Source organism: Rhizobium sp. RHZ02, assembly GCF_014851575.1.
Lineage (GTDB): Bacteria > Pseudomonadota > Alphaproteobacteria > Rhizobiales > Rhizobiaceae > Rhizobium > Rhizobium altiplani.
The window spans coordinates 54,921-112,340 of sequence record NZ_JACUZX010000015.1; the positions used below are offsets into that span (position 1 = coordinate 54,921).

General features: G+C 61.2%; 49 protein-coding genes and 2 pseudogenes (2 of these 51 running past the window's edge). 25 read left to right on the forward strand and 26 right to left on the reverse strand.

Annotated elements, in window-relative coordinates; translation table 11 throughout:
- On the forward strand, positions 1–631 hold the 3' portion of the coding sequence (gene fabI / locus IB244_RS20190) for an enoyl-ACP reductase FabI (RefSeq protein WP_025661091.1). Its footprint begins 188 nt before the window's first position; only the last 631 of its 819 coding nucleotides appear in the window; the start codon falls outside the window, past its left edge; the stop codon is at positions 629–631.
- An 84-nt stretch (positions 632–715) separates the two neighbouring features.
- A complete protein-coding gene (locus IB244_RS20195) occupies positions 716–1,306 on the forward strand; it encodes a histidine phosphatase family protein (protein WP_018858982.1) in 591 nt (196 codons plus the stop codon).
- A gap of 6 nt (positions 1,307–1,312) precedes the next feature.
- Here the strand turns inward: IB244_RS20195 and IB244_RS20200 are convergent, their stop codons facing one another.
- Positions 1,313–1,573 (reverse strand): DUF1344 domain-containing protein, encoded by a 261-nt coding sequence (locus IB244_RS20200; RefSeq protein WP_018858981.1) that lies wholly within the window; start codon positions 1,571–1,573, stop codon positions 1,313–1,315.
- A 246-nt stretch (positions 1,574–1,819) separates the two neighbouring features.
- On the opposite strand from IB244_RS20200, the gene IB244_RS20205 reads away from it, so the two are divergent.
- The 3 genes from IB244_RS20205 (at position 1,820) to ribB (ending at position 7,361) form a co-directional block, all read left to right on the forward strand.
- On the forward strand, positions 1,820–4,987 hold the full coding sequence (locus IB244_RS20205; RefSeq protein ID WP_018858980.1) for an EAL domain-containing protein: 3,168 nt from the start codon (positions 1,820–1,822) through the stop codon (positions 4,985–4,987).
- Between the two features lie 161 nt (positions 4,988–5,148).
- Positions 5,149–6,246, forward strand: a complete 1,098-nt coding sequence (aroC, locus tag IB244_RS20210) for a chorismate synthase (RefSeq protein WP_018858979.1) — start codon at positions 5,149–5,151, stop codon at positions 6,244–6,246.
- 11 nt (positions 6,247–6,257) lie between these two features.
- The gene (gene ribB, locus IB244_RS20215) at positions 6,258–7,361 is read left to right on the forward strand and encodes a 3,4-dihydroxy-2-butanone-4-phosphate synthase (protein ID WP_018858978.1); all 1,104 of its coding nucleotides are present in this window, start codon (positions 6,258–6,260) and stop codon (positions 7,359–7,361) included.
- On the opposite strand, the pseudogene IB244_RS20220 reads toward ribB, so the two are convergent.
- The 3 genes and pseudogenes from IB244_RS20220 to IB244_RS20230 form a co-directional block, all read right to left on the reverse strand.
- Positions 7,358–7,629, reverse strand: a pseudogene (locus tag IB244_RS20220) (DNA glycosylase AlkZ-like family protein); the annotation flags it as partial. The gene ribB and the pseudogene IB244_RS20220 overlap by 4 nt on opposite strands.
- Before the next feature lie 13 nt (positions 7,630–7,642).
- Complete coding sequence (locus tag IB244_RS33160) at positions 7,643–7,987, reverse strand: KTSC domain-containing protein (protein WP_018858976.1); 345 nt, start codon at positions 7,985–7,987, stop codon at positions 7,643–7,645.
- A gap of 123 nt (positions 7,988–8,110) precedes the next feature.
- On the reverse strand, positions 8,111–9,301 hold the full coding sequence (locus IB244_RS20230) for a winged helix-turn-helix domain-containing protein (protein WP_169682693.1): 1,191 nt from the start codon (positions 9,299–9,301) through the stop codon (positions 8,111–8,113).
- Positions 9,302–9,449: 148 nt separating this feature from the next.
- Between IB244_RS20230 and IB244_RS20235 the strand changes: the two genes are divergently transcribed.
- The 3 genes from IB244_RS20235 to IB244_RS20245 are packed head-to-tail and all read left to right on the forward strand — an operon-like array spanning position 9,450 to position 11,319.
- The gene (locus IB244_RS20235) at positions 9,450–10,127 is read left to right on the forward strand and encodes an energy-coupling factor ABC transporter ATP-binding protein (RefSeq protein WP_192305342.1); all 678 of its coding nucleotides are present in this window, start codon (positions 9,450–9,452) and stop codon (positions 10,125–10,127) included.
- The gene (locus IB244_RS20240; protein WP_192305344.1) at positions 10,124–10,732 is read left to right on the forward strand and encodes a CbiQ family ECF transporter T component; all 609 of its coding nucleotides are present in this window, start codon (positions 10,124–10,126) and stop codon (positions 10,730–10,732) included. The genes IB244_RS20235 and IB244_RS20240 overlap by 4 nt, the downstream gene beginning before the upstream one ends.
- A gap of 23 nt (positions 10,733–10,755) precedes the next feature.
- Positions 10,756–11,319 carry a biotin transporter BioY gene (locus tag IB244_RS20245; protein ID WP_018858972.1) on the forward strand — a complete coding sequence of 188 codons (564 nt, stop codon included), beginning with the start codon at positions 10,756–10,758 and terminating at the stop codon, positions 11,317–11,319.
- On the opposite strand, the gene IB244_RS20250 is transcribed toward IB244_RS20245, so the two are convergent.
- Complete coding sequence (locus IB244_RS20250; RefSeq protein ID WP_018858971.1) at positions 11,316–11,711, reverse strand: acyl-CoA thioesterase; 396 nt, start codon at positions 11,709–11,711, stop codon at positions 11,316–11,318. The genes IB244_RS20245 and IB244_RS20250 overlap by 4 nt on opposite strands.
- 160 nt (positions 11,712–11,871) lie before the next feature.
- On the opposite strand from IB244_RS20250, the gene IB244_RS20255 reads away from it, so the two are divergent.
- From IB244_RS20255 to IB244_RS20280, 6 genes are all read left to right on the forward strand, one after another.
- Positions 11,872–12,807 carry a histone deacetylase family protein gene (locus IB244_RS20255; RefSeq protein ID WP_192305346.1) on the forward strand — a complete coding sequence of 312 codons (936 nt, stop codon included), beginning with the start codon at positions 11,872–11,874 and terminating at the stop codon, positions 12,805–12,807.
- A gap of 2 nt (positions 12,808–12,809) precedes the next feature.
- Positions 12,810–13,061 (forward strand): exodeoxyribonuclease VII small subunit, encoded by a 252-nt coding sequence (locus tag IB244_RS20260; protein ID WP_025582353.1) that lies wholly within the window; start codon positions 12,810–12,812, stop codon positions 13,059–13,061.
- Between the two features lie 122 nt (positions 13,062–13,183).
- On the forward strand, positions 13,184–14,107 hold the full coding sequence (locus IB244_RS20265; RefSeq protein ID WP_192305348.1) for a pirin family protein: 924 nt from the start codon (positions 13,184–13,186) through the stop codon (positions 14,105–14,107).
- Between the two features lie 106 nt (positions 14,108–14,213).
- Positions 14,214–16,136, forward strand: coding sequence for a 1-deoxy-D-xylulose-5-phosphate synthase (gene dxs, locus IB244_RS20270; protein ID WP_169682703.1), 1,923 nt, complete (start codon positions 14,214–14,216; stop codon positions 16,134–16,136).
- Between the two features lie 160 nt (positions 16,137–16,296).
- Positions 16,297–17,043, forward strand: a complete 747-nt coding sequence (locus IB244_RS20275; RefSeq protein ID WP_018858965.1) for a TlyA family RNA methyltransferase — start codon at positions 16,297–16,299, stop codon at positions 17,041–17,043.
- Positions 17,040–18,290 (forward strand): class I SAM-dependent RNA methyltransferase, encoded by a 1,251-nt coding sequence (locus IB244_RS20280; protein ID WP_192305350.1) that lies wholly within the window; start codon positions 17,040–17,042, stop codon positions 18,288–18,290. Before IB244_RS20275 ends, IB244_RS20280 begins: the two co-directional genes overlap by 4 nt.
- 62 nt (positions 18,291–18,352) lie before the next feature.
- Here IB244_RS20280 and IB244_RS20285 read toward each other — a convergent pair whose 3' ends face one another.
- From IB244_RS20285 to IB244_RS20300, 4 genes are all read right to left on the reverse strand, one after another.
- Positions 18,353–20,176 carry a methyl-accepting chemotaxis protein gene (locus IB244_RS20285; protein ID WP_192305352.1) on the reverse strand — a complete coding sequence of 608 codons (1,824 nt, stop codon included), beginning with the start codon at positions 20,174–20,176 and terminating at the stop codon, positions 18,353–18,355.
- A 251-nt stretch (positions 20,177–20,427) separates the two neighbouring features.
- On the reverse strand, positions 20,428–22,491 hold the full coding sequence (locus IB244_RS20290; protein WP_246734515.1) for a methyl-accepting chemotaxis protein: 2,064 nt from the start codon (positions 22,489–22,491) through the stop codon (positions 20,428–20,430).
- A 215-nt stretch (positions 22,492–22,706) separates the two neighbouring features.
- Positions 22,707–23,459: a crotonase/enoyl-CoA hydratase family protein gene (locus IB244_RS20295; RefSeq protein WP_192305356.1), complete on the reverse strand. Its 753-nt coding sequence runs from the start codon at positions 23,457–23,459 to the stop codon at positions 22,707–22,709.
- 9 nt (positions 23,460–23,468) lie between these two features.
- Complete coding sequence (locus IB244_RS20300; protein WP_192305358.1) at positions 23,469–25,247, reverse strand: acyl-CoA dehydrogenase; 1,779 nt, start codon at positions 25,245–25,247, stop codon at positions 23,469–23,471.
- Between the two features lie 217 nt (positions 25,248–25,464).
- On the opposite strand from IB244_RS20300, the gene IB244_RS20305 reads away from it, so the two are divergent.
- The gene (locus IB244_RS20305) at positions 25,465–26,460 is read left to right on the forward strand and encodes a transporter (protein ID WP_192305360.1); all 996 of its coding nucleotides are present in this window, start codon (positions 25,465–25,467) and stop codon (positions 26,458–26,460) included.
- A 53-nt stretch (positions 26,461–26,513) separates the two neighbouring features.
- Here IB244_RS20305 and IB244_RS20310 read toward each other — a convergent pair whose 3' ends face one another.
- Positions 26,514–27,038 (reverse strand): BA14K family protein, encoded by a 525-nt coding sequence (locus IB244_RS20310; protein WP_192305362.1) that lies wholly within the window; start codon positions 27,036–27,038, stop codon positions 26,514–26,516.
- 190 nt (positions 27,039–27,228) lie between these two features.
- On the opposite strand from IB244_RS20310, the gene IB244_RS20315 reads away from it, so the two are divergent.
- Positions 27,229–28,188 carry a GH25 family lysozyme gene (locus IB244_RS20315; protein WP_192305372.1) on the forward strand — a complete coding sequence of 320 codons (960 nt, stop codon included), beginning with the start codon at positions 27,229–27,231 and terminating at the stop codon, positions 28,186–28,188.
- A gap of 66 nt (positions 28,189–28,254) precedes the next feature.
- Here IB244_RS20315 and IB244_RS20320 read toward each other — a convergent pair whose 3' ends face one another.
- On the reverse strand, positions 28,255–29,499 hold the full coding sequence (locus IB244_RS20320; RefSeq protein ID WP_018859352.1) for an aromatic ring-hydroxylating oxygenase subunit alpha: 1,245 nt from the start codon (positions 29,497–29,499) through the stop codon (positions 28,255–28,257).
- A gap of 413 nt (positions 29,500–29,912) precedes the next feature.
- On the opposite strand from IB244_RS20320, the gene IB244_RS20325 reads away from it, so the two are divergent.
- The 3 genes from IB244_RS20325 (at position 29,913) to IB244_RS20335 (ending at position 33,021) form a co-directional block, all read left to right on the forward strand.
- Positions 29,913–30,518: a DUF6656 family protein gene (locus IB244_RS20325; protein WP_169682719.1), complete on the forward strand. Its 606-nt coding sequence runs from the start codon at positions 29,913–29,915 to the stop codon at positions 30,516–30,518.
- 80 nt (positions 30,519–30,598) lie between these two features.
- Positions 30,599–31,573, forward strand: a complete 975-nt coding sequence (locus IB244_RS20330; protein ID WP_025661898.1) for an L-threonylcarbamoyladenylate synthase — start codon at positions 30,599–30,601, stop codon at positions 31,571–31,573.
- Between the two features lie 20 nt (positions 31,574–31,593).
- Entirely contained in the window at positions 31,594–33,021 is a 1,428-nt protein-coding gene (locus tag IB244_RS20335) for an FAD-binding oxidoreductase (RefSeq protein WP_192305364.1), read from the forward strand.
- 11 nt (positions 33,022–33,032) lie between these two features.
- Here IB244_RS20335 and IB244_RS20340 read toward each other — a convergent pair whose 3' ends face one another.
- A complete protein-coding gene (locus IB244_RS20340) occupies positions 33,033–35,768 on the reverse strand; it encodes a DUF1217 domain-containing protein (protein WP_192305366.1) in 2,736 nt (911 codons plus the stop codon).
- Positions 35,769–36,066: 298 nt separating this feature from the next.
- Between IB244_RS20340 and IB244_RS20345 the strand changes: the two genes are divergently transcribed.
- A complete protein-coding gene (locus tag IB244_RS20345; RefSeq protein ID WP_025661901.1) occupies positions 36,067–36,633 on the forward strand; it encodes a DUF6101 family protein in 567 nt (188 codons plus the stop codon).
- Positions 36,634–36,694: 61 nt separating this feature from the next.
- On the opposite strand, the gene ubiA is transcribed toward IB244_RS20345, so the two are convergent.
- From ubiA to IB244_RS20365, 4 genes are all read right to left on the reverse strand, one after another.
- The gene (ubiA, locus tag IB244_RS20350) at positions 36,695–37,654 is read right to left on the reverse strand and encodes a 4-hydroxybenzoate octaprenyltransferase (RefSeq protein WP_169682725.1); all 960 of its coding nucleotides are present in this window, start codon (positions 37,652–37,654) and stop codon (positions 36,695–36,697) included.
- Positions 37,655–37,718: 64 nt separating this feature from the next.
- A complete protein-coding gene (locus tag IB244_RS20355) occupies positions 37,719–38,300 on the reverse strand; it encodes a histidine phosphatase family protein (RefSeq protein WP_018859346.1) in 582 nt (193 codons plus the stop codon).
- A 58-nt stretch (positions 38,301–38,358) separates the two neighbouring features.
- Positions 38,359–39,618, reverse strand: a complete 1,260-nt coding sequence (locus tag IB244_RS20360) for an SAM-dependent methyltransferase (RefSeq protein WP_018859345.1) — start codon at positions 39,616–39,618, stop codon at positions 38,359–38,361.
- A gap of 135 nt (positions 39,619–39,753) precedes the next feature.
- On the reverse strand, positions 39,754–42,063 hold the full coding sequence (locus tag IB244_RS20365) for a Tex family protein (protein WP_113472037.1): 2,310 nt from the start codon (positions 42,061–42,063) through the stop codon (positions 39,754–39,756).
- 205 nt (positions 42,064–42,268) lie between these two features.
- Here IB244_RS20365 and glyS point away from each other — a divergent pair, with 205 nt between their 5' ends.
- Complete coding sequence (glyS, locus tag IB244_RS20370; protein WP_169682727.1) at positions 42,269–44,446, forward strand: glycine--tRNA ligase subunit beta; 2,178 nt, start codon at positions 42,269–42,271, stop codon at positions 44,444–44,446.
- A gap of 105 nt (positions 44,447–44,551) precedes the next feature.
- Here glyS and IB244_RS20375 read toward each other — a convergent pair whose 3' ends face one another.
- Complete coding sequence (locus tag IB244_RS20375) at positions 44,552–44,992, reverse strand: YqaA family protein (protein ID WP_018859342.1); 441 nt, start codon at positions 44,990–44,992, stop codon at positions 44,552–44,554.
- Positions 44,993–45,088: 96 nt separating this feature from the next.
- On the opposite strand from IB244_RS20375, the gene IB244_RS20380 reads away from it, so the two are divergent.
- Entirely contained in the window at positions 45,089–45,601 is a 513-nt protein-coding gene (locus tag IB244_RS20380) for a DUF523 domain-containing protein (RefSeq protein WP_113472034.1), read from the forward strand.
- A 55-nt stretch (positions 45,602–45,656) separates the two neighbouring features.
- Here the strand turns inward: IB244_RS20380 and IB244_RS20385 are convergent.
- Positions 45,657–46,598 (reverse strand): annotated as a pseudogene (locus IB244_RS20385) (methyl-accepting chemotaxis protein); the annotation flags it as partial.
- A 298-nt stretch (positions 46,599–46,896) separates the two neighbouring features.
- Between IB244_RS20385 and IB244_RS20390 the strand changes: the two are divergent.
- Together IB244_RS20390 and IB244_RS20395 are read left to right on the forward strand one after the other, a co-directional pair.
- Complete coding sequence (locus IB244_RS20390; RefSeq protein WP_169682729.1) at positions 46,897–48,432, forward strand: winged helix-turn-helix domain-containing tetratricopeptide repeat protein; 1,536 nt, start codon at positions 46,897–46,899, stop codon at positions 48,430–48,432.
- 101 nt (positions 48,433–48,533) lie between these two features.
- A complete protein-coding gene (locus tag IB244_RS20395; RefSeq protein ID WP_169682731.1) occupies positions 48,534–48,758 on the forward strand; it encodes a hypothetical protein in 225 nt (74 codons plus the stop codon).
- Positions 48,759–48,864: 106 nt separating this feature from the next.
- On the opposite strand, the gene IB244_RS20400 is transcribed toward IB244_RS20395, so the two are convergent.
- The 8 genes from IB244_RS20400 to IB244_RS20435 all read right to left on the reverse strand — a co-directional run bounded on the left by IB244_RS20400 (position 48,865) and on the right by IB244_RS20435 (position 57,189).
- The gene (locus tag IB244_RS20400; RefSeq protein WP_169682733.1) at positions 48,865–49,329 is read right to left on the reverse strand and encodes a plant virulence effector HPE1-like domain-containing protein; all 465 of its coding nucleotides are present in this window, start codon (positions 49,327–49,329) and stop codon (positions 48,865–48,867) included.
- Positions 49,330–49,432: 103 nt separating this feature from the next.
- Entirely contained in the window at positions 49,433–50,704 is a 1,272-nt protein-coding gene (gene purD, locus IB244_RS20405) for a phosphoribosylamine--glycine ligase (RefSeq protein WP_169682736.1), read from the reverse strand.
- 151 nt (positions 50,705–50,855) lie between these two features.
- Positions 50,856–52,796, reverse strand: coding sequence for a DUF2207 domain-containing protein (locus tag IB244_RS20410; protein ID WP_169682747.1), 1,941 nt, complete (start codon positions 52,794–52,796; stop codon positions 50,856–50,858).
- Positions 52,797–52,837: 41 nt separating this feature from the next.
- On the reverse strand, positions 52,838–54,097 hold the full coding sequence (gene aroA, locus IB244_RS20415) for a 3-phosphoshikimate 1-carboxyvinyltransferase (protein ID WP_169682738.1): 1,260 nt from the start codon (positions 54,095–54,097) through the stop codon (positions 52,838–52,840).
- A 92-nt stretch (positions 54,098–54,189) separates the two neighbouring features.
- A complete protein-coding gene (locus IB244_RS20420; RefSeq protein WP_192305368.1) occupies positions 54,190–54,741 on the reverse strand; it encodes a LemA family protein in 552 nt (183 codons plus the stop codon).
- A gap of 335 nt (positions 54,742–55,076) precedes the next feature.
- Positions 55,077–56,036: a glycine--tRNA ligase subunit alpha gene (locus IB244_RS20425; RefSeq protein WP_018859332.1), complete on the reverse strand. Its 960-nt coding sequence runs from the start codon at positions 56,034–56,036 to the stop codon at positions 55,077–55,079.
- A 78-nt stretch (positions 56,037–56,114) separates the two neighbouring features.
- Positions 56,115–56,309 carry a membrane protein gene (locus tag IB244_RS20430; RefSeq protein ID WP_018116661.1) on the reverse strand — a complete coding sequence of 65 codons (195 nt, stop codon included), beginning with the start codon at positions 56,307–56,309 and terminating at the stop codon, positions 56,115–56,117.
- Between the two features lie 19 nt (positions 56,310–56,328).
- The gene (locus tag IB244_RS20435; protein ID WP_113472001.1) at positions 56,329–57,189 is read right to left on the reverse strand and encodes a S49 family peptidase; all 861 of its coding nucleotides are present in this window, start codon (positions 57,187–57,189) and stop codon (positions 56,329–56,331) included.
- Positions 57,190–57,359: 170 nt separating this feature from the next.
- Between IB244_RS20435 and IB244_RS20440 the strand changes: the two genes are divergently transcribed.
- On the forward strand, positions 57,360–57,420 hold the 5' portion of the coding sequence (locus IB244_RS20440; protein WP_113472000.1) for an Nramp family divalent metal transporter. It continues 1,280 nt past the right edge of the window; 61 of the gene's 1,341 nt are visible here — the first part of the coding sequence; the start codon lies at positions 57,360–57,362; the stop codon falls past the right edge of the window.

Below are 57,420 nucleotides of genomic sequence, written 5' to 3' on the forward strand. Positions count from 1 at the left end.
TGCCGGACATTGCGATGTCAGCGACGAGTCGACCATCGATGCCGTCTTCGACCACGTCGAAAAGCTGTGGGGCAAGATCGACTTCATCGTTCACGCGATCGGCTTTTCCGACAAGGACGAGTTGACCGGCCGCTATGTCGATACCTCGGCCGACAACTTCGCCAAGACCATGCAGATCTCCGTCTATTCCTTCACCTCGGTGGCGCGTCGCGCCGAGAGGCTGATGACGGATGGCGGCTCCATGCTGACTCTGACCTATTACGGCGCCGAGAAGGTCATGCCGAACTACAACGTCATGGGCGTTGCCAAGGCGGCGCTGGAAGCCAGCGTGAAGTACCTGGCGGTCGACCTCGGACCGAAGAACATTCGCGTCAACGCCGTCTCCGCCGGCCCGATCAAGACGCTTGCAGCTTCCGGCATCGGCGACTTCCGCTACATTCTGAAGTGGAACGAATACAATGCGCCGCTGCGTCGGACGGTGACGATCGAAGAGGTCGGCGATGTCGGCCTATATCTGCTTTCGGATCTTTCTCGCTCGGTCACCGGCGAAGTCCACCATGCCGACAGCGGCTATCACGTCGTCGGCATGAAGGCGGTAGACGCACCGGACATTTCCGTCATAAAGGACTGATCGCACTCCTTTGCTGCGTCGTGCTCGCGACCCCTTCTTCGCGACAGCGATTGAGGGGTTGCGTGCCGTAAACGGAGCCGATCATTGCTTATCTACGTCGTCAGACACGGCCAGACAGACTGGAACGCCGAACGCCGCCTGCAAGGGCAGAAGGACATCCCGCTCAATGCCATCGGCAGAGCGCAGGCGTGGCAGAATGGTATCGACCTCGCAGAAATCCTGAAAGTCGAGGCAATCCCCTTTGACTTCGTCGCGAGCCCGCTCGCGCGAACCCGCGCCACGATGGAGATCATGCGCGAGGCGATGGGTCTTCCGTCGAAAGATTATCGAACCGACGAGCGCCTAGTGGAGGTTTCCTTCGGCGCTTGGGAAGGTTTCACGATCAAGGAATTGAAGGCAACGGCCCGGGACCGCATCACCGAGCGTAATCTCAACAAATGGGATTTCATTCCGCCAGGAGACGACGCGGAGAGCTACGAAATCATGTCCTGGCGCGTGGCGTCCTGGCTGAATTCCGTCGACAAGCCTACGGTTTGCGTGACTCATGGCGGCGTCATACGCAGTCTTTTCAGGACCATTGCGGCCTTACCGAAGGACGAAGCGGCAGAGGGCGAGATTCCGCAGGACCGGATCCTTAAGATTGATCGGGACAACGGGTCGATCGGCTGGATCTAGTTCCGATTACTGAACGACATCGAGATCGTTGATGACGCGCTTGCCGTCGACCTCGGTATAGAAGACGATAACCTTGACGCCCGCCTTCAGCCCCTCGAAATTGAACTCTTCCGGCGCTTGGTAGGTTTTTCCGTCATCCAGAGTGAGGCTGAGATTGGTCATATCGACCTTCTTGATCGTCGCCTCGACGTCCGCGCTTTCAGCAAATCCGCCGATCGGCGACAAGAAACTCGCTGTGGCCAAAAGCGTAGCTACTACGAAGCGCATGGCGGACTTCCCTCGAAAACGCGACTCGATAACCCAACTGCGCACAGATAACCCCCCGAATATGGCGAAATTTGCCCGGAAGAATGATCTTCCGCGTCCAATTAATGAATAGTACTTTAACAATAACCGCATGCATTCGTTAATTATTTTCCCCGTATGTCCGCCTTTCTGGCAAAGAGGATTTCCGGGAAATCGTAAATTAACCGCCCCTATCTAAAGTCTCCCTCGAACATGGGAGACTGGGTTTTGCTATTCCGCCACAAAGACAGCAACACGTTGCGGCGCGTCTTCAGGAATACACGCCTTGCCCTCCTAGTCTCCGGCCTCGTTGCTATTGTCGTCGTCATCGTCGGCTTTGGGCTCGACCGCGCCAATACTGCCGCTCATCTGCGCGAACTGACGATCCGGACGGAAAACGAGGTGAGTCTGATTCGTGCGCGCATCAGCGCGCAGACCAACATGGACATTACCGTCGTACGCGACTTGGCCAACATGGTTGCGGTCAATTCCAGCGTAAATGCCGAGGAGATGGAGCGGCAGATCAACTGGCTGCTCATCCAGAATCCCCACTTCCTGGATATCGCCATCGCGCCGAACTTTATCGTCGGCAATGTCTTTCCCTCGCAAGCGGGTAAAGGTCGCATCGGCAAGGATGTCCGCGAGGTCCTCCTCGCCCGTCAAGCGGTGACGCGCGCCAGCGCCGAGCAGGCGCGTTTCTATGGACCGATCGCCGCCAGCGACGGCAAGGAAGCTTTCGGAATCTTCTTTCCCGTCTTCGTGAAGGAAAATGGGCAACGCCGTATCTGGGGCGCAGTCGAGGTTATGATCGACGCGAACATGTTCTATCAGAACACCGGATTGAAGCCCGCGCACAACAGTGAGAATCAGGAGAAATATCCGCACCTCGACCATCTCTCGATTGCGGTTCGCGACCTCGCTCTTGCGGACTCGGCCCTACCCTTTTTCGGCTCACCGGATTTGCGTGACAAGCGGCCGATGACGCGAAAGATCGCCTTTGCCGGCGGGCGCTGGGAAATTGCCGCGGCTCCGAAGACCGGTTGGAACGCGATTCCGGAAAACCAGTCGACGCTTCGGCTGATTATCGCTGCCGCAGGCTGCATCACCATCGTCCCAGTCTTCTTCGCGACCTTGCTGCTCGGCGAGCGAAACCGCAACATCGTCCAACTCAAGGTGCGCGAAGCTACGCTGCTCAAGCTGTCGCAGCGCCTCAATCTGGCATTGGAGTCGTCGAACATCGGCATATGGGAGCTGCATGACCACGGCGAAACGCTCTTCTGGGATGCCCGGGCCGCAGCGCTCCACGGGAAGCCGGCAGAAGATGGCAGTCACTCGCTGGAAGACTGGCTTGCCGCGATCGTTGCCGAAGACCGGCACCTTGCGGAGGTCCATTTCTTCAACTACCACGTCGCCGGTTCAGCCTACGAGACACAATACCGCGTCATCGCCGAGGACGGCAGCGTCCGACACCTGCGGTCGATCGGCTCCTTCTACACGGACGCGGCCGGCGACGACAAAACGGTCGGGATCGTCTGGGACGTCACCACCGACGCGGAAGCGGCCGAAACCCTGCGTAAGGCAAAGGATGTCAGCGACGTCAAGAATGCCGAACTGGAGATGGCGCTGGACGAACTGTCGCGGCGCGAGGCTGAACTCGCCGAACTCTCAGGTAAGCTGGACCTGGCCCTCGACACCTATCAGTGCGGGATATGGGAGGCGACGCTCGGTGATGAAGGCTCGATCTGGGACGACCGGATGCACGAGCTCTATGGCCTGAAGCCAAGGGTCGGCTTCATGACCGAACCGGTCTGGCTTTCCTGCATTCTGCCGGAGGACCAGGCACTGGCTCGCGAAAGCGCGCGTCATTTCAAGCACCTTGGTGACACTCATACCCTGATCTGTCGGGTTCCCGTCGAGGACGGCGCGATGCGTTACGTCCGCTCCACTGGCAAGGTGCATAAGACCTCAGGCGGCAAACTGAAGATTATCGGCGTTGCCTTCGACATCACCGAGGATGCGCTGATGACGGTGCAGCTCAAGGCCGCCAAGGACGAGGCGATCGCCAAGAACATCGAACTCGAGATCGCCAAGAACCGCATCGAGCACAATTCACTGCACGACCCGCTGACGGCGCTTGCCAACCGCCGCAAGCTTGATATCGCGCTTGAAAGGCTGACCCTCGACGGGCGGAGCGAGCGGCAGAAATTCGCCATCCTCCACATCGACCTCGACAGGTTCAAGGAGATCAACGACACGCTTGGCCATGCCGCAGGCGACGCAATGCTGATCCATGCATCGCGGGTACTGTCGAGGAACCTGCGCCAAGACGACCTCGTGGCGCGCATCGGCGGCGATGAGTTCGTGATCCTGGCGCACAACGCCAGCGATACGGATATGTCTGCCCTTGCAGGCCGGATCATCGAGCAGATGCGCCAGCCGATCGACTTCGAGGGCTTTGCCTGCCGCTGCGGCGTCTCCATCGGCATCGCGCTCGCCAATGGCGTGCACGTCGATGCACGCAAGGTGCTGATCAATGCCGACATCGCCCTTTACCGCGCCAAGAGCCAGGGCCGGAACCGCTACGAGTTCTTCAATCACAATCTCCAGGCCGACATCATCAACAACAAGCGCCTGGCCGACGAGATCCTTGCCGGCATCGAGAACGGCGAGTTTATCGCCTGGTATCAGCCGCAGTTCTCGGCGCGCACGATGCAACTCACCGGCGTCGAAGCCCTGGTTCGCTGGCAGCATCCTTCCCGCGGATTGTTGACGCCGGACAAGTTCCTGAAGGTCGCCGACGAGATCAACGTCGTCCAGACGCTCGACCGCATCGTGCTCGACACCGCGCTGAAGGACAAGATGCGTTGGGCGGCACGGGGTGTGACCATTCCGAAGATTTCGGTCAACGTTTCAGCGCGACGGCTGCATGACGAAATGCTCGCAGAATCGCTGAGTGGCCTGCAGATCCGCCCCGGCGAACTCTCCTTTGAACTGGTCGAGTCGATCTTCCTCGACGAAAGCGAGGATGTAGCCGCGCATAACCTCGAGCGGATCAAGACGCTCGGGGTCGACATCGAAATCGACGATTTCGGAACGGGTCACACGTCGATTGTCAGCCTCCTCAAGCTGAAGCCGAAGCGGCTGAAGATCGACCGGCAGCTGGTTCAGCCGATCATGAATTCGCCGCAGGAGCGCGCGCTGGTCAGCTCGATCATCGACATCGCCCGCTCGCTCGGCGTCGAAACGGTGGCCGAGGGCGTCGAAACGGCAGCGCATGCCACCCTCCTTGACGAACTCGGCTGTGACCTCCTGCAGGGCTATGCCTTCTCCCGCCCGCTGTCCTTCGAGGATTTCACGGAGATGGCGATCGAAAGCTCCTGGCGCATCGCCTCCTGAGGCCATCGTTCACAATCCGCGGAAACACCATTTCCTTTCGTTGGCGATTTGGAGCAAAGAAAGGCTTTTGCCGCCGCGTTTTTTTGGCCTATGAGTGTCGCGCATTTTCAGATGAAGGACGCCGCCGGTGACGATCGGTTGGCGTGATCCGGTCGGGACACATGTCGCACAATACATTCGGTCATCTCTTCCGCGTAACCACCTGGGGCGAAAGCCACGGCCCGGCGCTCGGCTGCGTCGTTGACGGCTGCCCCCCCGGTCTGCGCTTCAAGCTCGAGGATATTCAGGTCTGGCTCGACAAGCGAAAGCCCGGCCAGTCGCGCTTTGTAACGCAGCGTCGCGAGGCCGATCTGGTCAAGATTCTGTCCGGGGTCATGCTGGACGCCGACGGCGAGACGATGATTTCGACCGGTACGCCGATCTCGATGATGATCGAGAACACCGACCAGCGCTCCAAGGATTACGGTGAGATCTCACGGCAATATCGGCCCGGCCATGCCGACTACACCTACGATGTGAAATACGGCATCCGCGACTATCGCGGCGGCGGCCGTTCCTCGGCCCGCGAAACGGCGGCGCGCGTGGCGGCTGGCGGCATTGCCCGTCTTGTTGTGCCTGAGGTCAAGGTGCGCGGCGCCTTGGTGCAGATCGGCAAGCACAAGATCAACCGCCAGAACTGGGATTGGGACCAGGTCGACCAGAATCCGTTCTTTGCACCTGATGCCGCGATCGTTCCCGTCTGGGAAGAATATCTCGACGGTATCCGCAAGAACGGCTCCTCGATCGGCGCCGTCGTCGAAGTCGTGGCCGAAGGCGTGCCGGCGGGCCTCGGCGCCCCCATCTATGGCAAGCTTGACCAGGACATCGCCTCGCTGCTGATGTCGATCAATGCCGTCAAGGGTGTCGAGATTGGCAACGGCTTCGAAGCCGCCGAGATCACCGGCGAGGAAAACGCCGACGAGATGCGCATGGGCAATGACGGCAAGCCCTTGTTCCTGTCGAACAAGGCGGGCGGCATCCTCGGCGGCATTTCGACTGGCCAGCCGGTTATCGCGCGCTTCGCCATCAAGCCAACCTCGTCGATCCTGACCGAGCGCCAGTCGATCGATGCCGACGGCAACAATGTTAATATCCGGACCAAGGGACGGCATGATCCGTGCGTCGGCATCCGCGCCGTGCCGATCGGCGAGGCGATGGTCGCCTGCGCCATCGCAGACCATTACCTCCGTGACCGCGGCCAGACCGGCCGACTGAAATAGGAAATACAGACATGCCTTACGATCAGAAGCGCGTCGTCGATGCGATCCGGGCCTTCGAGGCCGGCGAAATCGTCGTGGTGATGGATGACAACGACCGCGAGAACGAAGGCGACCTGATCGTCGCGGCCGTTCACTGTACCGCGGAGAAGATGGCGTTCATCGTCCGTCACACCTCCGGCATCGTCTGCACACCGATGCCGAAGGAGGAGGCCCGCCGGCTCAACCTGAATGCGATGGTTGCCGAAAACGACTCGGCGCACACGACGGCGTTCACCGTTTCTGTCGATTTCAAGCACGGCACGACGACCGGCATTTCCGCCGACGACCGGACGCTGACCGTTCGCAACCTCGCCAATCCCAATGTCGGCGCCGCCGACTTCGTGCGCCCGGGTCACATCTTCCCGCTCGTTGCGCGGGAAGGCGGAGTGCTTATGCGCTCGGGCCACACGGAAGCTGCTGTCGATCTCTGCAAGCTCGCCGGCCTTCCGCCGATCGGCGTGATCTGCGAACTCGTTAACGATGACGGGACCGTCACGCGCGGGCAGCAGGTCGTCGAATTCGCTGAAACGCATAGCCTGAAGCTGGTGTCCGTTGCCGACCTGATCGCTTACCGCCAGCGCAAAGAAACGCTGATCGAACTCGGCCAGAGCTTCGACATCGAAACACCCTTCGGCAAGGCCAAGGCGCATACCTATTCGCTGCCTTGGGATACGATGCAGCACCTCGCCGTCGTTTTCGGCGACATCCGCGACGGCATCGACATTCCGGTGCGCCTGCACCCTGAGAATGTCGCCGAGGACCTTTTCGGCAAGCGCCGTCCCGTCGACCACTACATGAAGAAGATTGCCGAGGAAGGTCGCGGGATCATCGTCTACCTGCGGGAAGGCTCCGTCGGCGTCGGTCATTCGGACAGTGGTCGCAAGGCACGCAGCCAGGGACGCGAGGCACACGTCGAGGCACAGGTGCGCGACAGCGAGTGGCTGGAAATCGGTCTCGGCGCACAGATCCTCAAAGACCTCGGCGTATCGTCGATCCGGCTCCTGACGAGCCGCGAGCGGCACTATGTCGGTCTCGAAGGCTTCGGCATCAAGATTTCGAAGACAGAGATCTACTAAGCCCGCCATCCGTCGAGATAGGCGACCTTCTCGACGCCGGAGAACCGCGCGATGCGTTGCAACTCGGCGTCGAGCCGGTCCAGGCGACCGGTCGAGGGGCGCACGCCCGGCTCCGGCCATAGGCGCTTGACGTCGAGGCTCCCGCCTCTGCCATCTGCTTTCATGTCGATGCGGCCGATCAGCTTGTCGCCTTCAAGCAGCGGGAAGACATAGTAGCCGCATGCCCGCTTCGGCTCGGCACGAAAACCTCGATGCGATAGAGGCGGCCGCCTGCTTCACGCTCAGGCGGCGATGCGCTTGAAGCGACCGCTGACGTTCTCGATATAGTACTTTCCCGGCGATTGGGCGGTGACCATCGCGATGACCTCGGCTTCCGCCACGCCCTCGAACTGCCGCTCTTCGCCGTTGCTCAGACAGACGCGAAGCCGGCCATCCTCCTGGCTGAAATAGACCGCATCGATCAGCGTTGACTTCACTGCCAACGGCTCCATCTTCGCCTGCCGTCCGGCCCGTGTGACGATCGTGGCGGCGCGCGCATCGCGCCGCTTGCGCAGTAAGGCCCTCACTTCACGGCGAAGGCTGTTCAGTGCCGCCAATGCGGCGAATTTGATGGCTCGTGTTTTCATGCAGCCATCCTACGCAGGCGGCTCTTAAAGACTTCAAGACAAGCATGGTAAAGCGCGCATCAACATTAATTCTTTGTAATTACGACGCAATTTCCTAAAATATCGACTATCGATGAGCGCCGCTCAGCCTTGCCAACTATCCATTAGGACGACCTGTTCAACGCCAGTGAATTTGGCCAGTCGGTCAAGTTCGGCGAGAAGCTTTTCGATCCGCCCGGCCGACGGGCGTACGCCCGGTTCCAGCCACAGACGCTTGACGTCGAGGCTTCCGCCTTTGCGATCGGCCTTCATGTCGATGCGGCCGATCAGCTTGTCGCCTTCAAGCAGCGGGAAGACATAGTATCCGTATTCCCGCTTCGGCTCGGGCACGAAAACCTCGATGCGATAGAAGAAACCGAAGAGCCGTTCGGTGCGATTGCGGTCGCGGATCATCGGATCGAAGGGGCTGAGCACGCGCACGCGCGGCGGTGCGCCGGGATAGTCCTGCATGCTCGTAAGCAGGTCGGGGACGGCCCAGGAGGGGCGCGGCTTTCCGCCAAGCGCCGGCTCGATCAGGACTTCGATCAACTCGTCGCGATGCGCGTTGACCCAGGCTTTCGCTTCATCGGGCGACAACAGATCCCAGAAGGCGGCGATTTCGCCATGCGTGGCAAAGCCCAGTCGGGTCAGCGCGCTGCGGCAGGCCCAGTCGACAAACTCCTCGTAGGTGACTTCCGGCTCGTGAAACTCAGGCGGAATGACGCGTTCGACGAGATCATAGATTTTCTGGAAGTTCGAGCGTCCGGCGATGGCGAACTTGCCGGTGCGCCAGAAATATTCCAGCGCCGTCTTGTTGGGATGCCAATTCCACCAGCCGCCGGAAACATGCCCGTCCGCCTTGATCTCGCGCGCCATGATGGCGCCGTCACGAGTGACGCGCTCAAATGTCTCGTCGAAGGCGTGTTCGAACCCCTCCCCCTGCCATTTTCGCCAGCGCTCGCCGATTACCTCTTCCTCGTGGCGGAACTTGTGTTTCCAGTATCGGAAGAAGGCGCTCGGCAGGATCGAGGCGTCGTGCGTCCAGTGCTCGAAGAGCGAGCCGTCCTTCTCCAGTAGCGCCGTCAGATGCTCGCGTTTGTAAGTCTGGTTGCGGGAAAACAGGATCTGGTGATGGGCTCGCTCCACCGTCTGGATGCTGTCCACCTGCACGAAGCCGAGTTCGTGGATGAGCTCGAGCAGGCCGGCCTTCGTCAGCGCCTTGTTCGGCGGCGCGCTCAGGCCTTGCTTGGCGAGGAATATGCGGCGGGCATCGGAATTCGAAATGAGATTCGTCATGTGCACATCATAGAACGGAAAATGTTCCTAGCCACCCGTTAAGTTAGGACGATCATCAGGTAGGAGCGGCCGGCATTCATTGCGAGATTTTGAGCTTTCAAAGCGCGAAATTCGTTATAGAACGGCCTCTCAATTCACGAGGGACCAGGTGGATATCCGTTTCGAAGGCGCAGGGGTCAGCTATGGTGCGCGCGTCGCGCTGGCGCCCGTGACGCTGCAGCTCACAGAAAAGCGCATCGGCATCATCGGCCTCAACGGCTCGGGCAAGACGACCTTTGCGCGCCTCATCAACGGCCTGACCAAGCCGAGCATCGGGCGGGTGATCGTCAACGGTCGCGACACGGCCGACGCCAAGGCCGTTCTCACCGATGTCGGTTTCATCTTCCAGTCGCCGCAAAACCAGATCATCCTGCCGGTCGTGCGCGACGACATCGCCTTCGGTCTGAAGTGCCGCGGCTACAAGCCGGCGGAAATTGCGGCGAAGGTGGAGGCGGTCCTGCAGCGTTTCAGCGCGGCCCATCTTGCCGACCGCCGGGCGCACGAGCTCTCGGGCGGAGAGCTGCAACTTGCCGCCCTTTGCTCCGTGCTCGCAACCGGGCCCGATATTCTCATCCTGGACGAGCCGACCAATCAGCTGGACCTCAAGAACCGCAGCCTCGTGCAAAGGCTGGTGGAAAGCCTTCCGGAGAGCGCGATCGTCATCAGCCACGATCTGGAATTGGTCGCGGATTACGAGCGCGTACTGGTTTTCCATGAGGGCATTCTCGTCGCCGACGCGCCGGCCGGAGAGGCGATCCGCCGCTACAGGGAGATCGCAAGCCGATGAAGTCGCTTTTCGTCGAAGGCAACAGCGCCATGCATCGGGTTTCGGCCCGCGCCAAGCTGCTTGTTCTTGCGGCCCTCGGCGTCATGCTCTTCCTTACGGCGAACCTCCTGTTGCTTGCCCTTGGAGTGCTCGCGACGGCCGGGATCTACTTCAGCATCGGCCTTCCGGCGCGATCCGCGCTTGCGCGACTGAAGCCGGTCTTCCTGACGATCCTCATCGTGGCGTTGTTCAGCCTGGCCTTCAATCCCTGGCATATCGCCGTCGTCGCCCTGCTCCGTCTCACGGCATTGATGCTGTTTGCCGCTGCCGTGACTGCAACAACTGCTATTGCGCAATTCATCGACGAAATTACCCTGCTGGCCAGGCCACTGGAGCGGCTCGGACTTCTTCGGGCCGACGATGTCGGGCTGGCTGTCGGGCTCGTCGTCCGCTTCGTTCCCGAGATTCTCGATCGTTATCGTGCCATCCGCGAGGCGCACGCGGCGCGCGGTATCAAGGTGCGGCCGACAACCGTGCTCGTGCCATTGATCATTCTGACGCTGAGGGATGCGGATAACATTGCTGCGGCAATTGACGCGCGCGGCGTTCGGCGGCATGTCAATTGAGAACTCGCTAACAGGAGCCCTGCATGAGCACTCGCGACCTCGTTCTCTCCGCCCTCTTTGCGGCCATCATCGTCGCGCTCGGCATTCTGCCGCCGATCACGCTCGGCTTCATACCGGTGCCGATTACGGCGCAGTCGCTCGGCGTCATGATGGCGGGTGTCGTGCTCGGCGCGCGCCGCGGCACGATCGCGGTCCTGATCGTTCTCGTGCTTGTCGCGATCGGCCTTCCTGTGCTTTCCGGCGGTCGTGGCGGACTTGCTGCCTTTGCCGCACCGACCACCGGCTTTCTGATCGGCTGGGTGCTGGCAGCCTTCGTCACCGGTTATCTCAGCGAACGGCTGGTCAAATCCGAACAGTCGGCGTTGGTGCAGACGGTCGGCTTCTTCTTCGCCGCGATGATCGGCGGCATCGTGGTTCTCTACGCCTGCGGCATCGTCTATCTGGCGTTCGCCGCCCAGCTTGGCCTCTCCAAGGCGTTCCTCGGCTCAATGGCATTTATCCCCGGCGACGTCGTCAAGGCCTTCGTTGCGGCACTTGTCGGCCGCGCGGTCATGGTCGGCTATCCCCTCCTGCCGGTGCGCAGCTAATCGACGAAACCATAAAGCCAGTCACGCGTGTCTTCGGGAAGCGGGACTGGCGAACGATCGTCGCGCGAGCGCGCCTGCCAGATAATTTCGACCTCGGCGGAGCGCTCGTCGCCGATATCGGCCGAAATGATGAAGCCGACCGAACGCATGCCGATCTTGTCGACCGACGCCGTGAACACGACCCGCTCATCGTAATGCAACGGCCGATGGAGGATACAGGTCACCTTGCTGGCGATATAAAGCGGCTCATTCGCCAGTTGCGGCCTCGACGACCAGAAGGTCGCCAGCACCGACTCGGCATAGGAAATGTAGGAGCCCAAGAAAACCTGGCCGTTCATGTCGACGTCGCGGAACGGCACATTCATCTCAACGGTACGCGTGACCTCGTTCATTGATCTTTCTGCCAATTCTCCCCTCCCCAAAGACTAGCCGCGGGGCCGGACGAAGTAAACGCAGGACTGGCCCCATGACCAAGGCGCGCGCTTGTTGAAATTGCCGCGCCGAGCCCCATCTGCTGTGGATCATGACGGGACGGAAAGATAGAGTGACACCATGAGCACCCGCCTTTACGAGCACCCGATCTTCCTGGAACACGTCACGCCCGCCGGCCATCCCGAACGGTCCGACCGTCTGCGGGCGATCAACGTGGCGCTGGAACATCCGAACTTCGCAGGTCTTGACCGCAAGCGCGCACCGCAGGCCGCCGAAGAAGCCGTTCTGCTCGCCCATCCCGAAGAGCACCTGCTGTCAGTGCTGCGCCACGTGCCCGAAGAGGATGGCGAGATCAATCAGCTCGAGGCCGATACTTACGCCAGCCGAAAGAGCTTCGAAGCGGCACTGACGGGGATCGGCGGCGCGATGGCCGCGGTCGATGATGTGTTTACCGGCAAGGCCGATAACGTCTTCGTTGCGGCCCGCCCGCCGGGCCATCATGCCGAAAAATCAACGGCAATGGGCTTCTGCTTCTTCAACAATGCCGCGATCGCCGCCCGCCATGCCCAGAAAGCGCACGGTGCGGAGCGTGTGGCGATCGTCGACTGGGACGTGCATCACGGCAACGGCACGCAGGACATCTTCTGGGACGATCCCTCCGTGCTCTTCTGCTCGACGCACCAGATGCCGCTTTACCCCGGCACCGGCGCGAAGGAGGAAAGCGGCAAGCACGGTACCATCGTCAACGCGCCGCTGTCTCCGAATGTCGGTAGCGATCACTTCCGCGAAGCTTTCAAATCACGGGTGTTGCCTGCGCTCGTTGATTTTCGCCCGGACCTGATCATCATCTCCGCCGGCTTCGATGCGCATCACCGCGATCCCTTGGCGCAGATCAATCTCGTCGGCGAGGATTTCGACTGGGCAACCGGGCGGTTGCTTGAGGTCGCCAACAAAAGTGCCGCAAACCGGGTCGTCAGCCTGCTGGAAGGCGGCTATGATCTCGAAGGCCTCGCCGAGTCGGCTGGCCTGCATATTCTTAGAATGATGAAGGGTTGAGTATGACTGACAGCGCCAAGCCGGAAGTTTCCGGTCTTTCCTTCGAGAAGGCGGTTGCCGAGCTCGAAAGCATCGTGGCCCGGCTGGAACGCGGCGACGTGGCGCTGGACGAATCCATCGAGATCTACGAGCGCGGCGAAGCGCTGAAGAAGCACTGCGAAACGCTGCTTTCGGCCGCCGAAAACCGCATCGAAAAGATCCGCCTTGACCGATCTGGCAAGCCGCAGGGCGTCGAGCCGCTGGACGGGGCATAAGCAAGAGCTTTTCCGAAATCGTCGTCGTGATGAACAGAGCGTCGCCTCCTGGCGATCAAGTTTTCCTAGTCCGCCATCGGTAATCGGTCTAGTCTAGGCACAACCTCATCGGAGACGCTTTGATGTCCTTTTTCCCCGGTAAAGATCCCCTGCCCGGCGATGCTTTCGCCTGCGATGCGATCGAGAACCTCATAATCCCCCGCACCAGCGATATTGGCGGCTTCGAGGTGCGGCGAGCACTGCCAACGCGGCAGCGGCGACTGGTCGGGCCGTTCATCTTCTTCGACCGCATGGGGCCGGCGATCCTGAAGCCGAACGAGGCGCTGGACGTGCGGCCGCATCCGCATATCGGGCTTTCGACGGTGACCTATCTCTTCGACGGCGAGATCCGGCATCGGGACAGCCTCGGCACCGAGAAGGTCATTCGCCCCGGCGACATCAACCTGATGACGGCAGGGCGCGGCATCGTCCATTCGGAGCGCACGCCCGATAATTTGCGCGGCCATCCGCTGCTGATGTCGGGCCTGCAGACCTGGCTCGCACTGCCGGATGACAAGGAGGAGATCGATCCCTCCTTTGCGCATACCGAAAAGAGCGACATGCCTGTGATCGACGAACGCGGCGTGCGCGGGCGTGTCGTCATCGGATCGTTCGAGGGGATGTCTTCACCGGTGAAGGTGTTTTCCGACACGCTCTATGCCGATATCAGCCTTGAACCGGGTGTGAAGTTTCCCTTCGCGGCGGGACACGAGGAGCGGGCGGCATACGTACTGTCAGGCGAAGTCGTGATATCGGGCGATAGGTTTGCAGCCGATCAGCTGCTCGTCTTCCGCCCCGGCGATGCGATCACTCTCGAAGCTGGCAGAGAGGGCTGTCACCTGATGCTGTTCGGCGGAGCGGCGCTGAACTCGAAGCGGTACATCTGGTGGAACTTCGTTTCCTCCTCGAAAGAGCGCATCGAAAAGGCCAAGGAAGAGTGGCGGACCGGCAAGTTCGACATCGTACCGGGGGACGAAGAAGAATTCATACCTTTGCCGGAAGGCTGATCTCCTTTAGAAAGGAGTTTCGGCCATTCTTGAAATCGACTTTTTTCACCGCAATTTATGGCTTAAAGGCATCCTGCCCAAGAAAGACAAGAAAGAGCGCCCGCCCGTGACACAATCGCCGAAGACGCCGCTGCTGGATAAGGTTCCCTATCCAGCCGACCTCCGAAAGCTTGACGATCGCGACCTGCCGCAGCTTGCGCGCGAGGTTCGCGATGAAATGATCGATGCGGTGTCGCGCACCGGCGGTCATCTCGGTGCAGGACTCGGCGTGGTGGAACTGACGATTGCGATCCACAGCGTCTTCAACACGCCTGAAGATCGGCTGATCTTCGACGTCGGGCACCAGTGCTATCCGCACAAGATCCTCACCGGTCGCCGTGACCGTATCCGGACGTTGCGCCAAGAAGGCGGCCTCTCCGGTTTCACGCGCCGCGCGGAAAGCGAATACGATCCCTTCGGTGCTGCTCACTCCTCCACGTCCATCTCCGCCGGCCTCGGCATGGCGGTTGCCTCCGACCTCGACAAGACAGACCGCCGGGTGATTGCCGTGATCGGCGACGGCGCGTTGTCGGCCGGCATGGCCTACGAAGCATTGAACAATGCTGGCGCGCTCGACGCCCGCCTGATCGTCATCCTCAACGACAATGACATGTCTATTGCGCCGCCGACCGGCGCGATGAGCGCCTATCTCGCGCGCCTTGCTTCCGGCCGCACGTACATGGGCTTCCGCGATTTCGGCAAGAAGCTGACGGCCTATCTCGGCAAGAGTGTCGACCGCGCTATCACTCGCGCCGTGGAGCATGCCCGGGGCTATGTGACCGGGGGGACAATGTTCGAGGAGATGGGTTTCTATCATATCGGGCCGATCGACGGTCACTCGTTCGAGCACCTGCTGCCGGTGTTGCGCAATGTGCGCGACAATGCCAACGGCCCCGTGCTGATCCATGTGGTGACGCAGAAGGGCAAGGGCTACGCGCCCGCCGAGGCGGCAGCCGACAAGTATCACGGCGTCAACAAGTTCGACGTCATCACCGGCGCGCAGGCGAAGGTGAAGCCGAATGCGCCGAGCTACACGAGCGTATTCGCCGAAGCGCTGGTGCAGGAAGCGGAGCACGACGACAAGATCGTCGGCATTACCGCCGCCATGCCGAACGGGACTGGCCTCGACAAGCTCGCAAGCATCTTCCCGTCGCGGTGTTTCGACGTCGGGATTGCCGAGCAGCATGCGGTGACATTTGCCGCCGGTCTAGCCGCCGAGGGCTTCAAGCCGTTTGCCGCGCTTTACTCCACGTTCCTGCAGCGCGCCTATGACCAGGTGGTGCACGACGTCGCGATCCAGGGCCTTCCGGTTCGCTTCCCGATCGATCGCGCCGGTTTCGTCGGCGCCGACGGCCCGACGCATGCAGGCTCGTTCGATACGACGTTCCTCGCCACCCTCCCCGGCTTCGTGGTGATGGCGGCCGCCGATGAGGCTGAGCTGAAGCATATGGTGCGAACGGCGGCAGCCTATGATGCCGGTCCGATCTCCTTCCGATATCCGCGCGGCGAAGGCGTCGGCATAGAAATGCCCGTCCGTGGTGAAATCCTGCAGATCGGCAAGGGCCGCGTCGTCAAGGAAGGCGCGAAAGTGGCGCTGCTCTCGTTCGGCACCCGCCTCGCTGACTGTCTGCTTGCTGCCGAGGACCTTGACGCAGCCGGGCTTTCGACGACGGTTGCCGATGCGCGATTCGCCAAGCCGCTGGATCATGATCTGATCCGCCAGTTGGCGCGCCACCACGAAATCCTGATCACCGTCGAAGAGGGGGCGGTCGGCGGCTTCGGCAGCCAAGTCATGCAGTTCCTGGCCATGGACGGCCTGCTCGACAATGGCCTGAAGGTCCGCTCGCTTGTCATGCCCGATATCTGGGTGGAACAGGCAAAGCCGGAAGTGATGAACGCCCATGCCGGCCTCGATCGCGCGGGCATCGTTTCGACCGTGTTCAAGGCGCTTGGCCGGCCCGCCGCATTTGGCGTCGGCGCTGCCGGATAGTTCAATCTCATTAGATGAAGACAGCCCTGGAGACGGGGCCGTCTTTTTTGTTTGGCGAAAGGCCGACGGAAGTGTCGATGAACCGCTGCCATCCTGCTGCCAGCGACGCCTCTCCAACAAAAGGCTTGCAACTAACGGCTTTGCCGGTCATGGACAGCCGATGTCCGATCAAAACACACAACGCCTCGACCAGTTGCTCGTCAGCCTTGGTCTTTTCGCCAGCCGTTCCCGAGCGCGGGATGCGGTGCAACGCGGCACCGTGAAGGTCGGAGGCAAGATCGTGACGAAGGCAGGTGCGCTGTTTGGCGAGGATGCCCCAATCGAAATCGACGATCCGGCGCAGGACTATGTGTCCCGCGCGGCGCTGAAGCTCGCCGCAGCGCTCGATCACTTCAAGCTCGACCCGTCAGGACATCACTGTCTCGATGTCGGCGCATCAACCGGTGGCTTCACCGAAGTGCTGCTGGCCCAAGGGGCAACCCATGTTACCGCGATCGACGTCGGCCATGGCCAGATGCATCCGCGCATCTCGAGTGATCCCCGCGTGACGAACATCGAAGGCCTCAACGCCCGCAACCTGACGGCGGAGAATATCGGCCATCCGCTCACCTTTATCGTGTCGGACGTCTCCTTCATCTCGCTGAAGCTTGCGCTTGCCCCTGCTCTTGAGATCGCGGAAGCTGGGGCTTGCGCGGCTCTCCTCGTCAAGCCGCAGTTCGAGGCCGGGCGCGAGGCGATCGGCAAGGGGGGGCTTCTCAAGGACCCGTCATCGGCGCCCGATGTCGCGGCCGAACTCGAGCGCTGGTTCGTCGAGGATATGGGCTGGAAGAGCCTTGGCCTCATCCCCTCACCCATTGCCGGCGGCGACGGTAATCAGGAATTTCTACTCGCAGGGACAAAACCGTGAGCACGCAAACTGTTACGATCGAAAAGCTGGGCGCCCAGGGCGATGGCATCGTGCACGCGGATGGCGGGCCGGTCTATGTACCCTTCACCCTGCCCGGCGAAACCGTCGCCATCGCGCGCGTCAAGAACCACGGCACGGTGATGTCGATCTCCGATCCATCTGCCGATCGCCAGGCTCCTCCGTGCCGGCATTTCGGACCGGACGGTGTGAACGGCACCTGCGGCGGCTGCAGCCTCCAGCACATGAACGATGCTGCCTACCGCGGCTTCAAGCGTCAGCTTGTCGTCGATGCGCTGAAATCGAAGGGACTGACGGCTGACGTTGCCGACCTCGTCGTCGCTCATCCCGGCGAACGGCGGCGTGTCGTCTTCGCCGCACGGCGGACCGAGAAGGACATGCTTATCGGCTTCAATCAGGCCGAAAGCCACCACATCGTCGCCATCGAGGAATGTCCCATCTCGTCGGCGGGCATCATGGCCAGGCTTCCGGCGATCAAGGCGATTGGTGCAGCACTTGCCAATAGCGCCGAAGCGTTCCGCATCACCGTGTTGGAGACCCTGTCGGGTCTTGATCTCGCGGTCGACGGCATCAAGAAACTCTCGGATCAGCAGCGCCGCAACGCGATCGAGACGGTGCTTTCCCTTCGCGGCATCGCCCGCGTCTCGCTCAACGACGAAATCCTCGTCGAACCATCGAAGCCGATCGTCGATTTCGGCGGCGTCAATGTCGTCCCGCCGCCCGGCAGCTTCACGCAGGCGACCAAGCAGGCGGAAGACGCAATGGCGGAATTGGTTCTGGCGCATGTCGGCAAGGCGAAACGCATCGCCGATCTTTTCGCAGGCGCCGGCACCTTCTCGCTTCGCCTTGCCCGCGTCGGCCGGGTTCATGCGGTCGAGAGCGAGGACAAGCCGCTGGCGGCGCTCGATCACGCTGCTCGGAACACGCAGGGTCTGAAGCCGGTCAGCGTCGAAAGGCGAGACCTCTTCCGCCGGCCGCTGATGACATCCGAGCTGAAGGTCTACGACGCCGTGGTCTTCGATCCGCCGCGCGCCGGCGCCGAGTTTCAGTGCAAGGAACTGGCGCGCTCGACGGTCAAGAAAATCGTCGCCGTCAGCTGCAATCCGGTGACGCTCGCCCGGGATCTCGCCCTGCTCGTCGAGGGTGGCTATCGCATCACCGGTGTGACCCCGATCGACCAGTTCCTGTGGACATCGCACGTCGAGGTCGTGGCGACGCTGGAGAAGTAGCGGCGCGAAAAACAAAACGCCCGCGACGAGCGCGGGCGTTCCAGTTTGTGTGTATCAATCAATCAGGCGGCGCGACGGCTGTAGGATGATGCGCCGTGGGATGCTGCCTGCAGGTTGAACTGGGCAAGGAGTTGCATCAGCTTTGCTGCTTCCTGCGCCAGCCCATGGCTCGCTGCCGTCTGCTCCTCGACCATGGCGGCGTTCTGCTGCGTGCCCTGGTCCATCGTGTTGACGGCCGTATTGATCTCGGCAAGCCCCGTCGACTGCTCACGGGTTGCCGTGACGATTGCGTCGACGTGACGGCTGATCTCCTGAACCTGACCGACGATTGCTTCCAACGCCTTGCCGGTGTCGCCGACGAGCGTGACGCCCGAGCGAACCTGTGAGTTCGAGGCGGTGATCAGGCTTTCGATTTCCTTCGCGGCATGGGCAGAACGCTGTGCCAGCTCGCGCACTTCCTGGGCGACGACAGCAAAGCCCTTGCCGGCTTCGCCTGCGCGTGCCGCCTCGACACCGGCATTCAGCGCCAGCAGGTTGGTCTGGAAGGCAATGTCGTCGATGACACTGATGATATTGGCAATCTTCTGCGACGACTGCTCGATCTCGGTCATTGCCGAGACCGCCTTGCGGACGATGTTGCCGGACTCTTCGGCGCCGTTGCGGGTGCGAGTGACCAGCGTGCCGGCTTCCTCGGCACGGCGCGCTGTGTCCTTGACGGTCGTCGTAATCTCTTCGAGCGCGGCTGCCGTTTCTTCGATGGAGGCAGCCTGCTGTTCAGTGCGGCGGGCAAGCCCGTCCGCGGCGGTGCGGATTTCTCCGGCGCCCGCGTCGATCGCATGAGCGTTGTCACCGACCTCCTGAAGAACAGCCCGCAACTTGGCCACGGAGGAATTGAAATCACTGCGCAGCCGGTCGAGGTGGTCGGCAAAAGGCGTCTCGATCGTCCGCGTGAGATCGCCTTCCGAGAGAGCGCCCAGCGCTTCGGCAAGCGCATCGACGGCATGTTGGATCTCGCTGGCTTCACGTGCCTTCGAGGCTTCGTTACGGGAACGCTCCTGCTGAGCCTGCTCGCGGGTGTGCTCGGCGCTCCGTTCGAGGTCGAGGCGTGCGAAAGAGTTGTCGCGGAAGATCGCTACGGCAGCCGCCATGTCGCCGATCTCATCCTTGCGCCCGGCGTAAGGGACGGCCGCGTCGAGATCCCCGTCCGCCAGACGGGCCATGCGGGTGGCGATCGTCGAGATCGGCTGAGAAATGCGCGTCCAGGCAAGGAAGGCTGCAGCAACGGCGACGGCAAGCGCGACGACGAGGCCACCGACGATGGACGAGATGCCTGCGTTATAGTTACCGGTCGCGGCAGCGAGAGCGGCATCGGTCGACTGCCGATCCTTTGCCAACATTCCGTCGACGAGCGTCTGAATGTTGTTGGCGGACATGGAAAGTTCGCCGCGATAGAGGCTGTTGGCCTGGCTGCGCTTGTTGTCGAGCGCCAGCGCAATGATCTTGTCGGCAAGCGCAGCGTCGTTGGTGAGCGCCTTCTGCAGCCGGCCGAAATTCTGGCTCATGTAATCGCTCTTCGGCTGCTTGTCGAAGGCGCCAATGGCAGTGGCAAGGCGCTGGCGGCGGGCCTTGAGTGTCGTCTCCGCGTTGCGGAAGTCCGTCTTACCTGTTGCAAGGAGGTAGTCGGCGTAGCTGCGACGAACGTCGTTCAGCGTCGTGACGATCGCGTGGAGCCGTTCGGTGTTCGGAATGTTCTGCGCCCCGATCTGCCGGGTGTTGGCCTCCAGATTGGTCAACGAGAAGGCCGCGATCGCACCCTGCACCAGGGCAATGACGACAAGGGACAGAAAAAGAAGCGGAAGAAGCGTCTTGATCTTCAATTTGGACATAGAGTGGCCTCAGTGCGGCTGAACGATGTGCTTCAGTCAATCTCCTGTTGATCGCCTGGGGGGAACACTCGTTTTAATGGTGTTGGGAGAACGGTACGGACAACGTCCATCCTGCATCATGCATTGCACGCCACTAAAGCCCAAGATCCGTAAGATTTGATTAAAAGTAATATTTTTTAATCACCGCTGGTCGCGCCCTCCAACGAGAACGCCCGCCACGAGCGCGAGCGTCCGGTCTTCGCAGGATTACATCAGGCCGCGCGACGGCTGACCGCAGCGTGGGATGCTGCTTGCAGGTTGAACTGGCTCAGCAACTGCATCAGCTTTGCCGCCTCCTGCGCCAGCCCATGGCTCGCTGCCGTCTGCTCCTCGACCATGGCGGCATTCTGCTGCGTGCCCTGGTCCATCGTGTTTACAGCAGTGTTAATCTCGGCAAGCCCCGTCGACTGTTCGCGGGTCGCCGTGACGATCGCATCGACATGACGGCTGATCTCCTGAACCTGACCGACAATCGCGTCCAACACCTTGCCGGTGTCGCCGACGAGCGTGACGCCCGAGCGAACCTGACTATTCGAAGCAGTGATCAGGCTTTCGATTTCCTTCGCAGCCTGGGCCGAGCGCTGCGCCAGTTCACGCACTTCCTGGGCGACGACCGCAAAGCCCTTGCCGGCTTCGCCGGCGCGTGCCGCCTCGACGCCGGCATTCAGCGCCAGCAGGTTGGTCTGGAAGGCGATGTCGTCGATCACCCCGATGATGTTGGCGATCCTCTGCGAGGACTGCTCGATCTCGGTCATTGCCGAAACCGCCTTACGCACGATGTTGCCGGACTCTTCGGCGCCGTTGCGGGTGCGCGAGACGAGATTGCCGGCCTCCTCAGCGCGACGTGCCGTGTCCTTGACCGTCGTGGTGATCTCCTCGAGCGCTGCAGCCGTTTCCTCGACCGAGGCTGCCTGCTGCTCGGTGCGGCGGGCAAGGCCGTCTGCGGCCGTGCGGATTTCGCTCGCACCGGCATCAATGGCGTGCGCGTTGTTGCCCACGGCATGCAGAGCACCGTGGAGCTTGGTGACGGCGTTGTTGAAGTCATTACGTAGGCGGTCGAGATGCGGGGCAAACGGCGCGTCGATGCGATGCGCAAGGTTGCCATCCGACAGCGCGCCGAGGGCACTGGCAAGCGCATCGACGGCATGACGGATTTCGGTTGCCTCGCGGTTTTTCTGCTGCTCACGCTCATGACGCTCACGCTCGGTAAGGGCACGGCCGGTTTCGGCTTCACCCTCAAGGCGCTCTCGATCAACCGCGTTCTTCTTGAAGACAGCCACAGCCTCGGCCATCGAGCCGATCTGGTCGCGGCGCTGCTCGCCAGGAATGGAGACCGACAGATCGCCGGCGGCAAGCTTTTGCATCGCGGCGGTCATATCGGTGACGGGACGGATCACCAGGCCATGCAGCAGCCAGGCCATGGCGCAGATCATCAGGCCGACGGCGAGGATCGTGGCAATGGTTGCGGCAATGCGGAATTCGTTCAGCGAAGCGAAGGCGGCGTCGCTGTCCACGACGAAGCCGAGGTACCATTCGACCGACGGCAAACCTGCAACCGGCATGAAGCTGACGAGGACATCCTTGCCGGCAAACTCAGTCGGAACGAGCCCGGCCTTGATCGCCGGTGTCTCAGCCGGGAAAGCGTCGGCAAGCGTCTTTGTCACCAGCTTTGCATCCGGGTGGATCAGGATCTGCCCGCTCTTGTTGACGAGGAAGGCCGTGCCTTTGCCGCCGAGATCGATCTCCTTGATCATGTCGACCATGGTCTTCAGCGAGAAGTCGCTGCCGGTCACGCCGGCCAGCTTGCCGCCGTGGCTGACGGGAACGGCCGAGCTGATGATGAGATCGCCGCTCGACGCATCGACATAGGGCTCGGTCATGACGCTGGCGTTGGCCTTGACGGCATCCTGATACCAGGGGCGCTTGCGCGGATCATAGCCGTCCGGCATCGGCAGCTTCGGCCACATGGTGAAGACACCCTGCTCGTCGCCAAAATAGGTGCTGACGAACTGGCTGGTCAGAACATCGTTCTGGAGCACGGCTTCGACGCCCTTCTGATCGGCGGCGCGGCCGATGGCGTTCGCGACCATGGCGGTCAGCGTCACACGCCCATTCATCCAGTTGGCCAGGCTGCTTGCAGCCTGCTCACCGGACGAGCTGATGTTGGCTTCGATCGCGGCAGTCGCGGTGCTCCGTTCGACGGAATTGATGTAGTAGGAAAAGGCGGCAAAGGCCACAAGAACAACGGCAGACGCGGCAACGAGGATGCGCGTCATCAAATTCGTCTTCTTTTTCAAGGATTTTCCTTTCGTGAGTGGTCCGCGCCGTACTTGACGAAGCGCGGGCTACTCGATGCGCAGGCTATGGGTAAAACGGGACAAAGCGCCTCATGCGCCCGGACGACTGCGCCATCAGCGCGCCGTCATACCCCTAATATTAGAGGGGTATTTAAAACTGGCTTAAAATTTGACGAAACTCGACTATTCCCACGTCAGCGGCGCATGAAGGCTTCGAAGGCGGCTTTCGCTTCGGCGCTGTGTAGGCGGTCGAAGAAGTGACGCGCCTCGTCATCGATGCGCGCAATGACTTCTTCCCGATCGCCCCGGATCAGGTTGCGCGCGATCTTCAGCGCTTCTGGCGGCTTGGCGGCAAGCTTGGCAGCGGTTGCGAGCGTTGTCCTTTCGACCTCATCGGGCGCACAGACTTTCCAGACAAGTCCCGCCTCCCGTGCTTCCTCGCCGGAGAAGCCCTCACCGAGAGCCAACATCGCAAAGGCGCGCTGGTGTCCCATGATCCGCGGCGCAAGCAGGCTGGACGCCGCTTCCGGAACGAGGGCGAGGTCGACGAACGGCGTGCGGAACTGGCTGCGCGCTGAGGCGATTGTCAGGTCGCAATGCATGTGCATTGTGGTTCCGATCCCGATCGCCAGCCCGTCGACACCTGACACGATCGGCTTTTCGGAGCGAACCATGGCGAAGAGGAATTCGACGATCTCGCGAGGCATCGCACCGCCCATCGCCGCTGCGAGGAAATCTCCGAGGTCGTTGCCCGCGGAAAAGCAACCTTCGGTGCCGAGAAAAGCCGTCGCCTTGATCGCCGCATCACCATTGGCGGCAATCAACGCCTCCGCCATTTTCCGATACATGGCGCGGGTGATGGCATTCTTCTTTTCCGGCCTGTTGAAACGGATGATCTGGATGCCGGGGTGTGCCGCATCCTGCTCGACGATGACCTGCTCTGTCATGATGGTTCCTCAGGCGAGAACTATTTTGGCAGCCGCAAGGCTTGCGGCGCCGTTGATGACGCTGTCCTTCAGCGCCGTCACTTCCGAAAGAAGATTTTCCGCGGCAAAACGGCAGAGTGCGATGCGCCCTTCGGCACCTCCCGCCGGTGCCTGCGCGAGCCCGCCCTTGGCGAGATAGCAGCCGGTCAGGACAAGGCCGAAGAGCCGCTGATACGGTGTCGCGCCGGCTAGCGCCTCTGCCACCTTAGCATCGCGAACCTGCGCCAGCAGCCAGTCCGTCGCCTCGCCGAGGTCGGTTATTGCGGAATCGAGGCGATTTGAGGTCGCGCCGAAGCCGCCGAGGTTGGAATGGCGGACCTGGTCGGCGATCTGTTTCAGCTCGGCGATGAAACCGTGCACCTGGTCGCCGTCCGAAAGCGTCAATTTGCGGGTGACGAGATCGATCGCCTGGATACCGTTCGTGCCCTCATAGATCGGCGCAATGCGCGCATCACGCAGATAGCGCGCGGCTCCCGTCTCCTCGATGAAGCCCATGCCGCCATGCACCTGAATGCCTGATGAGGCGACGTCGACGCCGACATCGGTGGAAAAGGACTTGGCGATCGGCGTCAGCAGTGCTGCGCGCTCCTGCCAATGCTGCTTTCGATCCGCCGCGCGATGCGACATGTCGATGGCATGGGCACAGGTATAGGAAATTGCGCGGGCGCCTTGCGTCAACGCCTTCATCGTCAGGAGCGTGCGGGTAACATCCGGATGGTCGATGATCGGGCTCATGCCGCCACCCGCCCAGTTCGGCGCCTTGCCCTGAACCCGCTCTCTCGCATAGGCGACTGCCTTTTGCGTCGCCGCCTCGGCGATCGCGACGCCCTGCATGCCGACGGCAAGGCGGGCATTGTTCATCATCGTGAACATGCAGGCGAGGCCCTTGTTCTCCTCGCCGACCAGCCAGCCGATTGCCCCCTTCTCCTCGCCGAACTTGCCGTCGCCATAGATCATGGTGCAGGTCGGCGAGCCGTGGATACCGAGCTTGTGCTCCAGCGAGTGCGCGAAGAGATCGTTGCGGGCGCCAAGCGATCCGTCCGCATTGACGAGGAATTTCGGCACGAGGAACAGCGAGATGCCACGCGTTCCGGGCGGTGCGTCCGGGAGGCGAGCGAGGACCAGGTGAATGATGTTGTCGGCGGCGTCGTGTTCGCCCCAGGTGATGAAGATCTTCTGGCCGAAGATGCGGTAGGTGCCGTCGTCCCGGCGTTCGGCGCGGGTCTTGAGCACGCCGAGGTCGGAGCCGGCATGCGGCTCCGTCAGGTTCATCGTGCCGGTCCACTCACCCGAGACGAGCTTTGCGAGGTAGGTATTCTTGAGTTCGCCGGACGCATGGCTGTTGATCGCTTCGATCGCACCCATGGTCAGCGTCGGGCAGAGCGCGAACGCCATCGATCCGGAATTCCACATTTCCAGGGCGGCGACGTTCAGCATATGCGGCAGCGCCTGCCCACCGAAGTCTTCTGGTGCGGTCAGGCCATTCCAGCCGCCGGCGATCCAGTTCTTGTAGAGATCGCGCCAACCATCGGGCGTTACTACCCTGCCGTCGACGAGGCGCGAACCCTGACGGTCGCCAACCTCGGCGAGCGGCGCAACTTCATCCGTGGCGAATCGTCCCGCTTCATGAAGGATGGCGTCGACGAGATCATCACCAAGGTCACCGAGCAAACCAGCTTCGATTGCATCGCCCAGGCCGGCAACATGCTTCAGCGTAAACGCAATCTCTTCGACCGGCGCCTTGTACATCAGTGATCTCCTCGCATCGCTGGCCGCCGATTGAACAGCCCTCCAGCCTCTCCAAGGGCAGAGCTAATTGATTTTTACGTAAACGTCAATTTCAAACTTCCAGCGACAAGCTGCCACGGAGTTACACATGTCTTGAATTATTACGCACTTGCACAAACAACCGTCATAGAGAATCTCTAAGGACACTCACCGCCATCGCAAGAGGACCGGCGCATCAATGGATACTTTGCCCGCCAACATCCACGGACTCGTGTGGGCCTACCGCTTTCCGCCGGAAGGCGGCAAGGCAATCCGTCTCCCAAACAGCGCGCCGCAGGCCGAGTTGACCGACCGCGGCGGCTTCTATTGGCTGCATCTCAATCTCGCCGATGCCAGGGTGCCCGGCCTGCTCGACAGTATCGTTGGCTTGAACGACGATGCCAAGGCAGCCTTGACCACCCGTGACACGCATGCCGCGATAACGGTCGACGAACAGCTGCTCTACGGCACGCTTGTTGATTGCCAGCGCGAATTCGATCGTGAAACCGCCGATCTTGGTTGGCTGCATTTTGCGATCTCCGACCGCTTTATCATTACCACGCGGCTGCAGCCGCTACGCAGCATCGAGCGCGCCCGCGCGCTAGTGGAGAAGAACCCGGCAAAATTCGAACGGCCCGTCGACCTGTTCGAGATCCTGGTGATCGAGTTCCAGCGGACACTGATCTCCATCGTCATGGAAATGACCGAGGAGCTCAACGTTATCGAGGATTTCGTCTACGACAACTCGCCACGCGACGAACGCCGGCGGCTGGCGCCGGTCCGACGTACGGTCGTCCGGCTGCACCGGCACCTGAGAACTGTGCTGGCCCTGATGCGTCGCGCTGCCGCCTCGCATGACGATGAAATGCCCTTCGGCTTCGATGATGTCGCGGGACGGCTGACGAGCCGCCTCGAAACCGTCGATCACGACATTTACGCGCTGCAGGACCGCGCGCGGCTGCTGCATGAAGAAATCGACTCGAAGGCGTCCTCGGAGACGAACCGGCACCTCTACATTCTGTCGATCATGACGGCCTTCCTGCTGCCGCCAACCCTGGTGACGGGCTTCTTCGGCATGAACACGGCCAATCTACCTTTTGCCGAAGGAAGCGGCGGCACGGAATATGCCGTGGCCATCATTATCGCCTCCATCGTGCTCGCATGGTGGCTGCTGAAGCGCGTCCGCATCCTCTGAACGCAAAAGGCCCGGCATTGCTGCCGAGCCCTGAAACCGAAAGCTTGCTTCACTCAGTAGTACGGCGAAACGCACTGCTGGCGCGGGCCGTTGTACGGCTGGAACGTGTTGTCGTAGACCCGATAGGAACGGTAACGCGCCTGGCACCAAGCCACGTGACCCGAGCCGAGCGAAGCAGCCGGCGGAGGAGCCACATAGGTCGGCTGCGATGCAATAGCACCACCAATTATCGCACCAGCGCCGAAGGCGGCCAGCGGGAACCAGTAGCCGTCATAGTAGCGGTAGCCACTGCGATAGTAGGGATAGCCGCGATAGCCACCGTACCAACCCGGGCGATAGGCCGGGCGGTACCCCGGATAATAGCCAGGGCGATAGCCTGGATAGTAGCCCGGCCGGTATCCGGGACGAAAACCGGGGCGGCAATACGGGCCACGGCAATACTGGACGTTCTGGACGTCACCAGATTTTTCGACCTGCGGCAGAGCCGGCATCTGCGTCGCCTGCGAGGGCGCATAGCCACTTGCCAGCGTGACAAAGGAAACGGCGGCAATCGCTATCTTCTTAAAAAACCCAGTCATGGAAGCTCCATTTCCAGTTGGAATACGCGCGCACGATACCGCCAAGGCACTGAAAACGTTCCAATGACCAGTTTTCATGCTGTCGGTGCGACTTTCTGTTTTTAAGCGATCGCGGATTAACTGGACATTAACCGCCTATCACCACGCTCATTCCATGAAGCAATCCTGGAGAAATCTTCTGCTTCGCTTGATGGTTCCGGCGCTTGTCGCGGGACCTCCGACTATGGCTGTGGCGGCTGACACCCTACCCTGGAACAACCCCAACAACGCGCTCGTCATCGACGCGTACGAACTCAATACGATCGATTGGGATTCCCTGCTTTCGGACAAGCGCATCGCCGCCTTCATTTCGAAAGCTTCCGACGGACTTCCAGAGAGCTTCTCCTGCACCGGCGATCATGCCGGGGACACGGTTGCGCATTGCAAGACCATGTGGCGCAAATATGCGGTGAGCCGCGAGCTCTTTCAGACGCGGCGATTGGTTGCCCGGGCGGCCGGCCTCCTCTGGGGCTCCTATCACCTCGCCCGTCCCGGCAACCCGGTCGACCAGGCCAACCATTTCCTCGAATACGCCGATCCCAAGGACGACGAGATGATGATCCTCGATCTCGAGGGCATCGATCCGCAGAAATTCATGTCGCTGGAGGACGCACAGATATTTGCAGGCCATATCAGGGCAAGGACCGGACGCTACCCGGTTCTCTATACCAATCACAACACCGCCCGATATATTGCCGCATATCGCAACGACTATCCGGTGCTGGCGCGGCTACCGATCTGGTATGCGCGATACAGGCCCGACGTGAAGGGCGTGTTCCCGATGGGAAACTGGGACAACTACCTGATGTGGCAGTTCTCGTCGGGACAGAACTGCAGCAAGCGCCGCTGCCCTTACCGCGTTCCAGGCACATTGACGGATATCGATGTCAACGTCGCGCCCATGACCCGCGCCGAACTCGCAAAGGTGTGGGCGCGGGGCAACCTCTTGCCGGCGCGCGAACCGGACCCGCCGCTCATTCTTGCCAAGATCGAGATGGAGCCGCGCGGAATGCCTGCCCAAGGCCCGGCAACCGCACAGCTTCCGCCGGATCCTATCGTCACATCCTCGATACCGCAGAGCGACGTCGTGCGCACGCGTCGAGACTTCTGAGAAACGTGCGCACAAAAAAGACCCCGTCTCGAAGAGACGAGGTCACTTGGGAGGGAGTCTTTTGGATTAGGCGACGACGGAGAGCTTCGCCTGATCGCCCTGCAGGCGGTTGACCATGAAGTTCGAGTACCATTCGAGGAACTGCATGACGCCGCCTTCATGCGCCATCGAATAAGGTCCAGGCTCGTAGGCCGGCGAGTGAATACCGAAGGCATTCTCTTCGACGATGCGACGGTCCTGATCGTTGGTTTCGGTCCACACATGCGTGAGCTCGGCCAGATCGTAGTCGACACCCTCGACGGCATCCTTGTGCACGAGCCACTTCGTCGTGACGGCCGTTTCATTGGCACTGAGCGGCAGCACGCGGAAAGAAATCGCATGGTCGCCGAGAATGTGGTTCCAGGTCGTCGGGTAGTGGAACAGCAGCATCGTGCCGATGCGATCAAGCGTCACGTCGTCCGAAAGAGGCCTCTCGACGGCGCGCCTGCCGGACATGGTGTAGCTCTCTGCGTCCTCGATCAACGGCATGCGGGCGGTGCGGAACTGACCGTCGGGGGAAATCTGGAACTTGCTCGGCAAGCCAGCCGCCTCGCAGCGTGCCCAGTGACCCGCAATCTCGGGATCGTCGGCACCGCCGTCCGTGCCGGTGACGCTCGGCGCTTCCGGGTAGGTGCGGCAGAGTTCGGGGTGGTTGGCCGCGCAGTGATAGCATTCGCGGTTGTTTTCCCAGACGAGCTTCCAGTTGCCCTTCTCGATGATCGTGCTCTGGAAGGCGACCTTCGCCTCGCTCAAACGATGCGGCAGCATATAGGGCGCGACCATGTCGCGGATCGGCTGGAAATCCGGTGCATTCTGCGCGAGACAGATGAAGATGTAGCCGCCGAAGCTCTCGCAATGGACCGGCTTCAGGCCGTAACCGCTCTTGTCGAAATCATCGCCCATGTGGCGGGCAAAGGCGAGCTTGCCATCGAGGTCGTAGGTCCACTGATGATAGGGGCAGACGAGGCGAACCGAGGAGCCGTGCTCCTTGGTGCAGACGCGCGAGCCGCGATGGCGACAGCTGTTGTGGAAGGCGCGAATGACGTTGTCACGGCCACGGACGATGACAACGGGATAGTCGCCGATCTGGACCGTGAAATAAGCGCCCGGCTTCGGCAGCTCGCAATCATGGCCCATGAACAACCAGTCGCGATAATAGATCATCTCCATATCGAGCTTGAAATAATCCTCGTCGATATAGAAGGGCCGCTCGAGACTGAAGCCTTCCCTGCGGGTCTTGAGTTGCCGCAATACGTTGCTGCGAATATCCATCTGCATATCCTCGTATAATGGGCCGCCGCTTGATCGAAGGCGAGAGCCGCCGGAAGCTTCGCTCCCTCTCCGTCAGGAGACTTTCTTGATAGACATTTAAACACCGCTGGCGCGCGGCGTTTGGTTGTAAAGCGACATCGGCTTCGAAAATGACGACAGGCGGCAAAGGAGTGCGGAATCGAACGCGGTTCCAGCCTAAAAATGCTTCATTCTCGGCCAGCAAGGCCAATTACGACATTGCCGCAACCCAATTCACACTTAGGCTCTCGGCACAACCTTGCCACAGCTATCGTATTTGCGACATGGCGGCGGTGGCCAATATCCACCAACCCGCGCATGACGGCCGAATTTAATCTGCCATTAAGCATGATTGCCTATCCTTTCCACATCAATCATCCATGTGGATATCTCTCATGGCGAAGCTTCGCTATTTCGACGCCACTAACAGCAATTCCCGCAACGCGGCACCGGTCACCTCGCATTCTGAATTTCTGCGCACCGGAAAGATCACGCGCACCCGGGCCCACTGGCTCGCCGAGGAGCGGCGCTACCTCACACATGACGAAGTCGCAGAGAAGACGGGCCGCAAGCTGGAGACAGCCGGCGCCAAGACGCATCGACATATCAACGGATTTCACCGTTCGATCCAGTTTCCGAAGCTGCTCTTCCACCGCACGCTGCAGGACAGCCCGCATTTAGGCTATTGCCACGTGACTGCGTCGCGGACGAAATTCGCCCGCTACGAAGAAGTCAGCTGGGCGTTCTACATCGCGAATTTCTACGCCGACATCGGCGACAACGACAATTTCTTCCACAAGATCGATCTGAAGTATTCGCGCATGTATTTCGCGGTGGCGATCAAGCCCGGCGAACATACGCCGGAGAAGATGACGATCGACCGCTCGGTCAGGGGCAACGGGGTGCTTTTCCGCACCGACGATCCGCAAATCGCCATCAAGAACGTATTGCTGCTCGGCGCGCGCAACGAGCAGCTGCGCGAGATCATTCGCCAGCTCTGATCGGCATCATCGGCCCGCTTCGATATTGATCCGATCGCCGGGAAGGCATAAGGACTGCCGGACAGCAATCCGGACAGCGCATGGCACGATCGATCGACATCACGAAGGACAGGCAGCAGGCTATCGAAGCCGGTTGCGCAGTGCTTGGCGAGGGCTTCCCGATCGCGATCCCGACGGAGACCGTCTATGGGCTCGCTGCCGATGCGACCAATCCGGTCGCAATTGCCCACATCTACGAGACCAAGGGCCGCCCCCGCTTCAACCCGCTTATCTGCCACATGGCCGACCTTGCCATGGCTGAGAAGCACGCGGAGTTCGACCCCGTTTCACGCGCGCTGGCCGAAGCATTCTGGCCGGGGCCCCTCACGCTCGTCCTGCCGTTGAAGCCAGAGAGTGCCATTCATTCGCTGGCGACCGCAGGGCTTGATACCGTTGGCATCCGCGTGCCGAAGGGTTTCGCGGGAGAGCTGATCCGCGCCTTTGGGCGGCCGCTCGCCGCGCCCAGCGCCAACACGTCAGGCAAGATCAGCGCGACGAGCGCTGCCCATGTCGACGCCGACCTCGGCGAGCGCATCAGACTGATCCTCGATGCCGGTGCAAGCACCGTTGGCGTCGAGTCCACGATCGTCAAGGTCGAGGATGGCAAGCTCAGGCTCTTGCGGCCGGGCGGGCTGCCTGCCTCGGAGATCGAGCGCGTGGCCGGTCAAAAGCTGGTGCGAGCCAGGAAGGCGTCCGCGGCCATCGAGGCTCCGGGGATGCTGGCATCCCACTACGCGCCCGGCGCAACCGTCCGGCTGGACGCAACGCATGTCGATTCCGACGAGGCGCTGATTGCCTTCGGCAAGACGGCCGTTGCCGGTGCCGATGACGCCAGGATCGTCCTCAATCTCAGCCGGGACGGCGATCTCGCGGAAGCCGCGGCGAACCTCTTCGACTATATGAAGAAAGCCGACGCCAGCGGCGCGCAGACGATCGCCTTTGCAGCCATTCCCGACGAGGGTCTCGGCGAGGCAATCAACGATCGGCTCCGCCGCGCAGCCGCGCCACGTGAGTAAGCAAGAAGGATCATGTTTCGATGAGCAGCGTTTCCCCCGAACTTCTCGACCGTTTCGCCGCCATCATCGGTGAGAAGCATGCGCTTAAGAGCGAAGCCGATCTTGCGCCGCATCTGATTGAAAACCGCGGCCTTTACCACGGCTCGTCCCCTCTTCTCCTGAAGCCCGGTTCGGTCGAAGAAGTGTCGTCGATCCTGAAGCTCGCAACCGAGACCGGAACCGCGGTCGTGCCGCAAACGGGCAACACGGGTCTCGTCGGTGGCCAGACGCCGCGCGAAGGCAAGTCCGACATCATCATCTCGCTCGAACGCATGAACAAGGTTCGTGATGTCGATCCCGTCGCCAATGTCCTCGTCGCCGATGGCGGGGCGATCCTCGCGGACGTGCAGAAGGCGGCAGAGGCATACGGCAGGCTGTTTCCTCTCTCGCTTGGCTCCGAAGGTTCGTGCCGCATCGGCGGCAATCTGTCGACGAATGCCGGTGGCACGGCGGTGCTTGCCTATGGGAACATGCGCCAGCTCTGCCTCGGCCTCGAGGTCGTGCTGCCGACCGGCGAAATCTGGAACGGCCTGCGCCGCCTGAAGAAGGACAACACCGGCTATGACCTGCGCGACCTCTTCATCGGCGCGGAAGGCACGCTCGGCATCATCACCGGCGCCGTGCTCAAGCTCTTTCCGCAGCCTCTCGGAAAGCAGGTCGCTTTTGCCGGCCTTAACTCGGTCGAGGATGCCCTTGCCTTTTTCAACCTCGCATCCAGCCTTTGCGGCACCTCGCTGACCGGCTTCGAGCTGATGCCGCGCTTCGGCGTCGAGATTACCGCACGCAACATCGAGGGGGTACGCGATCCACTGGAATCGGCGCACCCCTGGTATGTCCTTGTCGATATTTCCACGTCCGATTCTGCCGAAACCGCCGAGCGCATGATGACGGCGCTGCTTGAGCAGGGCTTCGAGGCAGGTTTGGTTCAAGACGCAACAATCGCCTCGTCGGTCGCGCAGCAGCAGGCGCTCTGGCATATGCGCGAGAGCATGTCGGACGCGCAAAAACCCGAAGGCGGATCGATCAAGCACGACGTTTCCGTGCCGGTTTCCGCAGTTCCGGCTTTCATGCACGAGGCCGGCGGTGCGGTCATGGCGGCCATGCCCGGCGCTCGCATCTGCGCCTTCGGCCACATGGGCGACGGCAATATTCACTACAATATTTCCCAGCCAGTTGGCGCCGACAAACAGGCCTTCCTGGCGCGTTGGCGTGAAATGAACCACATCGTCCATGGCTTTGTGCTGGCGCACGGAGGATCGATTTCCGCCGAGCACGGGATCGGTCAGCTGAAGCGCGACGAACTGGCCTCGATCCGCCCGCCGATTGAAATGGAGCTGATGCGCAGGATCAAGCACGCCTTCGACCCGGCCGGCATCATGAACCCAGGCAAGGTCGTCAACGTCGACTAAGGGGCGACGATTTAAAGAAGGCTTGTGCTGGTCGTGCCGCCATTGGTCAGGATGGTGAGCGCCGGGGATGTGCCAGAGTTGTTCTGCAGATCATACATTGCCGTAAAGCGCTTCATGAGCTTGTCGACCTTCTTGGAATCCTGGAGATCCTCGAGATTGACGAACTTCCCAAGCATGGAAACCTGTTTTTCGACATCCATGTTCGAGACACTGGTCGGCAGGCTGAAGGTGGTTGTAATCACCTGGAACAACGCCTTGTCGCCTAGAATCGTGTAGAGCGATGTGATGTCGGGTGCGCTGCGCGCGAAATACAGCGCGAGGCGTACGCCGTCGTTCGTTTCACCTTCCTGCGATTCCAGCGTCTGCTGAACGTACTTTTGCTCCGTCCGGTCTTCGGCGCCAACATTCTGGACTGTCCCGATCTTGGCCCGCGTCAGGTTACCGTCGGTATCGAAGTTGAAGTCCGAGACAATCTCCTTGAACTTCGACTCAGCCTTCGTGTTGAGGTAGCTCTTGGGATCGGACGGATCGGAGGCAAAGATCTTGCGCAGCGTCTCCTCGTCGTATTTCTTCGGGTCGAGGCCATTTGCCGTCAAGACCAGGCTGGTCAGCTTGTCGTTTGACAGGAAGTCGTCGAGAGACTTCACCTCCACCATGCCTTTGGCGAATGCATCGACGGCTTTCGTCGCGTCCTTGGAAGCCTTGTCCCTGAGCGGGCCGTCGCTCATGCCCATCAGCATGCGCGACTTATAGTTCGTCGCATATTTCGCCATCACGGCGGACGGCAGCGGCTGTATCTCCGCGGATATCTTGCCGTCAGCTCCAAAATTGAAGGCGCGGACCAGATTGGTGATCCGCTCGTCTTTTAACGAGGCGACGTAGCCGTCGGGATCGTAGGGGTCACTCTTCAGCAGCTTGCGGAACATGGAACGAGACACGTCCTGTTCCGTCAGTCCGTAGGCGCGAAGCGCCATATCGTAAAGTTCAGGTAGGTCGTCGTTCTTCTTGTCAAAGTCTGCGGCGGCGTTCGAGCGCAGCAGGTCGTCAACCTTCTTGATCTTATCGTCGGCCATTCGCGTCTTGTAGTTTGCCACGGCCTCCTCGATCGCCTCGTTCTGCGCGTCCGCATATCGCACGCCGTAGAACGTCGTCGTATCCATCAACTGAGCGCTCGATTGCGGGCCGGATGCAGCGGCGGCCGAACCATCGGCCGCGAAGCTGAACGCGGCATTGAGCGCGCTGAGCCCCTGGCTGGCGGCGAAGCTGGCATCAGTCAGGATGCTTTTGATGTCTGCGTCGCTGACGCTCGTGGGGACGCCATAGGCCGACCGCAGAGTGTTCATCATTTGCCCGTCAGCGATCAGGTCATCGACATTGGAGATCGTCGGGATCACAGTCTGGAAGTAATCGAGATTGGCGCGGACCTGCGAACTCGTGGCCCGTGCCTGTGCGATTGTTTGTGCCCCGGCGCCAGTGGCAACGCTGCCGTCGGCCTGGAAGTTGAAGGCCGAGTGGACGTCGTCGTAACCCAGCAAGCTGGCGTAGCTCGCATCCGTCAAGACGCTGCGAAGGTCGGCATCGCTGACGCTCTGGGGAAGCGAATAGGCATCCCTGATGTACTGGGTCAGCTTGGTATCAGCGATCAGGTCATCGACATTAGTGATGCTGACGATCTTTGATTGATAATAGCCCGTGGTGTTTGCGGCCTGGTCGGACATCGCTTTCATCTGATCCGACGTCTGTGCCGCATAGGACGCCGCAGCGGAATTGATGGTACCGTCCGCGTTGAAATTGAAGCTCTGATTGACGTTGCTGAAATCCAGCAAGCTTGCGTAGCTCGCATCGGTAAGAACCAACCGGAGTGCCGCGTTGCTGAAATCGTCGCCCATGCTGAAGGCCGTTTTGATATAGGACGTCAGCCGCTTGTCGGCGATGATGTCGTCGACATTGGTGATGGTTCCGATCTTGGACAGATAATAGGCTTTGTTGTAGTCGGCAGCCGCCGAGGTCGTGATCGATGGGACAGTCAGATTGTACTGCTCCATGACGGCATCTTTCTGGGTGGCCGTCTGCGCTGTGCCGTTAACGGTGCCATCTGCATTGAAGCTGAATTGTGCGGCAAGCGCCTTATACTTGTCGTTGCCGTTGAGATTGACAAAGCTATTGGGATCGTTGACGTCGCTCGTCAAAACCTGCGCCAGGAAATCCTTGGAAACATAAGTGGGATCGATGCCGTAGGCCTTGAGAACATAGGTGCGCACGCGGCTATCGCCGACGAGATCGGAAACGCTCTGAACCGCGTCTATCGCGCTGCTGTAGTATTTCGTTTCGGCCGTGGCATTCTTGCCTTCGTCCGCGAAGGATTGCGTGTAGAGACCGATCAGGTCGTCTTCCTGCGCGTCGCTCTGGGCATCCGCCGCGGGCGTGTGGAAATTGAACGCAGCAGCGAATTCCTTGTAGCGCGAATCGGAAAGCTTGTTGGCGAAGCTATTGGCGTCCGTCAGATCGCTTTCCAGCACCTTTTTCATGAAGGCCTTGGCGTAAGTCATGTCTTCGAGGCCATAGGCCTTCATCGCATAGCTGTAGAGCCGATAGTCGCCGAGGAAATCGTCGACGTCTTTGACGTTGTTGATGTTGTCCTTGTAATACTCGGCGTCGCGTTTGACCGTCGCCTGGGAGGCGACGCGATCCAGGCTCTGCTTCATGTTCCCGGACAACAAATTGTAGGCCATCGAAGCCGAGATCATAGTGCGTCCTTTTCCGGCAAAGTCTTCAAGCATGACAGATTGGTTCTGCGCCATTTTGCGATAAAAAGCTTACCCGAGACTTACCCATCCTGCGTTGCAATATGGCACAGCCGGCGTTCACCCTCCGGAAACCTTGCCGGCTTCGGTTTTGATAACCATCCAGGGAGGCAAAGTTTTCTTAACCGCGATTTTTAAGCTGTCTCGAACAGGCGGCGCCTATTGTCAGGCCATAGAGGGCGAAAAGCCCCGAGGAGAAGACCGCAAATCGGCTCTCAGGTAAGACAAGGGTAGAATGAACATGAACAACACCGTTATGAAGCCCGTATGGGCTGGAACGACGCTGCGTCTCGATCCGTCTCGCTTTCCCCAGCAGGTCAGCTACGCCATCCATGACTCCTCAAGTGACGTGAACATAACGATCGACGAACGTGGCGCCATCCTGCGCAAGGTTCTCTCCTCCAGCGGCCTGCCGCTTTCGATCGCGCTGCCCAAGCGCGCCTTCAAGGGCGTTGCGGCCCGGGCCATCGACCATGGCAACGGCGAAGTCACTGTTACGCTGGAGCTTCACCACGAGGACCCCGAGCTCTGCATACCGCTGCTGGTCGCCCACGACCTCGCAGATATCGCAGCCGACTGGCGAAGCTGGTCCGAGGCCTTCCGCATTCCGATGCTGATGGTCGAGGCCGACGGCGTTGCCCGCCCGCTGGAAGAGCATCTTGGCGACCTGCGCACCAGCGCATTGAAGCCGCGCCGCCGGCATTCCTACTTCGCAAACCGGCGTCCGCGCTTCCTCGTGCGCCGAACGACGGGCAAGCTCGGCGTCGCCATGAAGATCGAAGGCAAGGAAATCATCGCCCGCAACTAAGCGGTGCGTCATTTCAGACCATCAATGCCCGGCCATTGTGCCGGGCATTTTCGTTTCCGCCTCAGGGCAGGACGAAGAGAAGCGACAGGAAGAGGCCGAGAAAGATGATCAGGCCGACGCGATTGTTCGACTTGAACAGCGCAAGGCACTGGTCGGCGTCGTCGATATTGAGCGTCACGATCTGCCAGGCGAACATGCCGGCCGCGATGAGCAGGCCGAGATAGCCGAACGGGCCGACGCCTGCGGACAGGAAGGCGCAGAAGGCAAGCACGAGCGTCAGGCCATAGAGGCCGACCAGCCACTGTTTCGTCTTGTCGCCGAACAGCCGCGCGGTCGAGCGGACACCGATCAGCTCGTCGTCCTCTTTGTCCTGGTGGGCATAGATCGTGTCGTAACCGATCGTCCAGACCACCGAGGCGACGTAGAGGAGGATTGGCGCCAGTGAAAGGTCGCCGAAGATTGCCGCCCAGCCCATCAAAGCACCCCAGGAAAAGGCAAGGCCAAGGAAGAACTGTGGCCAGTCTGTAAAGCGCTTGGCAAAAGGATAAAGCGCCACGATAGCGAGCGAGAGGACGCCGAGAATGACGGCAAACCATTTCAGCTGCAGCACGACCAGCAGCCCGACCAGCGCCTGCAGGACGATGAACGCCTTGGCCTGCGTGCGTGTCACCCGACCCGATGGCAGCGGCCGCGAGCGGGTGCGCGCCACTTCCATGTCGATCTTGTGGTCGACGAGATCGTTGTATGTGCACCCAGCCCCGCGCATCGCGACAGAGCCGATGAAATAGAGCACGAGATAGAAAATCAGCTGGCCGCCGGAAAACTGGCCAATATGAGCCGCCGCATTCGCGGCCATGGCAGCCGACCAGAAGCAGGGCCACATCAGCAATTGCCAGCCGATCGGCCGATCCCAGCGCGCAAGCTGCGCGTAGGGCCAGAGCCAGGGAGGCAGGACCCGGTAAACCCAGTTGTTCGAAGGCGCATCCGCAACGCGCCCGTTTATTCCGCCGATCTGTTGCATGACGCCATCTAGCGAGCCGTCGAGGCGCGGGTCAAGGTCAATTCACGGCCGCCGGGGCGACCTTTCAGCGCTGGTTCCACCGCCTGATCACCGGCTCCGTCAGGTCGTGCTCGTAGCCGAGAACGCTGATGCTTGCCGTGTCGAGGATGAAGCGCGCGCCATCGGTCGGCGGCAATCCGAGCCAGCGCGCGCCAAGGACGCGCAGGAAGTGCGAGCTGGAAAAGATCAGGATCGGGGCATTGGCCAGCCGCAACTCCGATATGATCCGATCTGCTCGCCCGCCGACATCGCCCGCCGCCTCGCCCTTGGGGCAGCCGTCGCGAAACAGCTGCCAACCGGGTCGGCTCGCGTGGATTTCCTTGGTGGTGATACCCTCGTAGGCGCCGTAGTCCCATTCCGCCAAGTCATCCTTGACGATCGCGCCGGCGCCAAAGCCCGAGAGTTCGCAGGTGTCGCGCGCGCGCTGCGACGGGCTCGACCACACGGCCGCAAAACCTCTACCCGCAAGGCGCGAACCGACGTCACGTGCTGCGGCCTCGCCTTTTGCCGTGAGCGGAATGTCACTGCGACCGGTGTGCCGCCCAGACAAACTCCACTCGGTTTCGCCGTGACGCACGAGATGGATTTCCGGAAGGGTGCTTGCCATTGTCATCAAGCTCCGAATTTAAAGACGGCGCGGCCTTTGCCGCGCCTTTTGATCTGGATCAGAGAATGACTTTTTCGAGCGGCGTGCGCGTCGCCTCGAACTCTTTCAGCTTCGCCTCGTTCTCGGCAATGTAGTCGCGGTTATCGGGGGTGGAATACTGGTTCTTGGAAATCTGGATCTGCATGATGAAAAGTTCGTCCCAGCGGAAGCCCATTTCCGACCCCGCAAGGTAGAATTCCCACATGCGGAAGAACTGCTCGTCATAAAGCGCAACCGCCTCGGCCCTGCGCGCCACGAAGCGTTCACGCCAGTGACGCAGTGTGTAGGCATAGTGCAGCGGCAGAACTTCGACATCGCGGACGAGCAGTCCCGCCTTCTCGATAAAAGGTATGGTCTCACCGATCGATGGGATATAGCCCTGCGGGAAAATGTACTTCTCGATGAAGGCATTGGTCGCAAAGCTTGGCTTCGGACGTGCGATCGAGTGCAACACCATGACGCCGTCATCGTCTAGGAATTCATGCACTTTCTTGAAGAACTTGCCGAAATTGCCGATGCCGACATGCTCGAACATGCCGACCGATACGATGCGGTCAAATTTCCTGCCCGTCATCGTGCGATAGTCCTGCAGTTCGAAGCGCGCGCGATCGCCAAGACCACGCTTCTGAGCTCGCTCCCGCGAGATCTTCAGCTGCTCCTTGCTGAGCGTGATGCCGGTGAGCTCCAGTCCCGGCGTGGATTCCACCAGGTACATGCCCATGCCGCCCCAGCCGGAGCCGATCTCCAGGACACGCTGGTTCGGTTCGAGCAGAAGCTTCGCGGCAATGTGCCGCTTCTTGGCGACCTGCGCCTCCTCCAGGCTGATGCCGGGTGGGTTGTAGTAGGCGCAGGAGTATTGCCAATCCTCGTCGAGGAAGAGTTCAAAGAGCTTTTCGGACAGGTCGTAGTGGTGGGCAACGTTTCGCCTGTTGCGGTTGATCGGCATGCGGCTCTTCAGCTGCTGCAGGGCGATGCGTCCGATCAGGAGAGCCGCCATCGGGATATCGAAGATCTCGTTGGTGGTGTTCTTCTTCACCATCGCCAGGAAATCGTAGATGTTGCCCTGTTCGAGAATGAACCGGCCTTCCATGTACATTTCGCCTAGCTTTAGGGTGGGATCGCGGCGGATCAGCTGTTCCGCCTCTTCATCGGCAACGCGGGCGACAACGAGTTCGCCTGTGCCATCACCGACCGCATGCGTCTCGCCATTGGCGAGAGTGAGTCTCAGATTACCCTTACGGATGATTTTTTGGACAATCGATAAGAAAGCCGACGCCATAAGTAAGGCCTCGCAATGTGACAGGATGATCCGATCAACTTAGTATCTCTCATCCGCCTTACAAGCGCCGTAATTCGCACCTCGGCAACATGGTCGCCGAAGTGTGACATTTTTGCAAATTTGGTTGCTAAGCGCTTATTTTCGCTTCATGGCCTCAGCCAGTGCAGCTCCAAACGCACCTTGGCTTTCCTGCTTTGGCGAAGCCGACCGCCGGTCATTCTGGCCGCGAACCGGCTGATTTCCACGTGGCTCGCCACGCGGAGCGGAGGTCTGCGAACCATCGTCCTTTCTCATCGACAGGCCGATGCGCTTACGCTTGGCATCGACCTCGACGACGCGAACTTTTACAACGTCGCCAGCTTTCACAACTTCGTGAGGATCTTTGACGAAGCGATCGGCGAGCTGCGAAACGTGCACCAAACCGTCCTGATGGACGCCAATGTCGACGAAAGCCCCGAAGGCCGCGACATTGGTCACGGTGCCTTCCAGCATCATGCCCGGCGTGAGGTCCGAGATCTCATGAACGCCTTCGGCGAAGGTTGCTGTCTTGAAGCTCGGGCGAGGGTCGCGGCCGGGCTTTTCCAACTCGGCCAGGATGTCCTTCACCGTCGGCAGGCCGAATTTCTCATCGATGAACTGACGCGGATCGACGGCCTTCAGCACGGCGGTGTCGCCCATCAGCGAACGCAGGTCGCGGCCGCAGGCGGAGACGATCTTCTTGGCGACGCCATAGGCTTCTGGGTGGACTGAGGAGGCATCGAGCGGCTCCTTGCCATCGCGAATGCGCAGGAAGCCGGCGCATTGCTCGAAGGTACGCTGGCCGAGGCGGGCGACCTTCAACAGGTCACGGCGGGTCTCGAAGCGACCTTCGCTGTCTCGATGCTTGACGATCGCGTCGGCAATCGAGGCGCCCAGGCCGGAGACACGGGAGAGCAGCGGCGCGGAAGCGGTGTTAAGATCGACGCCGACGGCATTCACCGCGTCTTCGACGACGGCATCGAGCGAGCGCGACAGCTTCTGCTGATCGACATCGTGCTGGTACTGCCCGACGCCGATCGACTTCGGCTCGATCTTGACGAGTTCGGCCAGCGGATCCTGCAGGCGGCGGGCGATGGAAACGGCGCCGCGCAGCGAGACGTCGAGGTTGGGGAACTCGAGGGCGGCGGTCTCCGAGGCGGAATAAACCGACGCGCCAGCTTCAGAGACGATCACCTTGGTCGGCTTCGGCGCCGGCAGATCGGCCAGCATGTCTGCCACCAGCTTTTCCGTCTCGCGGCTGCCGGTGCCGTTGCCGATCGAAATCAGTTCGACATTGTGCTTGCGGATCAGCGATGCCAGTTCGAGCTGCGCACCGCGCACGTCGTTCCGCGGCTGGAAGGGATAGACGGTCGAGGTCGCCACGACCTTACCGGTGGCGTCGGTGACGGCGACTTTGACACCGGTGCGGATGCCCGGATCAAGGCCCATGGTCGGGCGCGAACCGGCTGGCGCTGCCAGCAGCAGATCCTTGAGGTTGCGGGCGAAGACGTGGATCGCCTCTTCCTCGGCACGTTCGCGAAGTTCGCGCATCAGGTCGAGCGACAGCGACATGGAGAGCTTGACGCGCCAGGTCCAGCTTGCGACGTCCATCAGCCAGCGGTCGCCGGGACGGCTCGCGCCGATCTCGTAGGCGGCGGCGATCATGCGCTCGACCGGCTTGTTGGGAGAGACGGTCTCGGCATCGGCCTCGATGGTCAGCGTCAGCACTTCTTCGTTCCAGCCGCGAAGCATGGCTAGCGCGCGGTGACCGGGGGCGGTCGCCCAGCGCTCGGAATGGTCGAAGTAGTCGGAGAACTTCTCGCCAGCGGCCTGTTTGCCATCGACCACCTTGGCCTTCAGCAGGGCAGCGCTGCGCATATGGGCGCGCAACTTGCCAAGCAGATCGGCATTTTCGGCGATGCCTTCGGCGACGATGTCGCGCGCGCCTTCGAGTGCCGTCTTCACATCCGGCACATCGGCGGTGATGTAGCCCTCCGCCAGCGTCGCAGGCTCCTTCGAGCGATCAGCCAGGATCGCCTCCGCCAGAGGCCCGAGGCCACGCTCGCGGGCGATCTCGGCGCGGGTGCGACGCTTCGGCTTGTAGGGGAGATAGAGATCTTCAAGCTCGGCCTTGGTGGCGGCACCGGCGATCTTGCCAAGCAGTTCGTCGGTCATCTTTCCCTGGCCGTTGATGGACTCGACGATCGTATCGCGCCGCGCTTCCAGTTCGCGCAGGTAGACCAGTCGCTCCGCAAGGTTGCGCAGCTGCGTATCGTCCAGCCCGCCCGTTACTTCCTTGCGGTAGCGGGCGATGAAGGGCACGGTCGCCCCCTCGTCCAGCAGCTCGATCGCCGCCTTGGCCTGGTCCGGCCGGGCGTTGATTTCGGAGGAGATGACAGCGGCGAGCGAGCGGAGGTCAGCGGCCATGAGAATTCCTGCGTTTTCACAAAAGTTGCGGGACCATAGCGGCGAAAAACGGCAAGGCAATGCCCGACGTCCCTATCCACAGCAACATAGCACGGCCAGCGGCCGTTTTTGCGGTTGTGCAGATGCGGCATTCTTTGCTAGCAGAGGCGACCGTTTTTAGCCCCGCCTTTGTGGCGCCTTCCCCAGAGAAGGCAAGGAAAGTGACATGCCAGATCTGCTCCTAGAACTCCGCTCCGAAGAGATCCCGGCCCGCCTGCAGCGCAAGGCTGCCGGCGACCTGAAGAAGCTCGTGACCGATGCGCTTGTCGAAGCAGGACTTTCCTACGAGGGTGCGCGCGAATACTGGACCCCACGCCGGCTGACGCTCGATATCCGCGGCCTGACGGCGCGCTCCGCCGATGTGCGCGAAGAGAAGAAGGGTCCCCGCACCGACGCCAACGAGAAGGCGATCGAAGGCTTCCTGCGCGGCGCCGGTCTGTCTTCCGTTTCCGAGGCGCAGATCCAGAGCGACCCGAAGAAGGGCGACTTCTACATCGCCATCATCTCCAAGCCCGGTCGCACCGCTGAAGAGATCATCAGCGATGTCATGCCCGGCATCATTCGCGATTTCCCCTGGCCGAAGCCGATGCGCTGGGGCGCGGCTTCCGCTCAGCCGGGCTCGCTGCGCTGGGTCCGGCCGTTGCAATCGATCGTCTGCACGTTCGGCACCGAGCATGAAGAGACCGTCGTCATTCCGTTCTCGATCGACGGCATCGTCGCCTCCAACGTGACCTACGGCCATCGTTTCCATGCGCCCGGCGCCATCACCGTCAAGCGTTTCGGCGATTACATCGCGAACCTCGAAAAGGCCAAGGTGATCCTCGATGGCGAACGCCGCAAGGACATCATCCTGCATGATGCCCGCGATGTCGCCTTTGCAAACGGACTGGAACTGGTCGAGGACGAAGGCCTGCTCGAAGAGGTCTCGGGCCTCGTCGAATTGCCGCAGGTCCTGTTGGGCAGCTTCGAGGAAGACTACCTCTCGATTCCGGCGGAGATCATCCGCCTGACGATCAAGACGAACCAGAAGTGTTTCGTGACGCGCCCTGTTGGCGGCGACACGCTGTCGAACAAGTTCATCCTCGTCTCGAACATCGAAGCCAGCGACGGCGGCAAGGAAATCATCCACGGCAACGGCAAGGTCGTGCGCGCGCGCCTGTCCGACGCGCTGCACTTCTGGAAGCGCGACCAGGGCGATTTGCCTGATCTGGAGACACTGGAGGCTTCGGCAAAGAAATTCGACCTCGACCTCAAGAAGCCGCTCGACCAGCGCATGGCGAAGCTCGATGCGCTTGATGTGACGTTCCACGCCAAGCTGGGTACACAGGGTGAGCGCGTGGAGCGCATCCGCGCCATGGCCGCAAAGGTCGCTTTCCCGGTCGGTGCCGATTACAAGCTGGTCGACAGGGCCGTGGTGCTTGCCAAGGCCGATCTGCGCACCGAGGCTGTCGGCGAGTTTCCGGAACTGCAGGGCGTCATGGGGCGCAAGTATGCCGCCCTTCAGGGCGAGGATGCCGTTGTCGCGACCGCGATCGAGGAGCACTACAAGCCGCAAGGCCCGTCCGACCAGCTGCCACAGGACAAGGTCGCGATCACAGTGGCGCTTGCCGACAAACTCGACACGCTGATCGGCTTCTGGGCTGTGGACGAAAAGCCGACCGGTTCGAAGGATCCGTTTGCGCTGCGCCGGGCTGCCCTTGGCGTCATCCGCATCCTTCTCGAGCGGAGTGTACGCCTGACGCTGCTGCCGCGCATCACCAGCCACATGGGCCGCATCGATACGGATATAGGCAAGACTGTTGACGACAACGACCTGTCACGCCAGTTCGACCTCCTCTCCTTCTTCCATGACCGCCTGAAGGTCTATCTGCGCGATCAGGGCGCGCGCTACGATCTCATCGATTCCGTGCTGACGCCGGAGGCCGACGACCTCTTGATGATCGCCCGCCGTGTCGAGGCACTAACGGCCTTCATCACGTCCGAGGATGGCAAGAACCTCCTGGTCGGCACCAAGCGTGCCACGCAGATCCTGGCTGCCGAGGAAAAGAAGGGCACGGTGATCGCCGACGGCGTCTCCGAAAATCTCTTCCGACTCGACGCCGAGAAGCAGCTCTTTGCCGCCATCACCACCGCTTCCGCAGAAGCCTCTGCGGCCGTCGACAAGGAAGACTTCCGCTCGGCGATGGAAGCGCTCTCCAGGCTGCGTGCTCCGGTCGACCGCTTCTTCGACGACGTGTTGGTCAATGACGAAGACGCTGCAATCCGCGCCAATCGCCTTTCCCTGCTTCGCCTGATCCGCGAGGCAACCGGCACGGTCGCCGACTTCTCGAAGATCTCGGGTTAAGCGCATCAGATGCGGCGTGCGGATGACGCCTTAACATCCGACATTTGCTGCAGATTTCCATCCTTGCTCAGATTTTGATTCAAGGATGGAAATCTCTGATTTCCGTCAGCCAGCAACTCCGATTGTAGCCGCCGAGAGAACCGCATAACGCGCGGCCTTGGCAATGGTCACAAGCAGCAGGAACATCGGAAGCGGTTCGCGCAGCACACCGGCGACGATGGTGATGGGATCGCCGATAACAGGCATCCAGCTCAGAAGCAGCGACCACTTGCCATAGCGCCGATACCAGCTTTGCGCCTTGTCGAGCGCAGGCTGGCGGACGGGAAACCAGTGCTTGTCGCGAAATCGTTCAATGCCGACGCCGAGCAGCCAGTTGACGGCCGAGCCAAGGACGTTGCCTATTGTCGCCACCGCGATCAGCGCAATGACCGGATGCTGCTTCGCCAGGATGAGCGCGACGAGGCCGGCTTCCGACTGCATCGGGAATATCGTGGCAGCCGCAAAAGCCGCCAGGAACAGCGCGGCATAAACCGCAAGATCGGTCATGGCTTGTCCGCGCCAATGCTTAGCTGCACCCTGCATCCCTTCATCAAGTCTTACGGCGGACTGGAACTATCACGTCCTTGGCGTTATGCCAAAGTCATGAACAAGATCCTCGTCAGCGCCTGTCTCATGGGCCATGCCGTCCGTTATGACGGCCAGTCGAAGCCGCTCGCCCATCCCGCGATCGCGCGCTGGATCGAGGAAGGCCGGCTGGTGACCGTCTGTCCCGAGATGTCCGCCGGAATGCCAGTGCCGCGTCCGCCCGCCGAAATTGAAGGCGCAGCCACGGGCGAGGATGTCCTCTCCGGCCGTGCGCGCGTCGTCGAGGTCAGCGGCGGCGATGTGACGGGCGAGTTCAAGCGGGCTGCCGAGAATGCACTGGCGCTCGCGATCGAAACAGGCTGCCGTTATGCGCTGCTGATCGATGGCAGCCCCTCCTGCGGCTCGGGCTTTGTCTATGACGGCACGTTTTCCGGGCAGAAGCTCGCAGCAAATGGCGTGACGGCCGCGCTTCTGAAGCAAGCTGGCATTGCCGTCTACTCCGATCGCGAAATTGAGGAACTTGTCGCAGGGCTTACTGCCGACGAGGCCGCGACGGCCGACTCCCCTTAATTCAAAACGGCCGTCGGAACGCCCGACGACCGTTTTCTTGCTTGGCGCCCGAACCTCAGGCGGCCCGGCGAACCTGCGCGCTGTAATCCTGGCTGTCACCAACGCGGAAACCGCGGATGAGGTTCAGAAGCTCGTCGGTGTCGCTTGCCAGCGACTCGGCCGACGCAGTGGTTTCCTCGGCCATCGCGGCGTTCTGCTGCGTCGCAGCGTCGAGCTGGTTCATCGAGGACGAGATCGACCGCAGCGTGGTATCCTGCTCGGAGGCGCTGTGGGCGATCTTCGCAACGATCTCGTTGGCGGCCTTGATCTGGTCAGAGATACGCTTCAGCGCCTCGCCGGCTTCGCCGACCAGACGGACGCCCTGATCGACCTGGCCGGACGAGCGGGCGATCTGATCCTTGATCTCCTTGGCAGCCGCAGCCGAGCGCTGTGCCAGCTCGCGCACTTCCTGAGCGACGACCGCGAAGCCCTTGCCGGATTCGCCGGCACGGGCGGCTTCGACGCCGGCGTTCAGAGCCAGCAGGTTCGTCTGGAAAGCAATGTAGTCGATGACGCCGATGATCTTGCCGATCTCGGCAGACGACTTCTCGATACCGCTCATCGCTTCGATCGCTTCGGAGACGACGGCATCGCTACGGCTCGCCTCGCCGCTGACGGCCTCGACACGCTTGCTGGCTTCATGGGCGCCTTCGGCGGTCTGGCGGACGGCGACGGTCAGTTCATCGAGCGCTGCGGAGGTTTCTCCGAGGCTCGCGGCCTGACGCTCTGTGCGCTGCAACAGATCGTTTGAGGCGCGACGGATCTCTTCCTTGCTGACGGCAATGTCGCCGCCCTTGGCGCTGACCTTGGCCATGGCAGCTTCGAGATGCGCAAGCGCATCGTTGAAGTTGTCGCGAAGAGCTGCGTACTTCTGGCCTAGATCGGCGCAACGGACCGTCAGGTCACCTCGGGCGATCAGCTCCAGCGCCTGGCCGATGGTCGAGACAACATGGTTCTGGGCGACCGTTTCCTCGCGCTGCAGGCGCTGGCTGCAATCCCGGATCGATGAACTCCCGACCTCTGCGTTGACCACGCGTGGCGACGACAATCATGCGTCTTCCGGCTTTGGTTGTTAGAGTTAGAGTGAATGAATTAACAATTGCCAAGTGCGGGCGCTCAAAGGATTATCAAATATAATCAGTGCATTCTTGCAGTGTGCGGCAAGTTTGATTCATCTGCGCGCCCTTAAGTTGAAGTGGTGTCGCAAGGCACGCCGTACAGTTTTCCGACTCTGGCGGTTGCGCTATACTTGCTGCATGGCTGAGGCTTCGCATGCCTTCGGTGAATTCGTTCTCGATCCCGGCTGCGGCTTGCTGCGGAATGGGCGGGCGGTCGCGCTTGGCCAACGCGGCGCGGCTCTTCTTGAAGTGTTACTTGAAGCCCGCGGCAATGTTGTTTCCAAGGATGCGCTGATGGAGCGCGTTTGGCCCGGAACCGCAGTCGAGGAAAGCAACCTGACTGTCCAGGTGGCGGCGCTTCGCAAAGTGCTCGGTCTTACACCCGATGGGCAGGAATGGATTGCGACGGTGCCGCGTGTCGGTTACCGCTTCATCCGCGCGAACATTGAAACGAAAGCCGCTGCTCCAGCCCCGGAGTTGAAGCCGACCCTAGCTGTCCTCCCCTTCAGCAATCTTAGCGGCGATCCAAACCAGGACTACTTTGCCGATGGGATCGTCGACGACATTATTGCAGCCCTCAGCCGGTTCCGAAGCTTTGCCGTCGTCGGCCGGGACTGCTCCTTTGCCTACAAGGGCAGCGGGATGGATGTGCGCAAGATCGCGGCGGAACTCGGTGTCAGCTACGTGCTTGAAGGCAGCATCCGGCAGCAGGGCAACCGCTTGCGCATTGTCGCCGAACTCGTCGAGGGTCAAGGCGGCACGCATATGTGGGCGCAGACCTTCGACGGGACGCTGGACGAGATATTCGACTTTCAGGATCGCATCACCGAGCGCGTCGCAACGCTGATCGAACCGCTGATCCAGACGGCCGAGATCGAGCGGTCACGACGTGAAAGGCCCGGAAGCGTAGCCACCTACGACATCTACCTGCAGGCGCTGGCCAAGATCTCGACCGAAATCGAAAGCGATAACGCTGCCGCCTATGCGCTTCTCATGCAAGGGCTGGCCGTCGAGCCTGACAATGCGCAGTTGCTTGCCCATGCGGCATGGGCGCTCGAGCATCGCTACACGATGGGTTGGCCGTCGCTCACCGAGGACGACGTGCAAACCTGCGGCGCACTGGCGCGGCGGGCGCTGGAGCACTGCGCCGGCGACGCCATGGTCATGGCTCATTGCGGCGTCGCCCTGATGCAGACGGTGAAGGACTACGATTGGGGTCCTGCAGTTCTGCAGGCGGCCGCCGAATCCAATCCCAACAACCCGATGGTCGTTGTCAGGGCCGGCATCGGGCATCTTCATTGCGGCAACGTCAACGACGCACTCAGCCACTTCCACAGGGCCAACCGCTTGACCCCAGGTGACCGCGGCGCGCATTTCTCGCATTGCGGCATCGCGCATGCCCACGTGATCCTCGGAGAATACGAGCAGGCGGTGGCCTGGGCTTCGAGAGCGCTGGCCAGCAATCCGAATTTCGAGCCAACGCTATGGGTGCTCATTGCTGCGAGTGCGCATCTCGGCCGCATGGAGGAAGCCCATCGCCACCTAGCGGCGTTGAGACGACTGACGCCTGATATAACCGCCGAGCGCATCCGCGCCGGCCAACCCGGCAAATATCCGGATCGCATTGCTGCCCTCCTCGACGGGTTGAGGTTGGCGGGTGTCCCTGAGCGCTAGTTTCGGATCGTTTCGGAACTTTTCCTTGGGCCTTTCAGGACCGGAAGGCCGCAACCGGCTGAGACTGCTTCCCACAGCAAAACCGCAAGTGGGAGACGGCCATGATTACGACGCTAACCATCCTTTCCCTCGATCAGGGACGCATCTACTCCCCTCCGCCGGAGCCGGTTCCCGAGCTGACGGCTGTTGAAGCTACCGCTGCCGTTGCTGATAGCCAGGGCACCAAACACCATTTGCGTTGGCTGGATGTTTCGACTGGATTGCACGCACTTGCGCGCCTGCTTGCGCCGAACTTTGGCAACTCCCCGTTCGGCAAAGCTCACTAGAAATAAAAAAATGCGTCCCTGCTTCTCTCAGGGACGCATTTTATCCACCGCGGGGTGGACCCCGGACGACCGAAACTTTGGTCAGGCTGGGGCAGGGAACTGGAAATCAGGGTCGAAGTTCAAAGTTGAAAACGTCGAGCGGCGCCTTTTGTTCCTTCGGCACGCCTGTCACGCCTGCCGCGACCGGCTTGACGTCGCCACCGATGACTGCAGCCGTCGTCGAGGCGCGGTCGATGTTGTCGGCCGGCTGCGTGGCGGCTGTCATTGGTTCGGCTGGCGCCTTGGTTACAAAAACGACGGGCGAGCCGCCCATCCAGCCTTCGGTACGATAGAGCTTCATCTCACCGTTGACGTCGCGAACTTCCGAGGATTGCAGCGCGCCAGGTGCCAGCGTCGGTACGGTGTAGTCCTTCTTGCGCTCGACCTTTTCAAGCGGCGGGCAGGTTTGGCAGCTTTCCTGGCTGATGCTCCCGCCATTGGTGCGCGCGTCCTTGCCCACGACCTCAATCGAGGAGGCACAGGCAGACCCTGCCGTAAACACAGCTATCGCACCCAAGATGACCTGACGCATGGAACACTCCGTCTCACGTTGAGAAGAGACTAGCGTGGCTTTGTTTCCATCCCGTCAGGGGAAAGGGTAAAAATTTAGAGAACTGACCCGATTTCGGGTTTGCTCACGCTTTTTCGCGGTCGATCGCGCGCCAACCGATGTCGCGGCGGCAGAAGCCATTGTCCCAATCGACCTTGTCGAGGAGCGCATAGGCACGCGTCTGCGCCTCGCCAACCGTCTTCCCTGTGGCGGTGACGTTCAGCACGCGGCCACCCGTTGCGACCAGCGCTCCGTCCTTGAGCGCTGTGCCGGCATGAAACACCTTGGCGCCCTCGCCCGCTTCCGGGATATGGCGGATCGGCGTGTCCTTGTCGTAGGAGCCCGGATAGCCCTCCGATGCCATGACGACCGTCAGGGCCGGATCATCCGTCCATTCGGCGGACACCTGATCGAGCGTCCCGGTGGCGGTGGCGTGGAGAAGCGGCAGAAGATCGCTCTTCAGACGCATCATCAGCACCTGGCACTCGGGATCGCCAAAGCGGACATTGTACTCGATAAGCTCGGGGCCCTTGGCGGTGATCATCAGGCCGGCGAAGAAGACGCCGGAGAAGGGATAGCCGCTTTCGGCCATGCCGCGCATGGTCGGCTCGATGATTTCCTTCATCGTGCGCTCGACCATCTCGGCGGTCATGACGGGAGCAGGCGAATAGGCGCCCATACCGCCGGTGTTCGGGCCGGTGTCGCCCTCGCCCACCCGCTTGTGGTCCTGGGCCGTTGCGAGCGGCAGGACATGCTTACCGTCGCAAAGGCAGAAGAAGCTCGCTTCCTCGCCATCGAGATAGGCTTCGATAACGACCTCGGCGCCAGCGGCACCGAAGGCACCCTCGAAGCAATCGTCGACGGCAGCAAGCGCCTCATCAACGGTCATGGCAACAGTCACACCCTTGCCGGCAGCAAGGCCATCCGCCTTGACGACGATCGGGGCGCCCTGCTGGCGAATATAGGCCTTCGCCTTCGGCGGGTTGTTGAAGCGCTGATAGGCACCGGTCGGAATGCCGTAGCGGGCGCAGATATCCTTGGTGAAGCCCTTCGAACCCTCGAGCTGGGCTGCTGCTGCCGATGGGCCGAAGACTGCAAAGCCTGCGGCGCGCAGCTTGTCAGCAATGCCGGCGACGAGCGGCGCTTCCGGGCCAACCACGACGAAGTCGATCGCCTTGTCCTTGCAGAAGGCAATGATGGTATCATGATCGTCGACATTGACGGCAACCAGGGTCGCGTGGTCGGCAATGCCGGGATTGCCGGGCGCGGCGTAGAATTCCGTCATGAGAGGCGATTGCGCCAGCTTCCAGGCCAATGCGTGCTCGCGTCCGCCCGATCCGATCAACAGAACCTTCATGCCCGTCCCTTTCACGTTTCCGTCTGGCGGTTAAGGGGAGAGCGCCGAAAGGTCAAGCAGGAATGCTTGCCCGGGGTCAAGCAGGAATACTTGCTACGTCAAGCACAGTCGCTTGCCGGGGGCTCAAGCAGGAATGATTGAGCAGGACGCCTTACCAGCCGCCGCCACCGCCACCACCACCGCCGCCGCCGGAAAAGCCGCCCGACGAGCCGCCGGAAAAGCCGGAGGACGAGCTTGATGGCGGTGCCGGAATGGTGGAGGCGATCGTCGAGGCCATCGACGAAGAAAAGCCGCCGATGCGATCGGAGAAATTGCCGCTGCCAAAATTACCGGAATACCAGGAGGGAGCATAGGCCGCTGCAGCGGCACCCGCCGCCGCAGCAGCAAGCCATGTTTCAAACGCGCGCGACCAGGGCTTTTCGACGCCAAGCGCCACGGCATAGGGCAAGAGCTTCTCGAAATGCTGGGGCGACATCTCAGGCGCCCCAGCCATGTTCATGCGGTCCTTCTCGGCCAGCGTCATGTACTGGCGGAGACCGTCGATGCCATCCATCAGCTTGGCACCGAGCGGGGTCGGCGCACCCATGATGAAGACGTAGAGCAGGTTCAGGAGAATGATGCCGCCGATCGCAAACAGCATCGGCGTCTCATGCAACTCGACCAGCGACGAGAACAGCGCCAAAGCCAGCGACGAGACGATGCTGAAGCCGATGAAGACAGCAATGGCGATCGCGATCACCGACATGATCTTCGCGCCGAGCGATCTGCCGGGGCGGAACGACTTGGCGAAGCCAGCGACGAACACCGAGATGAAGACGACGACGCCAATCGGAATGATCATCAGGGCGATCGCATCAGGTTCCAGCGTTCCGAAGACGAAGAGGGCCACCAATGAAGCGGCGCTGAGCGCTATGCCGCCGGTCGTGTAGCCGGCATTCGCGTTGTAGTACTTGCCGCGGTGCTCGCGCTCGATGGCTGTGCGGAAGCTGTCGCCGACTGATTTCACCTTCGTTCCGTTCGCTTCATCGATCGTCAGCGAGCCCTTGGCTCCGACTGCGTTAAGCAGGCTGGCTTCCCCTGCTTCCAGCTTCTCCTTGCCGACCGGCTTGTCGGTGCGGCGGATGACGATCGCGTTCTTGAGGTCCTCCAGCACGACAAAGCCGCGCACCGCGAGATTGAGGGCCGTTGCCGACAGCGCCGTCCAGCCCTGCCCGGAGAAGCCGCGATTGTCGATGTAGTTCACCAGCGCCGGCGAGATTCCATCAGGCGGATCCCAGCGCGGCACCAGCACGCCACGCGCCGGGTCACGGCCGACCTTCAGCCAGGAGCGCGTGTAATAGAGGAAGACCAGAATGAGACCGCCAAAGCCGAGGAAGTAATCACGGTTGTCGCTGAGCCACCAGCGCCGCTCATCGTCAGCGCTCGGCGGATTGATCGAGCCCTTCGGCATCTTGACTGCGATCGTCAGCCCTTCGCCTGCGTTCAGCGCCCGGGTCGTCGAAAACAACAGTCGACTTCCGCCGCCTGAAATCTTTGCATTCCTGTCCGTCGCGCCCTGCGGGCCGGTGAAGAAAGCAGTATCGATCGCGCTGACGCCATCTGGAAGGTTCACGGTCGCCGTCGCCATCAGGATCGGGAAGATCCAACCATTGCCGGTTACGTTCCAGTAGAGTTCGTCGTGATCGTCGAAGTAGCGGATCTGGCGATTGGTGCGGTAGGTGAAGACATACTCGTGCCGGCCATAGCTCACGGTAACGTCTTCCGAGCCGGCATAGATGCGGATGCCGCCGCTGATGGATTCGGTGTGCCAGGGCTCGTCGCGGCCATCGCGCTTGACCGCGATGACGTCGAAATCGACTCGGCGGAGGCGGCCCTTTTCATCCTGATAAGTCAGCGGAAAATCGCGGAAGATGCCACGCCGAATGCGGTTGCCTTCGGCGGTAACTGATATCGTCTCCGTCACCGTCATCGCGCCGCTCTTCTCCAGCGCAATGTTTGACGCGAAGGCGTTGATCACCTCCGCGGCGATGGCGCCACGCGCCGCAAGCATCAGAAACAGAACGAAGCAAAGGCCGGAAAGCCGTCGGATCATCATACCCCTCGCCTGCGGCGTCCTGGCCGCGTCAGATAATGTCAGCTCTCATCGGCATAGGTCACGCCAAGCGCGGCCAGTGTCCGCCAATAGGCCGGGAAGGTCTTGCCGACGCAGTCCGGATCAAGGATCGTTATGCCCGCGATCTTCAGACCGGCGAGCGCAAAGCTCATGGCGATGCGGTGGTCGGCGAAGGTATCGATCTTGGCAGGCAGACGCTGTCCGGCGAGCGAGGGATCGGACTGGACAATCAGATCGTCGCCTTCCTCGTGAGCGAGACCCGGGCGGATCTGCGTCAGGCCGGTCGAGACGGCGCGGATGCGATCGCATTCCTTGACGCGCAGATTGGCGATGCCGACGAAGCGGACCGGCGTCTCATTGAAGGCGGCGAGCACAGCAAGGGTCGGAACCGCATCCTGCATCTGCGAGCCGTCGATAACCGCGGGAAGATGCGGGAACTGGGCGATCAGGTCATAGGCCTTCGCGTCCGGCTGCGTGAACGCGCCGTTTGCAACGCCGAGGTCGATCTTGCCTGATGTCAGCACCTCCGCAGCCCAGAGGTAGGTCGCGGCAGAGGCGTCGGGCTCGACCACGAAATCTGCTGCCGTGTAGCCGGTCGGCTCGACGCGCCAGGTCACCGCGCTCGTCTTCTCGACCTTGGCGCCGAAGGCGCGCATCGCCGCTGTGGTCAGATCGATGTAGCCGAGCGCGCCGATGTCCTCGCCTAGCAGTTCGATCGTCACCGCCCTGTCGCCGCCAGCAGCCATCATCAGCAGCGCCGAGACATATTGGCTCGACAGGCCGCCATCGATCTGGATGCGGCTCGCCTCAAAACGGCCAGTGCCCTTGACGGTGACCGGCGGGCAGCCGGTTTCGGTCGACGCGTCGATGCCGAGCGAACGCAGTGCATCGACCAGCGGACCGATCGGGCGCTTGCGCATGTGCTGGTCGCCGTCGACGACGACGGTGCCATCCACCAGGGCGGCAGCGGCCGTGAGGAAGCGCGTCGCCGTTCCGGCGTTGCCGAGGAAAAGCGGCACCTGCGGCGGCAGCAGCTTGCCGCTGCCCGTGACGACAAAGCTCGTATCATCCGGCTCTTCGATGATGACACCCATGGCGCGGAGAGCGTCGGCCATATAGCGCGTGTCGTCGCTCTTCAAAGCGCCGGTCAGGCGGCTCGTGCCCTTGGCGAGACCTGCCAGGAGCAGCGCGCGGTTGGTGATCGATTTCGAGCCGGGCGGGACGGCGCGACCTGTCAGCGGCTTGTCCGGCGGGATGATGGTGAGCTTGTCTTTACTCATTGCCTGTCTTTTCCGTCTTTGCGCGAGGGCCACATCAGGCCACGATCATGCCCTGCTCTTAGCAGTTTTTACGCAAAGGCAAATGGCGGATATCAGAACTTTACGGTCGGAACGGCGCTATCCGCTTCGTTGGTGATCTCGAAATAGTCCCGCTTCTGGAACCCGAACTGGCCAGCGACAAGGTTGGAGGGGAAGCTTTCGACCTTGACATTCAGATCACGGGCGGCGCCATTGTAATAACGGCGGGCCATCTGGATTTCGCTTTCCATCGTCTCCAGCGAGGTCTGCAACTCGCGGAAATTCTCGTTTGCCTTCAGGTCGGGATAGGCTTCGGCGAGTGCCAGCAGACGTCCAAGCGCCTGGCCGAGCAGGCCTTCTGCCTGAGCGCGACCGGCGACGTCGCCCGTCGGAACCGATTGCGCCTTATTGCGGAGGGCAACGACCTCTTCGAGTGTCGTCTTCTCGTGGGCGGCATAGCCCTTGACCGTCTCGATCAGGTTCGGGATCAGGTCGGCGCGGCGCTTCAGCTGCACATCGATACCGGACCAGGCTTCCTCGGCCATCTGCCGCGCGCGAACAAGGCCGTTGTAGACAAAGACGGCATAGAGCGCGACCAGAACAATAAGGCCAAGAATTACATACATTCGCGAATCCCCCGCAACGACCGAAAGTATGCCCGGAGACTATGCGGGTTACCGCAGATTGTCATCCCGCTTTCCGGCCCTCTTTCGGGGCAATCACTGGACGGGGGGTAGTGAGAAATCACGATACCGTCGCACCGGCCGAAGCCTTATTTTCACTCTGCACGTTGAACTAGCGTGCATACGCAAACTGCGGCAAGGATCATTCAGACCATGAGCGCGTTTATTTTCCTGCTCAACATACTGGCCATCGCAACGTACTTTTTCGTCCAGCAAGGCTCGTCCGGTGGAACGCCGCGTCGAGATCAGAAGCGACGAGCGCCGCTGACTGCCGCTCTTCAAGCGGCGGTTTTCGCCAAGTTCACCCCACCCGCATCCGTCTGCAGGAAGGCCTCACCGCAGGCCTTCGCCAGCGTCCGCACACGCAGGATGTAGCTCTGACGCTCGGTAACCGAGATGACGCCGCGCGCATCCAGCAGATTGAAAACGTGTGACGCCTTGATGCACTGATCGTAAGCTGGGAAGACGCACTTGTGCAGCTTCTGATTATCGCTGTCGCCAGGAGCGCCGGCGGCGAGAAGCGCCTGGCATTCCTTTTCGGCATCGATGAAGTGGCGATGCAGCATTTCCGTATTGGCGTATTCGAAATTGTGGCGTGAATATTCCTGTTCGGCCTGTAGGAAGACATCGCCGTAGCTGATCTTCTCGTCGCCTTCGCGCCCGTTGAAGTTCAGGTCGTACACGTTGTCGACGCCCTGCACATACATCGCCAGACGCTCGAGACCATAGGTCAACTCGCCCGAGACGGGCGAGCATTCGATACCGCAGACCTGCTGGAAATAAGTAAACTGCGACACTTCCATGCCATCGCACCAGCATTCCCAGCCGAGACCCCAGGCACCGAGCGTCGGGCTTTCCCAGTCGTCCTCGACAAAACGGATGTCGTGCAGCAGCGGATCGAGGCCGATCGCAGCCAGCGAGCCGAGATAGAGCTCCTGCAGGTTCGACGGATTCGGCTTCAGGATGACCTGGTACTGATAATAGTGCTGCAGACGGTTCGGGTTCTCGCCGTAGCGGCCGTCCGACGGGCGGCGCGACGGCTGCACATAGGCGGCCTTCCACGGCTTGGGGCCGAGCGCGCGCAGCGTCGTTGCCGGGTGGAACGTGCCGGCACCGACCTCCATGTCGTAAGGCTGCAGCACCGCACAACCCTTGTCCGCCCAATAGTTATGGAGCGTGAGGATCAGCGCCTGGAACGAGCGCTTCGGGTTCATGTGGTCGGGAATTGCTGCAGACATGGAACGGCTTCCGAATTCGTACAAAAAGTGCGCGGACAGGTGCCACGCCGCGCCAGACGGGTCAAGGCTTTTGCGGCCCTACTCGTCCTCGTCCTTCTTCAGATGATATTCGCCGGTGACCGGATCCTTGACCAGCGTGCCGATGGCGCCCGTCTGGCGCTCCTTCTCGGCACGCCGGGATCGCTCGGCGAGCCGCTGTGCATCGGCAACGAAGCGGCGGTAGAGAAGCCAGGCTCCGACCACCAGCACGATGATGATTATCAGTTGCGGCATAATGCCAGCCTTTTATCCCTCAGAGCCCGTAGCGGCTCCACAATGCCTTCTCCTCGGCGGCCTCGACAAGTCCGGTCGCAAGGCCAGCTCCGGCGCCTTCCAAGTTGGCTGACGATATACCCGGAATGCGCCTTCCGAAAAGGCCGCGCGCGGGCATCACCAGCTCGAGCTTGGTCTTCGCCCCATAGCGACGCTTCAGCTCCTGCCGCATGTCGCCGAGCCCGTCGATGAGGCCGAGTTCGAGACCACGCGTGCCGGTCCAGAAAAGTCCGGAGAAGACCACTTCGTCGCTCTTCAGCTTTCCGGCGCGGCGTTCACGAACCATGGAGATGAAGACCTGATGAATCTCCAGCTGCAGGGTCTTCAGGTATTCGATGTCCTTTTCCTTCTCGGGCTGGAACGGATCAAGGATTACCTTGTTTTCCCCCGCCGTGTAGACGCGACGCTCTACGCCGATCTTCTTTAAGAGTTCGGGAAAGCCGAAGCCGCCGGAGACGACACCGATCGAGCCGACGATGGAGGTGGGGTCGGCAATAATTTCGTCGCCAGCAAGAGCGATCATGTAACCGCCGGATGCCGCAACATCCTCGACGAAGACGAGAACCTTCTTCTGCTTTTCACGCGCAAGATCGCGAATGCGCGCGAAGACGAGCCGCGACTGGACCGGGGAGCCGCCGGGTGAATTAAGCGAGATGGCGACCGCCGGCGCATCCTTGAAGCTGAAAGCCTTTTCCAGGACCTGTGAAGTTGCGGCGAGATTGAGGGTCGGCCGGAACTGGCTTCCGCCGCTCATGATCGGACCGTGAAGTCGAACGACGGGAATGACCACGCCTTCCTTGCGGAACCGCTTCGGCAGCAACCTCTTCAAAAATCCGGCCATTTTCCATCCTTTGCGACAAGATCAGCGAACGTCTTCCATGTATGCAACGGCGCGACAAACGCAATGGCCGGCGCAGAAAACATCTGCCAGTTCAGAATTCTTGTTGCGAATGACTTGCATTATCATTCTAATCGGACATACTGGCCGCATTGATAGTAGGCGGACACTGCATGGACATCGTAAATCCGAACGCAAAGACCGGCTGGCGACACGAGCGCGAAGAGGCATCGC

What these genes read in the sequence shown, in the direction of transcription:
- IB244_RS20245 (WP_018858972.1), top strand. Translation starts at nt 10,756, where the DNA reads ATGAGCACTCGCGACCTCGTTCTCTCCGCCCTCTTTGCGGCCATCATC.
- IB244_RS20260 (WP_025582353.1), top strand. Translation starts at nt 12,810, where the DNA reads ATGACTGACAGCGCCAAGCCGGAAGTTTCCGGTCTTTCCTTCGAGAAG.
- IB244_RS20240 (WP_192305344.1), top strand. Translation starts at nt 10,124, where the DNA reads ATGAAGTCGCTTTTCGTCGAAGGCAACAGCGCCATGCATCGGGTTTCG.
- IB244_RS20265 (WP_192305348.1), top strand. Translation starts at nt 13,184, where the DNA reads ATGTCCTTTTTCCCCGGTAAAGATCCCCTGCCCGGCGATGCTTTCGCC.
- IB244_RS20430 (WP_018116661.1), bottom strand. Translation starts at nt 56,309, where the DNA reads ATGCCGCAACTGATAATCATCATCGTGCTGGTGGTCGGAGCCTGGCTT.
- IB244_RS20345 (WP_025661901.1), top strand. Translation starts at nt 36,067, where the DNA reads ATGAACAACACCGTTATGAAGCCCGTATGGGCTGGAACGACGCTGCGT.
- IB244_RS20300 (WP_192305358.1), bottom strand. Translation starts at nt 25,247, where the DNA reads ATGTACAAGGCGCCGGTCGAAGAGATTGCGTTTACGCTGAAGCATGTT.
- IB244_RS20330 (WP_025661898.1), top strand. Translation starts at nt 30,599, where the DNA reads ATGGCACGATCGATCGACATCACGAAGGACAGGCAGCAGGCTATCGAA.
- IB244_RS20305 (WP_192305360.1), top strand. Translation starts at nt 25,465, where the DNA reads ATGGATACTTTGCCCGCCAACATCCACGGACTCGTGTGGGCCTACCGC.
- glyS (WP_169682727.1), top strand. Translation starts at nt 42,269, where the DNA reads ATGCCAGATCTGCTCCTAGAACTCCGCTCCGAAGAGATCCCGGCCCGC.
- IB244_RS20390 (WP_169682729.1), top strand. Translation starts at nt 46,897, where the DNA reads ATGGCTGAGGCTTCGCATGCCTTCGGTGAATTCGTTCTCGATCCCGGC.
- aroA (WP_169682738.1), bottom strand. Translation starts at nt 54,097, where the DNA reads ATGAGTAAAGACAAGCTCACCATCATCCCGCCGGACAAGCCGCTGACA.
- IB244_RS20395 (WP_169682731.1), top strand. Translation starts at nt 48,534, where the DNA reads ATGATTACGACGCTAACCATCCTTTCCCTCGATCAGGGACGCATCTAC.
- ubiA (WP_169682725.1), bottom strand. Translation starts at nt 37,654, where the DNA reads ATGCAACAGATCGGCGGAATAAACGGGCGCGTTGCGGATGCGCCTTCG.
- IB244_RS20250 (WP_018858971.1), bottom strand. Translation starts at nt 11,711, where the DNA reads ATGAACGAGGTCACGCGTACCGTTGAGATGAATGTGCCGTTCCGCGAC.
- IB244_RS20410 (WP_169682747.1), bottom strand. Translation starts at nt 52,796, where the DNA reads ATGATCCGACGGCTTTCCGGCCTTTGCTTCGTTCTGTTTCTGATGCTT.
- IB244_RS20230 (WP_169682693.1), bottom strand. Translation starts at nt 9,301, where the DNA reads ATGACGAATCTCATTTCGAATTCCGATGCCCGCCGCATATTCCTCGCC.
- IB244_RS20400 (WP_169682733.1), bottom strand. Translation starts at nt 49,329, where the DNA reads ATGCGTCAGGTCATCTTGGGTGCGATAGCTGTGTTTACGGCAGGGTCT.
- IB244_RS20335 (WP_192305364.1), top strand. Translation starts at nt 31,594, where the DNA reads ATGAGCAGCGTTTCCCCCGAACTTCTCGACCGTTTCGCCGCCATCATC.
- purD (WP_169682736.1), bottom strand. Translation starts at nt 50,704, where the DNA reads ATGAAGGTTCTGTTGATCGGATCGGGCGGACGCGAGCACGCATTGGCC.
- IB244_RS20285 (WP_192305352.1), bottom strand. Translation starts at nt 20,176, where the DNA reads ATGTCCAAATTGAAGATCAAGACGCTTCTTCCGCTTCTTTTTCTGTCC.
- IB244_RS20435 (WP_113472001.1), bottom strand. Translation starts at nt 57,189, where the DNA reads ATGGCCGGATTTTTGAAGAGGTTGCTGCCGAAGCGGTTCCGCAAGGAA.
- IB244_RS20355 (WP_018859346.1), bottom strand. Translation starts at nt 38,300, where the DNA reads ATGGCAAGCACCCTTCCGGAAATCCATCTCGTGCGTCACGGCGAAACC.
- IB244_RS20425 (WP_018859332.1), bottom strand. Translation starts at nt 56,036, where the DNA reads ATGTCTGCAGCAATTCCCGACCACATGAACCCGAAGCGCTCGTTCCAG.
- IB244_RS20420 (WP_192305368.1), bottom strand. Translation starts at nt 54,741, where the DNA reads ATGTATGTAATTCTTGGCCTTATTGTTCTGGTCGCGCTCTATGCCGTC.
- IB244_RS20295 (WP_192305356.1), bottom strand. Translation starts at nt 23,459, where the DNA reads ATGACAGAGCAGGTCATCGTCGAGCAGGATGCGGCACACCCCGGCATC.
- IB244_RS20360 (WP_018859345.1), bottom strand. Translation starts at nt 39,618, where the DNA reads ATGGCGTCGGCTTTCTTATCGATTGTCCAAAAAATCATCCGTAAGGGT.
- IB244_RS20275 (WP_018858965.1), top strand. Translation starts at nt 16,297, where the DNA reads ATGTCCGATCAAAACACACAACGCCTCGACCAGTTGCTCGTCAGCCTT.
- ribB (WP_018858978.1), top strand. Translation starts at nt 6,258, where the DNA reads ATGCCTTACGATCAGAAGCGCGTCGTCGATGCGATCCGGGCCTTCGAG.
- IB244_RS33160 (WP_018858976.1), bottom strand. Translation starts at nt 7,987, where the DNA reads ATGAAAACACGAGCCATCAAATTCGCCGCATTGGCGGCACTGAACAGC.
- IB244_RS20255 (WP_192305346.1), top strand. Translation starts at nt 11,872, where the DNA reads ATGAGCACCCGCCTTTACGAGCACCCGATCTTCCTGGAACACGTCACG.
- IB244_RS20380 (WP_113472034.1), top strand. Translation starts at nt 45,089, where the DNA reads ATGAACAAGATCCTCGTCAGCGCCTGTCTCATGGGCCATGCCGTCCGT.
- aroC (WP_018858979.1), top strand. Translation starts at nt 5,149, where the DNA reads ATGTCGCACAATACATTCGGTCATCTCTTCCGCGTAACCACCTGGGGC.
- IB244_RS20365 (WP_113472037.1), bottom strand. Translation starts at nt 42,063, where the DNA reads ATGGCCGCTGACCTCCGCTCGCTCGCCGCTGTCATCTCCTCCGAAATC.
- IB244_RS20320 (WP_018859352.1), bottom strand. Translation starts at nt 29,499, where the DNA reads ATGGATATTCGCAGCAACGTATTGCGGCAACTCAAGACCCGCAGGGAA.
- IB244_RS20340 (WP_192305366.1), bottom strand. Translation starts at nt 35,768, where the DNA reads ATGATCTCGGCTTCGATGGCCTACAATTTGTTGTCCGGGAACATGAAG.
- IB244_RS20200 (WP_018858981.1), bottom strand. Translation starts at nt 1,573, where the DNA reads ATGCGCTTCGTAGTAGCTACGCTTTTGGCCACAGCGAGTTTCTTGTCG.
- IB244_RS20325 (WP_169682719.1), top strand. Translation starts at nt 29,913, where the DNA reads ATGGCGAAGCTTCGCTATTTCGACGCCACTAACAGCAATTCCCGCAAC.
- IB244_RS20290 (WP_246734515.1), bottom strand. Translation starts at nt 22,491, where the DNA reads ATGACGCGCATCCTCGTTGCCGCGTCTGCCGTTGTTCTTGTGGCCTTT.
- IB244_RS20315 (WP_192305372.1), top strand. Translation starts at nt 27,229, where the DNA reads ATGGTTCCGGCGCTTGTCGCGGGACCTCCGACTATGGCTGTGGCGGCT.
- IB244_RS20375 (WP_018859342.1), bottom strand. Translation starts at nt 44,992, where the DNA reads ATGACCGATCTTGCGGTTTATGCCGCGCTGTTCCTGGCGGCTTTTGCG.
- IB244_RS20310 (WP_192305362.1), bottom strand. Translation starts at nt 27,038, where the DNA reads ATGACTGGGTTTTTTAAGAAGATAGCGATTGCCGCCGTTTCCTTTGTC.